Genomic DNA, 57,254 nt, shown 5'->3' with positions numbered 1-57,254 from the left:
TTTGGAACAGTGTTTTTTGGCTTTCAAACAGCGTTCCTGAGACGTCATGAAGGCCTGCAAAATCCCAGCGAGCGGGGATGATTTGTGGCCGAGAAGCGCAAGCGCACTCTGGTGCGCTGAGCATCGCCGGCCGCAAAGCGCCCCGCGCAGCGGATTTTGCTGCCTTACCTCATCCCAGGCATCATGCCCTTCATGGAGCGCATCATCTTCATCATGCCGCCGCCCGACAATTTCTTCATCATCGTCTGCATCTGCTCGAATTGCGTCAGCATGCGGTTCACTTCCTGTACTTGCACGCCGGCGCCGGCGGCGATGCGGCGCTTGCGCGTGGCCTTGATCAGTTCAGGCTTGGCGCGCTCCTGCGGCGTCATCGAATCGATGATGCCGCACATGCGGCGCACCTGCTTGTCGGCTTGATCCATGTTCTTGCCGCCTGCCGCCTGCTGGAACTGGGCCGGCAGCTTGTCCATCAGGTTGGCCATGCCGCCCATTTTCTTCATTTGCCCCAGTTGCGCTTTGAAGTCGTTCATGTCGAACTTGCCGCCGACCTTGATCTTTTGCGCCAGGTCGGCCGCCGCCTTGCTGTCGACACCCTTGCGTGCTTCTTCGACCAGCGCGAGGATGTCGCCCATGCCGAGGATGCGGTTGGCCATGCGGGTCGGATCGAACGCTTCCAGCCCGTCGAGTTTTTCCGACACGCCGGCAAACTTGATCGGTTTGCCCGTGATGTGGCGCACGGACAGGGCGGCACCACCGCGCGCATCGCCATCGAGCTTGGTCAGCACGATACCCGTCAGCGGCAGCGCATCGTTGAAGGCCTTGGCCGTGTTGATGGCGTCCTGGCCCAGCATGGCGTCGACGACAAACAGGGTTTCGACCGGTTTCACGGCGCCGTGGACGGCGGCGATTTCGCGCATCATCTCTTCGTCGATACCGAGGCGGCCCGCCGTATCGATGATCAGCACGTCGTGGTAGTGCTTTTTCGCCCAGTCCAGCGCGGCCAGGGCGATATCGACCGGCTTGTCCGTGCTGGTGGAGGGGAAGAAGTCGGCGCCGACCTGGGACGTCACCGATTGCAGCTGGGCGATTGCGGCGGGACGGTACACGTCGGCCGAGACGGTCAGCACTTTCTTCTTCTTTTCTTCCTTCAGGTACTTCGCCAGCTTGCCGACGGTGGTGGTTTTACCCACACCCTGCAGACCGGCCATCAGGATGATGGCGGGCGGCTGCTGCGCAAAGCTGATCTGCGACGCTTCCGGTCCCAGGTCGGCGCCCATCAGGGCGGCCAGTTCGCGCTGCACCACGCCCACCAGGGCCTGGCCTGGCGTCAGCGAGGAAATGACATCCTCGCCCATGGCTTTTTCTTTGACTTTGGCGATGAATTCGCGCACGGCGGGCAGGGCGACGTCGGCTTCGAGCAGCGCCAGGCGCACTTCGCGCAGCATGTCGGCGGTGTTCGCTTCGGTCAGGCGCGCCTCGCCGCGCATGGTCTTGACGACTTTGGCAAGCCGTTGGGTGAGATTATCTAGCATGATGAACCTGCAATGAAAAGCTTGGGAGTGGGCGGCGCAAGCCGGACGATGGCCGTCATTTTACCTTATCGCGGGTGGCTGGCGGTCCTGCGCTGCAGCGCCTGGCGGTTGGCCGGCTTTTGAATTAGTTGGTATTTCTGCCAATGCCGCGATTGCATCAAAGGCATTGCGCGGTTAGAATGAGAATAATTCTTATTTACATTCTCGGGCGGCGCACGCCTGAGCGGAAAGGGATGCCATGTCGGCCGCCGATTTTGCACAGCAACAAGACCTGCACGCGCTCTACCGCAGCCATCACGGCTGGCTGCAGGGCTGGCTGCGGCATAAGCTGGGCAATGCGGGCGACGCGGCCGATCTGACGCAAGACACCTTCATCAGCGTGCTGACGGCCGCTACCGTGCCGCAGATCCGCGAAGCGCGGCCTTTTCTCGCCACCGTCGCGCGCCGCCTGGTGGCGCACCGCTACCGCCGGCAAGTGCTGGAAGACGCCTACCTGGAGGCGCTCGCTTGCCTGCCGCCCGAGGTGGCGCCCGCGCCTGAAGTGCGGCTGCTGGCGCTGGAAGCCTTGCAGGAGATCGACCTGGCCCTCGACGGCTTGCCAGCGCCCGTGCGCACGGCGTTCTTGCTGGCGCAGCTCGAAGGCCTCAGCTATGCCGAGATCGCCGCGCGCCTGAACGTGTCGGCCAGCTCGGTCAAGCAATACCTGACGCGCGCCAACCGGCAGGTGTTTTTTTCGCTGCCGGCATGAGCACGGCGGCAGAACCGGCGGCACCGCCAGCCATCCGCGAGGACGTGCAGCAGCAGGCGGCCGAGTGGCTGACCGTGCTGATGTCTAGCGAGGTCAGCGAAGCGCAGCAGGCCGCCTGGCAGCGCTGGCGCGCCGCCGACCCGGAGCATGAACGGGCCTGGCGGCATATCGAAGCGGTATCGCGGCGCTTCAACGGCTTGCACCGTGGCGCTGCCGCGCAGGCGCTGGCCGGCGCGCAGCGCAAAGCCGTCAACGGCAAGCGGCGCCGCCTGCTGGCGTGGCTGGGCGTGGCGGCCGGCGCCGGCTTGCTGGCCGCGCAGACGGATGCCTGGGATGGCGTGCGCGCCCTGCGTGCCGACTACCGCACGGCCACGGGCGAGCGGCGCGAGGTGGTGCTGGGCGACGGTACCGTGCTGAGCCTGAATACGGGATCGGCCGTCAACGTGCGTTTCGACGCCAGCCGCCGCCTGGTCGAGCTGCTGGCCGGCGAGATCCTCGTCATCAGCGGCCACGGCGCCGGCAGCGGCGTGCCGCTGGAAGTGGCCACGCGCGAAGGCCGGGTGCGCGCGCTGGGCACGCGCTTTGCCGTGCGCCAGCAAGATGAATACAGCACGGTGGACGTGTTTGAAAGCGCCGTCGAAATCCGTCCCCGCGACGGCAGCGGCGCGCCCCTGCTGCTGGCGGCCGGGCGCGGCGCGGCATTTTGCCGCCACGCGTCGGGCGCGCCGCATGCCGTCGGCGCGTATGCCGATGCCTGGTCGCGCGGGCAGCTGATCGTCGACGACGTGACCCTGGGCGATTTCCTGGCCGAGCTGGCCCGCTACCGCCCCGGCGTGATCGACTGCGCGCCGGCAGTGGCCCGGCTGCGCCTGTCGGGCGTGTTCCCGCTGGCCGACACGCAGCGCATTTTGAACATGCTGCCCAACTCGCTGCCGGTGCAGGTACGCAGCCGCACGCGGTACTGGGTCAGCGTCGAGCCGGCGTCATAGCACGCCGCATAAAAAATATTAAGCCATCCGGCTGCCCGTTTTTCGTTTTTGCGGCACCTACAGAGTAGGGCGCCTGTTTTTTACCGTCTCATGACGCCACTTTTCAGGATATTTCATGCAACAGGTTTCGCATCTTGTCAATTTCGTATCGCATCGTCCCCAGCTGCATCCGCTGGCGCTGGCCGTGACTGCCCTGTGTCTGGCTGCCGGCACCCCGGCGCTGGCCCAGCAGGCGCCAGCCAGTCCCGCGTCCGAACAAACCATGGCCGGCGTGTCCGTCACGGCGGGGCGCGATGCGACGACGGAAGGCAGCGGCTCCTATACGACGGGCGTGAGCAATACGGCAACCAAGCTGAACCTGTCGCTGCGCGAAACGCCGCAGTCGGTCAGCGTGCTGACGCGCCAGCAGATCGACGACCTGGGCATCACGACCCTGGACGACGCCGTGCAGTCGATCACGGGGTTGGTCATGCAAAAGGGCAATTTTACGGGCGATTCGGGCAGTTTCAGCGCACGGGGCTTTCCAGTCGATAACATCCTGCTCGACGGCTTGCCCACCAGCCTCGGTGCGAACAATACTTTTAATGGCGACAATGACGACCTGGCCATCTATGACCGCATCGAGGTGGTGCGCGGCGCCACGGGCCTGACCACGGGCAGCGGTACGCCCAGCGCGGCCATCAACCTGGTGCGCAAGCGTCCGACGGCCACGCCGCAGGCGTCGTTCTCGGCCAGCGTCGGCAGCTGGAGCAACTACCGCCTGGAAGCGGACGCGGCCAACGCGCTCAATGCAGCGAAGACCCTGCGCGGGCGCATGGTCGTCACGGTGCAGGACAAGAAGGATTTTGTCGACGTGCTGCATGGGCGCAATCACCAGCTGTATGGCATCATCGAGGCCGACCTGCGTCCCGATACGACGTTGACCGTGGGCGCCCACTACCGCAAGACCGATAACGACGGCGTGACGACGGGCGTGGTGACGGCCGCCGATGGCCGCTTTTTGAATTTGCCCCGCTCCACTTACCTGGGCAGTGACTTCGACGGCTGGCGCCAGACCGATAAAACCATCTTCGCCGAACTCGAACACCGCTTCGGCAACGGCTGGAAGGCCAAGCTGGCGGCCACGCGCAAGACGCCCGAGATCGACACGACGTTTTCCGGCATCAACCGCCGTGGCGACACCCTGCGCTTCAATTCGCAAAGCTACCGCGCGGAACTGGCCAACACCAGCTATGACGCCTATGCGAGCGGTGGCTACAGCCTGTTCGGCCGCGAGCACGAGCTGACCGTCGGCGCCAGCCACCGCCGTTCCTCGAAAAACAGCTATGGCGGCTGGGCGCCGTACAGCTGGGGCGCGGCCGCGCCCGTGCTCGACCCGTTCCACTGGGATGCGGGCAGCGTGACGCGCCCCGTCATTAACTACGCGCAGTGGCGCACGGCCAGCATCACCGAGCAAAGCGGCGTGTATGCGGGCACGCGCCTGCGCCTGGCCGAGCCGCTGTCGCTGGTGCTGGGCGGGCGCGTGAGCTGGTACAAGGACGATGCCGGCTACTCGGTGGCGCGCGAATTCACGCCGTACGCCGGTGTCGTGTATGACCTCGACAAGCAGCATTCCGTGTACGCCAGCTGGACCGAGATCTTCCAGCCGCAGGCGTCCACCGACGCCAATGCGCGGCCGTTGAAGCCGATCAGCGGCACCAACTACGAAGCGGGCGTGAAAGGCGAATACTTCGGCGGCGCCCTCAATGCCAGCGCGGCCGTGTTCCAGATCCGCCAGCAAAACCGCGCTGTGGACGACCTGGCCGGCCCGAGTCCCTGCCCCGGCAGCACCTGGGGCTATTGCCAGCGCGCGTCGGGCGAAGTGCGCAGCGAAGGCGTGGAGCTGGACGTGGCGGGCGCGCTGACGCCAAACTGGCAGCTGTCGGCCGGCTACACCTATGTAAAAGCGCAATTTACGCGCGACAGCGACCCGGCCAATATCGGCAAGGATTTCAACAGCCGCTATCCGCGCCAGCAGCTCAAGCTGGCCACCAGCTACCGCCTGTCCGGCGCGGCGCAGGGCTGGCGCGTCGGCGCGTCGGTGTACGGGCAGGGCGCGACCGAGTCGAGCGACGGCACCTACCATCTGCGCCAGGGCCGCTACGCGATCGTGGGCCTGAACGCGGCCTGGCAGATCGACAGCCGCGCCGAGCTGCGCCTGAACGTCAACAATGCGCTCGACAAGCACTATTACCAGAGCATCTATTCCGATGTCTTCGGCAACCTGGCAGGGGCGCCGCGCAACCTGATGCTGACATTGAACTACAAACTGTAAACAATCACTTTTGAATGACCTATCTTGATGAAGGATGCATGGCTTATGGATGTGCAGTTGAACCTGGCCCGCGATGGCGTGACCACGCTGGTGCCGCAGGGAGCGCCGCGATGATGAAGTCGGCCAACATGATGTTGTTCTCGCGCGTGCTTGCCGCCGTCTTTGGCGGCTATGCGCTCACGTCCGGCGTGGCCGTGCTGCTGGCGGCCGTGCTGCCGCTGTCGCGCGCCGAAGCCGTGCTGACGGCGACCCTGAGCGCCTTTGTCACCTACACCTGCGCCGTGATCTGGGTCTTTGCCGTGCAAGACCTGCGCCGCGCCTGGCTGGGCATGCTGCTGCCGGCCATCGCCTGCGGCGGCATCGGCCTGCTGCTGTCGCGGGGTGCCGCATGAACGCCGTCAAGGTCGATAAAGTGGTGAAAACGCCGCAGCAGGGCGGCTTGCGCCAGGCCATGGCCTGGCTGCATACGTGGAGTGGCCTGTGGATTTCCTGGCTGCTGTTCGCCATCTTCCTGACCGGCACCCTGGCCGTCTTCGACGACCCGATCGGCCACTGGATGACGCCCGAACACGCGTTGGAAGAAGCGGCGCATGCGAACGATCCGCCGCTGCCGAAGGTCACGGACCGTGACCACCGCCTGGAGCTGGCGCTCGACTTCATGGCGAAGGAGCACCCGAAGGCGGACATGTGGGAAATCTGGCCCGTGCAGCGGCCGGGCCACGGCCTGTCCGCCTACTGGTTCCAGCCCAGCGGCGGCTATGGCTCGGCGGAGCTCGATCCGCTGACGGGCGCCGTTATCGAACATGCGCGCGAGGCGACCGAACGCGAAACCATCGGCGGCCACCATTTCGTCGATTTCCACTACGAGCTGCACGCGGGGCGCATCGGCGTCTGGATAGTCGGCATCACCACCATGATCATGCTGGTGGCGCTGGTGAGCGGCGTCATCACGCACAAGCGCATCTTCAAGGATTTCTTCACCTTCCGCCCGGCCAAGGGCCAGCGTTCATGGCTCGATGCGCACAACGCCGTGGCCGTGCTGACCTTGCCGTTCCAGTTCATGATCGCCTACACGGGCCTGGCATTCTTCAGCGACGACTATGTGCCGGCCCCCGTGGCGGCGCAATACGGCATGGACAATCCCAAGAAAGCCTTTCTGGCCGACTGGAACGATGCGGGCAAACCCGTGAAGACGGGCCAGCCGCTGGCCATTCCCGCGCTCGAACCGTTCGCGCTGCGCGCCGAACAGGCGATCGGCCAGGAAATCCGCGCCGTGGTGCTGGACAATCCGAACGACGCCTCCATGCGCGTGTGCATGTACGGCTGGAATGAAGAGACGGATACGATGGAGCGGATCAGCGCCAACACGGGCAGGGCTTGCTATGCGCTGGCCACGGGCGAGCAGACCGCCTTGCGCCTGCCCGGCGCGTCCGACACGGGCGGTGCGGGCCTGACGCGCTCCGTCATGTCGAACCTGCACATGGTGGGCTTTGGCGGCACGCCCATGCGCTGGCTGTATTTCTTCTGCGGCCTGGCCGGCACGGCCATGATGGGCACGGGCGCGATCATGTTCATGGTCAAGCGCCGCCAGAAGTCGGGCGGCGAGTTCGGCGCTTACACGCAGCGCGTCTACCGCGTCATCGAATGCCTGAACGTGGCGGCGATTGCCGGCTTGTCCATCGCCTGCGCGGGCTTCCTGTGGGCCAACCGTTTGATCCCCGTCGGCATCGAGCAGCGCGCCGGCTGGGAGGTGCGCGCCTTCTTCGGCGTGTGGTTTGTGATGCTGGTGCACGCCTGTCTGCGCGCGGAAAAGCGCGCGTGGATCGAGCAACTGGGCTTGCTGGCCGTCCTGTGCCTGCTGCTGCCGCTGCTGAACGTGCTGAGCACGGGCGACAACCTGGCGGCGCAAATCGCGCGCGGCGACTGGGAAAGCGCCGGCGTGGAACTGGCCAGCATGGCCTTCGGCCTGCTGGCCGCCTGGGGCGCGTGGAAAGTCCACCAGCGCAAGGAAAAACCGCTCAAAAAGACGGCAAGCAAGGACGCACCCTCGGTCAGCCTGCACGTCACTACGGAAGGACAGTCATGATTAACACCATCCTGTGCGCGCTGGGCCTGTCGTATGCGGGCATGGCCAGCCTCTCCTTGGCGATGGACCGCCACCATGGCCAGGTCTGGGGCAGGGACGCGGCGCCGAACGTGCGGCGCGCGCTGCAGCTGGCGGGCGCGGTCCTGCTGGCGCTGGCCATCTGGCCTTGCGTGGCCGGCTGGAGCGCCAGCGTCGGCGTCGTCGCCTGGCTGGGTTTCATTTCGGCCGGTGCGCTGCTGGTGGCCCTGCTGCTGCCGTATGCGCCCCGCTTGCTGTTGCGTAGTTCCCTGCTGGCAGCCGTCGCCGCGCTGGCAGGTCTTGTGACGTTCCTGCGGTGATCTCCACCGCCATTTTCAAGGATAGACCGATGTATTTTTCACGTTTGGCGACACTGTTTGACGTTTTGACTTTCCTGAAGGCGGTTTCCTGATGGCGGCCCGCCTGCCTGCCCGCCGCGCCCGCATCCTCGGCGGCGTGGTCTTGCTGGCGCTGTTCGGCGCCGCTGCCCTGTGGGCCACGCGCGGCCCGAAAACCGTGTTCGACACGGCGCCCGTCAAGCGCGGCAATATCGAGGCCAGCGTCACGGCCATCGGCACCCTGCAGCCGCAAACCTATGTCGACGTGGGCGCGCAAGTGTCGGGCCAGATCACGCGTTTGCACGTGCAGCCCGGCAGCGCCGTGGAAAAAGGCCAGTTGCTGGCCGAGATCGACCCCAGCGTGCAGCAAGCCACGGTCGACGCGGGCCGCGCCGCCCTGGCGGGCTTGCGCGCGCAGCTGGCCGACCAGCAGGCGCAGCACCGCCTGGCGGGCCAGCAGCACGTGCGCCAGAAACAGATGGCCAAGTTCGATTCGACCCCCTTGGCCGACCTGGAAACGGCCGAAGCCACCCTGGCCTCGGCCGGCGCCAAGATCGACCACCTGAAGGCGCAGATAGCCCAGACCCAGGCCAGCCTGAAGGCGGACGAGGCGCGCCTCGGCTATACGCGCATTTACGCGCCGATGGCCGGCAAGGTGGTGGGCCTGGACGCGAAAGAGGGGCAAACCCTGAACGCCACGTACCAGACGCCGAACATCCTGCGCATCGCCGATTTGTCGGCCATGACGGTATGGACGGAAGTGTCGGAAGCGGACGTGCGCCGCGTGCGCCCGGACATGCCCGTGTACTTCACCACCCTGGGCGGCGACCAGCGGCGCTGGAGCGGCAAGGTGCGGCAAGTGCTGCCGGCGCCGCCGGTGCCCGGCGGTTCCGCCGCCGGCACGGCCCTGGCGCCGTCAACCAGCAAGGTGATTTTGTATACCGTGCTGTTCGACGTCGATAACGCCGATGGCGAATTGATGCCGCAGATGACGGCGCAAGTGGTGTTTGTCACGGCAGCGGCGAACAATGTGCTGGCCGTGCCCTTGCCGGCCTTGAAACCATCAACGGAAGCAGGCGCCAAGCCGGGGCAGTTCACGGCCCGCGTGATGGATGCGGATGGCAAGGTCGATACGCGCGCCGTCACCGTGGGCGTGCGCAACCGCCTCAGCGCGGAAGTGCTGCAAGGCTTGCGCGAAGGCGAATTGCTGGTCACGGGCGAACAGCCGGCCGGCAGCGGCGGCAGCAGGTTCCAGCTGTGAGCGCGATGAGCGAGTCCAGGTCTCTGGGGCAGGCCGGTGAACCTGGTCAGCCGGCGCCACTGATTCAATTGCAGGGCATCCGCAAGCGCTACGGCGGCCATGACGGCGCGCCGGCCGTGGAAGTGCTGCGCGGCCTGACCCTGGCTATCGGCGCCGGTGAATTCGTCGCCATCGTCGGCGCGTCCGGTTCCGGCAAGTCGACCTTGATGCATTTGCTTGGGTGCCTGGACCGGCCCAGCGATGGCAGCTACCGCTTCGCCGGTCAGGACGTGGCCAGCCTGAACCCCGATGAACTGGCGTGGCTGCGGCGCGAAGCGTTCGGCTTCGTCTTCCAGGGCTATCACCTGATCGCCACCGAATCGGCGCGCGAAAACGTGGAAGTGCCGGCCCTGTACGCGGGCATGCCGGCCGCGGCCCGCCACGCCCGTTCCGAAGCGCTGCTCAAGCGCCTGGGCCTGGGCGAGCGGCTCGACCACCGGCCGAATCAATTGTCGGGCGGGCAGCAGCAGCGCGTGTCGATCGCGCGCGCCCTGATGAATGGCGGGCGCATCATCCTCGCCGATGAACCGACGGGGGCGTTAGATAGCAGCAGCGGCGCCGAAGTCATGGCCCTCTTGGGCGAACTGGCCGACGCGGGCCACACCATCATCCTGATCACGCATGACCGCAAGGTGGCGGCCCAGGCGCGCCGGGTGATCGAGATCAGCGACGGCGCAATCGTCGCAGACTCGGGCGCCATCGCCATTCCCGCCACGTCGGCGGCCCTGCCGCCGCTGGACATGTCGCGCGCCGCGCACGACACGGGCGCGTCGCTGGGCACGGAATTGCTCGACGCGGCGCGCGCCGCCTGGCGCGTGCTGTGGATCAACCGCTTCCGCACGGGATTGACCCTGCTGGGCATCGTCATCGGCGTCGCTTCCGTGATCGTCATGCTGGCCATCGGCCTGGGCACGCGCCAGCAGGTGATGGCGCAATTAGGCGCCTTCGGCTCGAATCTGCTGTACATGGCGTCGCGCGGCGAAAGCTCGCGCATCCCCGGGCGCAGCATCACCCTGGCCGACCTCGATGCGCTCAAGGACGTGCCGGGCATTTCCCACGTGCTGCCGAATGTCACGGGCAACAAGGTGATACGCCACGGCAACCTCGACGTGCAGACCTATGTGCGCGGCACGGGGCCGGCCCTGCCGCAGATCCAGACCTGGCCCGTGGCCAAGGGCGGCTTCTTTACCGAGGAAGACGAGCGCGAGATGGCCACCGTGGCCGTGCTGGGCGCGCACCTGGCCGAAAAGCTGATGCCCGACGTGTCCAATCCCGTGGGACAGAGCATCCTGATCGGCAATGTGCCGTTCCAGGTGATCGGCGTGATGAGCGCGAAGGGCGCGCTGACGGGCGAAAAAGATGAAGACGACGTGCTGCTGCTGCCGTTTTCCACGGCCGGCATCCGCGTCTTCGGCCAGCGCGAGCCTACCTACACGGTGATGGCGGTGGCGGACGTCAAGCGCGTGACCGAGGTGGAGGCGGCGGTCGACGCCACCATGTTCGAGCGCCACCGCATCCGCGACTACGGCATCAGCAACGCGGCCGCGTCGATCGCCGCCGAAGCGAAGACGCAGGACAACATGACCATGATGCTCAGCCTGATCGCCGCCGTCTCGCTGGTGGTGGGCGGCATCGGCGTCATGAACGTGATGCTGATGACGGTGCGCGAGCGCACGCGTGAAATCGGCATCCGCATGGCGACGGGCGCGCGCCGGCGCGACATCCTGCGCCAGTTCCTCACCGAAGCCGTGCTGGTGTCGGTGGTGGGCGGCGTGGCCGGCATCGTGGTCGGCGTGACGGTGGCCGGCCTGCTGCTGGTATGGGATGTGCCGGTGATCTTTTCGCTCTCCGCCATCGCCGGCGCGTTTGCCTGCGCCGTGGTGACGGGGCTGGTGTTCGGTTTCATGCCGGCGCGCAAGGCGTCGGGGCTCGATCCCGTAGTGGCGCTGGCGGGTCAGTAGCGGCCGTCACGCAGCGGGAGGGGCTGTTCCCGCGTTCGCCTGCCCTGGCGCTGCCGCAACAGCGCCAGGGCAGGCCGCATATAAAAATGATTGCTCCTGGCTCAACACACGGTACTATCTCCTCAGAATAAAAAAAGCCGTGTTTCGCGTGCCCGTGCGGGCACACACCAATCACCACAGGAGAACCCGATGCAGAAGAAATTGACCTTGAATAAAGCGAGCTTGAAGACCAGTATCGCCGCCGCCCTCGTGCTGGCGTTCGGCATGGGCGCCGCCCAGGCGCAGGACGTCGTGCGCCTGGGTAACTTGAAATTCGCCCATTACGGCGCCGTCTCGTACATCAAGGAAATCGCGCCCAAGTGCGGCATCAAGGTCGAGGAGCATGTCTTCGCCAAGGGCCTCGACGTGATGCAGGCGATTATCGCGGGCGAGCTGGACGTGGGCGCGACGGCGTCCGAGGCGGCCATTTCCGGCCGCGCCGGCGGTGCGCCGATCTACGTCGTGGCCGGCTTTGCCAAGGGCGGCGCGCGCCTGGTGGCGGGCGCGGGGCAAAAGATCGCCAGCGTCAAGGACCTCAAGGGCAAGCGCGTGGGCGTGACGCGCGGCGGCATCCAGGAAGTGCTGCTGCTGGCCGAGCTGTCGCAGGCGGGCCTGACGTATGCCGAAACCAAGGGCAAGGATGTGCAACTGGTGTTCCTCGCCTACGCCGACCTGAACCAGGCGCTGATGGGCAAGAATATCGACGCCATGATGCAGTCGGAGCCGCAATCGTCGCAGGCGATCAACAAGGGTTTCGGCACCGAAGTCATCAAACCGTACGACACGCCGATCGGCGAGCCCGTGCGGACCATGGTGATGACGGAAAAGTTCTACAAGGAACGCCGTCCCGTGGCGGAAAAATTCATGCGCTGCTTCGTCGAAGCGACGAAGACCTTTATCGACAACAAGGCGACGGCGGAAAAGTATGTGCGTGAAGTCGTGTTCCGCGGCCAGATCACGAAGGATGACTTCGACGACGCGATCAGCAATTCGCCGTATTCGTACGACATTTCGCCCGAGCATATCCAGGTCACCACGGACGTGATGGTGAAAACGGGCGTGGGCCGCATGACGAAGCCGCCCGTGGCCAAGGACTGGGTCAAGACGGACTTGCTGGAGCAGGCGAAAAAGAGCCTGAACGTGAAGTAAATCAAGCAACCATTAAAAAACCTCCGTGCCAGCGATGGCGCGGAGGTTTTTTTGTGGCGCGATGGCCTTAGCGGGCGTTAAAGCCCATCCAGCCTTTTTCCGTCTGCCGGAAGCTCAAGGTGTAGATGCGCGTCAGTTCATCGCCTTTCTTGAGCTGGCGGCTGATGATGGCGCCGTAATTGTCTTGCACGAGCTGGTCCGACCATTGCATCAGGTTTTCGAAACGCTCGGCCGTCATCGCTGCCTGGCGCGCCAGCAGCGGTGCGGGAATCGCTTTCTTTTCCTGTTGCTGCGTCCAGAATTCGCGGAACACCTTGTTTTCGCCGCCCATGCCGCGCGCCATCAGGCCCAAACCCATGGTCATGCCCACGGAACCGTCCGTCTTGGCCTGCGCTTCGAGCTTGTCGGCCACGTCGGCCAGCAATTCCAGGTAGCCCACCTTGGCGCGCAGCACGGCCGAGCCCTTGATTTCATATTGCTCGTTCTCTTTCCAGCCATTGAGCTTTTCCAGCTTCGCGATGTCGAAGTAATCCTTGTACAGGTCATAGCCCTGGATCGAGGTACGGAAATACTCTTCGTACGTGGATTGTGACGGCGCATCTTTCATGCAGCCGCTTAATATAGTGCAGGCGGCCAGCAGCAGGCAGGTCCAGGAAATTTTTTTGAAAGAAAACATGGCGATGGGGGCAGGTGGCGAAAGGTCGATGATTATTGCTCTGTGGACACAATTATAGGACTGGCTCATCAGGATGGCAACGTGGCCGCGGCGCGGCGACCGTCCATGGAAGGAAAGATTGCCGAAATCTTGAGGGTGCGCCACCCCGTCATGCCTCAGGCGCGATATCATGGCAGGCTTGCGGCATTCGATGGCGGCGTCGTGCCTGCCACCCGGTCTGTCGCTTGAATCGCGCTTGCCGGCTATGGTGTAAACTTAAACTATGCAGATCTATTTCTTTTTCATCGCCGCCTTGTTGTACGCGGCGTGCGCGGTGCTTCCCTCGTCCCGTGCCCGGCTCATTGCCGGCCTGACCGGCGTTGCCTGGCTGGCGCACGCCGCCACCCTGTGGTTCGACCTGATGGCGCCGGGCACCTTGCGCTTCGGTTTTTCCGCCATGCTGTCGGCCGCGCTATGGGTTTCGGTGGGCGCCTACTGGATAGAGAACCGCAATTTCAGCCTGGACGGACTGCGCCGCATGGTCATGCCCAGCGCCGTCATCGCCATCGGCCTGGCCTGGGCCTTTCCTGGCAGCCAGGTCAGCATGGAAGGCAAGTCGGCCGTCTTCGGCTGGCATATCGCCGTGGCCGTGCTCGCCTACAGCACCTTGACGATCGCCGCCTTTCACGCCGTGCTGATGGCGCTGCAGGAATCGCGGCTGCATACGCGCAGCGAAAGCCGCGGCTTCATCGGCAGCGCGCTGGACCAGCTGCCCGCCCTGCTGACGATGGAAAAGCTGTTGTTCCGCATGATCGGCCTCGGTTTTATTTTGCTCAGCCTGACCGTGCTGTCGGGCATCGTGTTTTCCGAGCAACTGTTTGGCAAGGCGCTCAACTGGGATCACAAATCCGTGTTTACCATGCTGTCGTGGCTGCTGTTCGCCTCGCTGCTGGCAGGCCGCCGCTTTCGCGGCTGGCGCGGCAAGACGGCCCTGAGTTTTACCCTGGCCGGTTTCGCCACCTTGCTGCTGGCCTATGTCGGCAGCCGTTTTGTACTGGAAGTGGTTTTACACCGAGGATTCGCATGACACGTGTTTTATTCTGGCTGGCGCTGGTGTTCCTGGTGCTGTTTGCTATCCGCAGCAAGATCCGCGGCATGCAGCAGCGCGCCCGCGCGCAGCAGCAGCAGCAGCAGCAGCCGAATCCGTTTGCGCCGCCGGGCCGGCCGCGGGAATTGCCCGATGCCGAGCTGATGCTGTGCTGCGCTCACTGCGGCGTCTACTATCCTGCCTCGGAAAACGTGCAGGCCAAGGGCCACGATTACTGCAGCCACGCGCACGCCACCGTGTAAGGGCAAGCGCGCAGCTTCGCGCGCGTTGCTCATCCGTATCGTAACGACCTCCGGCATTCGTCCGGCGTAGCATCTGCAGCAGGCGGTTCGCCACCGCCATTGCAGAAAGGCGCGCTCCCATGTCCAGTCCCCGCACCAGCCAGCAGACCGTGACCACCGCCGGCATGCCGCCGGCACCGCAACTGAGCGGTAATTCCTTGCCCATGCAGGCGCTGCGCGCGCAGATCAGCCGCATCGCCCGCTGCGGCGCGCCGGTGGCCATCCGCGGCGAATCGGGCACGGGCAAGGAACTGGCGGCGCGCGCCATCCATGCGCAGGGCGCGCGCGCCGGCTTTCCGTTTATTGCCGTCAACTGCGGCGCCATACCCGAAGCGCTGATGGAAGCGGAATTCTTTGGCTGCCGCCCGGGCGCCTACACGGGCGCGCTGCACGAGCGCCAGGGCTTGTTCCAGGCGGCCCATGGCGGCAGCCTGCTGCTCGACGAAGTCGACGACCTGCCGCTGGCCATGCAGGTGAAACTGTTGCGCGTGCTGCAGGAGCGCCGCGTGCGCAAGCTGGGCGGCAGTGCCGACGAAGCCGTCGACGTGCGCATCCTGTGCGCCAGCCAGCATGGCTTGGCGCGCGGCGTGGCCGCCGGCACCTTTCGCCAGGATCTGTTTTACCGCCTCAACGTGATCGAACTGGCGCTGCCGCCGCTGCGCGAACGGCGCGGCGATCTGCAGGTATTATGTGAGGTGATCCTGGCGCGCCTGTCGCCACGCCGGGCCGTGAGCCTGGCGCCGCCGGTGCTGGCGGCCCTGGCCGCGTATGCGTTTCCCGGCAATGTGCGCGAACTGGAAAACGTGCTGGAGCGGGCACTGGCCTTTGCCGACGGCGGCGTGATCGAACTCGGCGGGCTGGCCTTGCCATCCGCGCCGGGCGGCATGCCCTTGCGGACGGCGCCGGCATTGCCAGACTTGCCGGAGCGGCAACTGTGCCTGCCCGGCATGGCGTTGTCTGGCGTGGAGCCGGTCCTGCCGCTGGACGTGTATTTGCGCCAGGCCGAGCGCGACATGATCATGCAGGCGCTGGTCCAGGCGCGTTATCACCGCGCGCGGGCGGCGCGCCGGCTGGGCCTGAGTGTGCGCCAGTTGCGTTACCGCATGCAGAAATTGACGATACAGGAAGCCTTACTTGATGAGCGGATGGACGATAGATGAAGACGGCTGGTGCGACGGCGCGCTGCGCTACGACTCGCCGCACCACGATGCGCGCCCGGACGGTACGCAAGTCGACCTGCTGGTGATTCATAACATCAGCTTGCCCGGCGGCCACTTTGGCGGACCGCATGTGTCCGACTTGTTTACGGGCCGCGTAGATTATAATGCCGATCCTTCTTTCGCCGACCTGCGTGGCTTGCAGGTGTCGGCGCACTTTTTTGTGCGGCGCGATGGTGCGTTGTTGCAATATGTTTCTACTGATCAACGTGCCTGGCATGCGGGCGCGTCCGTGTTCGAAGGACGCCCGCAGTGCAACGGCTATTCCATCGGTATCGAAATGGAGGGCGCGGACGATGTGCCTTTCCAGCGGCGGCAATACCATGTGCTGGCGGCGTTGACGGCGGCGCTGGCGGCGCGCTACGGGCTGTCCCATGTGCGCGGCCACGAGCATATCGCGCCGGGAAGGAAGACAGACCCGGGGCCGTTTTTTGACTGGCATTTTTATCAAGAGTGCTGGCTGGAAATCCTGCGCGGGCTGCCTGCGTTAGCGCTTACTTCGCGGGGATTGGGCTTTCCATCCATGCCCTGAAAAGTCAACCGAAATCGTATATGAAAATACAAAAAATTACACCGGCGGATGCTGGAAAACTATTGCATCGCCCTTCGATGGGCACTACAATTAGTGTGGAAGTTGGGCGTAAAGACTATATCTAGTGCCATCACAGACGTTTTCAGAATTATTATCAAAGCTACCCGGATTGCTGATAAAGCACTGGAACTGGCGGTTTATCACCCTTGATCGTGTTTCGCGCCAGCCGGGCAGTGCGGTATGGCGCTATGGATACTGACCTGTTTTATGCACTATTAATTTACTATTTAGCAACAAATACCTGAAGAAACCCTGAGCATCGGGCGTTCTATTCAACAACACACGCGGCAGCAAAACTGCAGGCTGACTTTAGCTGACAACGGGAGCTTCAATGCAATCACCACAAGATATTTCCATCCATCCAACGCCAGTATCGCCAGCGCCAGGCGCGGCCAACAGCGTGGCGAGCACGGGCGCGGCATTGGGCGACTATCGCATCATCCGCCGCAACGGCGCGGTGGTGGCATTTGAGCCTTCGAAGATCGCCATCGCCATGACCAAGGCGTTTTTGGCCGTTAACGGCGGCCAGGGCGCAGCCTCGGCGCGCATCCGCGAACTGGTGGAACAGCTGACCGACGGCGTCGTCGCCGCGCTGGTGCGCCGCCATCCGGGCGGCGGCACCTTCCATATCGAAGACGTGCAAGACCAGGTGGAACTGTCGCTGATGCGTTCGGGCGAGCACGACGTGGCGCGTGCCTACGTGCTGTACCGTGCCAAGCACATGGAAGAGCGCCGCCTGCAGAAGGAAGCGCAGGGCGCCTCCGCGCAAGTTTCCGCACCACAATTAAATGTCACCGACAACGGCGTGCGCCGCCTGCTGGACATGCAGGAAGTGCGCGACCTGATCAACGCCGCCTGCGCCGGCCTGGAAAAGCACGTCGATGCCGACGCCATCCTGGCTGAAACGGTCAAGAACCTGTACGACGGCGTGCCTGTCGAAGAACTGCACAAGTCGGCCATCCTGGCGGCGCGCGCGCTGATGGAAAAAGACCCGGCCTACTCGCAAGTGACGGCGCGCATCCTGCTGCACACGGTGCGCAAGGAAGTGTTCGGCAAGGAAGTGCCGCAAGCGGCCGCCGCTGCCGAATACCTGACGTATTTCCCACAATACATTGCCAAGGGCATCGCCGCCGAGCTGCTGAACCCGGTACTCGCCAGCTTCGACCTGGAACGCCTGGCCAAAGCCATCGTCGCCGAGCGCGACTTGCAATTCGGCTACATCGGCCTGCAAACCCTGTACGACCGCTACTTCCTGCACATCCAGGACGTGCGCATCGAGATGCCGCAAGCGTTCTACATGCGCGTGGCCATGGGCCTGGCGCTGAACGAGGCGGACCGCGAAGCGCGCGCCATCGAGTTCTACAGCCTGCTGTCCTCGTTCGACTTCATGAGCTCGACCCCGACCCTGTTCAACTCGGGCACCCTGCGCTCGCAGCTGTCGTCGTGCTACCTGAGCACCGTTTCCGATGACCTGGAAGGCATCTACGACGCCATCAAGGACAATGCGCTGCTGGCCAAGTTCGCCGGCGGCCTGGGCAACGACTGGACGCCGGTGCGCGCCCTGGGCGCCCACATCAAGGGTACCAACGGCAAGTCGCAAGGCGTGGTGCCGTTCCTGAAAGTGGTCAACGACACGGCCGTGGCAGTCAACCAGGGCGGCAAGCGCAAGGGCGCCGTCTGCGCCTACCTGGAAACCTGGCACATGGACATCGAGGAATTCCTCGACCTGCGCAAGAACACGGGCGACGACCGCCGCCGCACGCACGACATGAACACGGCGAACTGGATTCCCGACATGTTCATGAAGCGCGTCATGGAAAAAGGCGAATGGACCCTGTTCTCGCCGTCCGACACGCCAGACCTGCACGACAAGGTCGGCAAGGCCTTTGAACAGGCTTACCTGGGCTACGAAGCCAAGGCCGCCGCCGGCGAAATCCGCGTCTTCAAGAAAATCCAGGCGCTGGACCTGTGGCGCAAGATGCTGTCGATGCTGTTCGAAACGGGCCACCCATGGATCACGTTCAAGGATCCTTGCAACATCCGCAGCCCGCAGTCGCACGTCGGCGTCGTCCACAGCTCGAACCTGTGCACGGAAATCACGCTGAACACGGGCCCTGACGAAATCGCCGTCTGCAACCTCGGTTCCGTCAACATGCCGGCGCACATGAAGGAAGGCAAGCTCGATCACGTCAAGCTGGCCAAGACCATCCGTACGGCCATGCGCATGCTCGACAACGTCATCGACATCAATTACTACGCCGTCGACAAGGCGCGCAATTCGAACATGCGCCACCGTCCGGTCGGCATGGGCATCATGGGTTTCCAGGACTGCCTGCACATGATGCGCGTGCCGTTCGCCTCGGACGCGGCTGTCAGCTTCGCCGACACCTCGATGGAAGCCGTCTGCTACTACGCCTACCTGGCGTCGACGGAACTGGCCGAAGAGCGCGGCCGCTATGAATCGTACGCCGGTTCGCTGTGGGACCGCGGCATCCTGCCGCAGGACTCGGTGAAACTGCTGGCGGAAGAACGCGGCGGCTACCTGGAAGTCGATTCCTCGTCGGCCATGGACTGGACCCCGGTGCGCGAACGCATCGCCAAGTTCGGCATGCGCAACTCGAACTGCGTGGCGATCGCCCCGACGGCGACGATTTCGAACATCATCGGCGTCTCGGCCTGTATCGAGCCGACGTTCCAGAACCTGTACGTGAAATCGAACCTGTCGGGCGAATTCACCGAGATCAACGGCTACCTGGTGCGCGACCTGAAGGCGCGCGACCTGTGGGATGAAGTCATGATCTCGGACCTGAAGTACTTCGACGGCTCGCTGGTGAAGATCGACCGCATCCCGCAAGACCTGCGCGACATCTACGCCACGGCCTTTGAAGTGTCGCCTAGCTGGCTGGTGGAAGCGGCTTCGCGTCGCCAGAAGTGGATCGACCAGGCCCAGTCGCTGAACATCTACATGGCCGGCGCATCGGGCAAGAAGCTCGACGAGACCTACAAGCTGGCATGGCTGCGCGGCCTGAAAACCACCTACTACCTGCGTACCATCGCCGCTACCCACATGGAGAAATCGACCTCCAAGACGGGCGCCCTGAACGCCGTGGCAGTCGACGGCGGCATGTCGGCCAGCGCGCAGAGCGCCCAGGCAGCGGTCGTGGCGGCAGCAGCAGTGGCCGTGGCGCCGGTGGCGGCAGCGGCAGCAGAGGAAGCCGATGGCGAAGCCTGCTACCTGCGTCCGGGTGACGATGGCTTTGAGGAATGCGAAGCCTGCCAGTAAGATTTTAGTTGTCAGCCCGGCACGGTCGGGCTGATTCAATGTTGTCAATGTCCGTATTGTCCGATTCAACGGGCCTGTTGCGGACCGCCGGTAAGCCGGCATGGAAAGGAAGAAGAATATGTCGTTGTCTTGGGATGATGAAACCACGTCGGCAGCTGTGCCGCGTCCGGCGCAGCAAGCGCCACTGGGAAATACCGAATTGAACCTGCCGGCCGGCGCCGAGCCGTCCGAAGCGAACGCCGAGCAAGTGGCGCTCCGCGTGAACGCCGACGACAAGCGCATCATCAACGGCAAGACGGACGTCAACCAGCTGGTGCCGTTCAAGTACAAGTGGGCGTGGGACAAATACCTGGCCGGCTGCGCCAACCACTGGATGCCGCAGGAAGTGAACATGCAGCGCGATATCGAGCTGTGGAAGAACCCGAACGGCCTGACGGACGACGAGCGTCGCCTGGTCAAGCGCAACCTGGGTTTCTTCGTGACGGCCGACTCGCTGGCCGCCAACAACATCGTGCTGGGCACCTACCGCCACATCACGGCGCCGGAATGCCGCCAGTACCTGCTGCGCCAGGCGTTCGAGGAAGCGATCCATACGCACGCCTACCAGTACATCGTCGAATCGCTGGGCCTGGACGAAGGCGAGATATTCAACGCCTACAACGAAGTCAAGTCGATCCGCGACAAGGATGAATTCCTGATCCCGTTCATCAACACCCTGACCGATCCGGCCTTCGTCACCGGCACGGTGGAAAACGACCAGAAGCTGCTGAAATCCCTGATCGTGTTTGCCTGCCTGATGGAAGGCCTGTTCTTCTACGTCGGCTTCACGCAGATCCTGGCGCTGGGCCGCCAGAACAAGATGATGGGCGCGGCCGAGCAGTACCAGTACATCCTGCGCGACGAATCGATGCACTGCAACTTCGGCATCGACTTGATCAACACGATCAAGATGGAAAACCCGCAGCTGTGGACGGCCGCCTTCCGCGAAGAGATCAAGGATCTGTTCATGAAAGCCGTGGAACTGGAATACGCGTACGCGGAAGACACCATGCCGCGCGGCGTGCTGGGTCTGAACGCGCCGATGTTCAAGGGCTATCTGCGCTTCATCGCCAACCGCCGCGCGCAGCAGATCGGCATCGAACCGCTGTTCGCCCAGGAAGAAAACCCGTTCCCGTGGATGAGCGAAATGATCGACATGAAGAAGGAGCGCAACTTCTTCGAGACGCGCGTGACCGAGTACCAGACCGGCGGTGCGCTGAACTGGGAATAAGCCAGTACTGAAGTAAAAATACAAGGCGGGGTGCCATATCCCGTTTTGCCGAAGCGCCGTCATCTGACGGCGCTTTTCTTTTATGACGGAACATTTACTTGATCAACACGATCAAGATGGAAAACCCGCCGCCGTGGATGACGACCTGCCGCGAAGAGATCAAGGATCTGTTCATGAAAGCCGTGGAACTGGAATACGCGTACGCGGAAGACACCATGCCGCGCGGCGTGCTGGGTCTGAACGAAGGGCTATCTGCGCTGCATCGCCAACCGCCGCGCGCAGCAGATTGGCATCGAGCCGCTGTTCGTCCAGGAAGAAAACCCGTTCCCGTGGATGAGCGAAATGATCGACATGAAGAAGGAACGCAACTTCTTCGAGACGCGCGTGACCGAGTATCAAACGGGTGGTGCGCTGAACTGGGAGTAATCCTTTTTCAGGCTACGCCAACAAGCGCCGTCATCGTGACGGCGCTTTTTTTTTTGCGTGCGTGGCGGCGGAAAAATGCGTGCATCATCGGTGCATGCGACGAGGCCTGCGCCAGGATTTCCGGATGCCGCGCATGGCCGCATCGCACACCCGAAAAAGCATTTCCGGAGACGCTGGCGGCGGCATTTGCCGCGCGATTGTGCGATAGCACGCGTATCGTGCAAAAAAGCGGGCGAAAACGTGTCGTGCCGGTTGCGCATTGACAAGGTTTTCGTGTACTTTATGAGATTGCAAATGCGAGCGTTAGAATGCGGGGTTTTTTAACCAGCGCGGTAGCGAAAAAACCTCGCAAAACAGGGATACAGATTTACACGGATATGCACAAAACCACACCGTTTTCGTCTGCCGCCGTGCCCGAATTTTTTCAGGCATGGCGGTTTTTTWTTTGACGCATCGGTGTTGTGGCGAGCGCGATGCGAGGAGCGAAAAAACGCACGGCATCGAAAACGAATGACCGAATTCAGACTTTGCCACCAGCTGCGAGATAAAGCAGGGTGGCACCGACGATGGCTGAAGTGCTGCAAACGTGAGGAGTTGCAGCAGTTCAGCTGGTGCCGAATTCATTAGCGCAAACGACCGTTTGTGCCGATGAATAATTCGCCTGGCCTATCCCTGTGGTGGGTCGGACGGGTTTAAATCTTGTAGCTTAAATTTCTCATCTCAGATGAAGGAGAGACAAATGGCAACAGCCGCTAAGAAATCAGAAGTAAAGAAACCAGCCGCCAAGGCTGCTCCTGCCGCGAAGAAGCCGGCAGCCGCAGCGAAGACGGTTGCCGCTAAACCAGCTGCCAAAGCCGCAGCGAAACCAGCAGCGAAACCGGCCGCCAAAGCCGCAGCCAAACCTGCAGCAAAAGTGGCTGCCAAGCCAGTAGCGAAAGCCGCAGCGAAACCAGCGGCCAAGCCGGCAGCGAAAGCCGCAGCAAAACCGGCCGCCAAGGCGGCAGCCAAGCCTGTAGCGAAAAAAGCCGCAGCCAAACCAGCCGCCAAACCAGCCGCCAAGCCAGCAGCAAAAGCCGCGGCAAAACCGGCCGCCAAAGCAGCAGCCAAGCCAGCAGTGAAAAAAGCCGCAGCGAAACCTGTAGCCAAGGCAGCCGCCAAGGCAGCAGTCAAGCCAGCAGCGAAAAAAGCCGCAGCAAAACCAGCTGCCAAGCCGGCCGCCAAAGCCGCAGCGAAGCCAGCAGCAAAAGCTGTCGCCAAGCCAGCAGTGAAAAAAGCCGCAGCGAAACCTGCAGCCAAGGCAGCAGCGAAGCCTGCCGCCAAAGCGGCCGCCAAGCCAGCAGCGAAGAAAGTCGTCGCCAAGGCAGCAGCCAAGCCGGCCGCCAAGGCAGCAACCAAGCCAGCAGCAAAAGCTGCAGCGAAGCCAGCGGCCAAAGCGGCAGCCAAGCCAGCGGCCAAGGTAGCGGCGAAGCCGGCAGCCAAGCCAGCGGCCAAGGTAGCGGCGAAGCCAGCAACGAAGGCGGCAGCCAAGCCAGCGGCCAAGGCAGCAGCGAAGCCGGCAGCGAAAGCGGCAGCCAAGCCAGCGGCCAAGGTCGCAGCGAAGCCAGCCGCCAAAGCAGCAGCGAAACCTGCCGCCAAGGTCGCAGCAAAACCTGCAGCCAAGCCAGCGGCCAAGGTAGCAGCGAAGCCGGCAGCAAAAGTTGCAGCCAAGCCAGCGGCCAAGCCGGCAGCGAAAGCAGCAGCGAAACCTGCCGCCAAGCCAGCCGCCAAGCCAGCCGCAGCACCAGTCGTGGCAGCCGCGCCAGCAGCAGCGCCGGCAGCGGCTCCAGCGGCACCAGCCGCCGTGGCCGCCAAGCCAGCCGCCAAGAAGGCCGCGCCTAAAAAGGCCGCACCGAAGAAGGCAGCTCCTGTCGCCAAGCCATCGGCACCTATCGCACCTGTAGCAAAAACCGTGTTGGCACCGGCTGCAGCCTGGCCATTCCCAACCAGCACCCGCCCATCGTAATTCCAACGATACGGGTGCCTGGATGAGGCAACACGCCGCTGTGTGACTCAATCACACAGCGGTTTTTTTTTGGAGAATTAGTCGTGCTGATCGTTATCCTTACATTGATCGTTGATACCATCGCCACCTTGCTGGGCGGCGTGCTGCTGCTGCGCTTCTGGATGCAGGCGGTGCGCGTGCGGCCGCCCTCGTCGGTGGCGCAATTCACGTTTCAATTGTCCGACTGGCTGGTGCGCCCCCTGCGCCGCGTGGTGCCGGGCGTGGGCGGGTATGACTGGGCCAGCCTGATCGGCGCCTTCCTCATCGTGCTGCTGGCCAGCTCGGTGCTGTTTATTTCCGGCGCTCCCGTCGAGGTGGTGCTGCTCAAGTCGCTGCAACGCTTCCTGCAATGGATACTCTACGGTTTCATGGCCTTGCTGATCATCGAAGCCATCTTCAGCTGGGTCAATCCGCATGCGCCGCTGGCGCCGTTTGTGCGGGCCCTGAACGAGCCGCTGCTGCGTCCGATCCGCAAGGTGGTGCCGCTGGTGGGCAGTCTGGATTTGTCGCTGCTGGTGGCACTGATCCTGCTGCAGATCGCGCAAGTGCTGGTGGGGATGATTATTGTACTGAGGTAAAACGAGAGGCGGCGTAGGCCGGGTTAGCGTAGCGTAACCCGGCATCACCACGGGCCACGCCAGCGATGTTGTCGGATTACGCGTGGCTACGCCCCGCTAATCCGACCTACGCGCTGATCCTGCCGCAGCAGCGTAGGCAGGGTTAGTGGTATGCCGCGCGCGTCCGGCCTGAGTCCGGCCTACATATTAATAGCGGTAACCGAACGCCGCTTCGAACTGCTCGGCGATGCTCTCCGGCGTAAACACGTGGTTTTGCGCACCCTGGGTGGCGATCTTGATGGCGCCCAGCAGGCTGGCCAGGCGGCCGCTGGTTTCCCAGCCCAGGTCGTTGGTGATGCCGAACAGCAAGCCGGCACGGTAGGCGTCGCCGCAACCGGTCGGGTCCAGTACTTCCTTGGCGGTCACGACAGGAATGTCGATGCGCTTGCCGTCCGTATAGATCTCCGACCCTTTTTCGCCACGCGTGACGATCAGCGCTTGCAGGCGGCTGGCGATGTCCGGCAGGGTCAAACCCGTGCGTTCCATCAACATTTCCATCTCATAATCGTTGGCCGACACATACGTGGCCTTGTTGATGAAGTCGATCAACTGTTCACCATTAAAACGTGGCAACTGCTGGCCCGGATCAAACATGAAGGGGATGCCCAGCTCGGCCAGGTCGGCGGCGTGCTTGAGCATGCCCTGGTCGCCGTCCGGCGAGATGATGGCGACCTTGGCCGGGCCCGCATTGGCGATCGGGTTTTCATGCGCGAACGACATGGCGCCCGGGTGGAAGGCGTTGATCTGATTATTGTCCGCATCGGCCGTGACGAAGCACTGCGCGTTGTAGCTGTCCGCCTTGATCAGGATGTTGGCGGTGGAAATGCCCAGCTTTTGCAGGCGCTCCAGGTAGGCGGCACTGTCTTGCCCCATGACGCCGACGATGCGCGGGTCGCCGCCCAGCATTTTCAGGCTGTAGGCGATGTTGCCCGAGCAGCCGCCGAATTCCGTGCGCATGGTGGGCACGAGGAAGGAGACGTTCACCTTGTGCAACTGGTCGGCCAGCAGCGATTCGCCGAAGCGGCCGGGGAATTGCATGATGGTGTCGGTGGCAAGCGAGCCGCAGATCAGCGATGTTTTGGTCATGATAGTGCCTGTTAAGGGTAAAAGATGGCGATATGGTAGCCAGACGCCGTGAGCTGGTCTAATGCAAAATACAGTTTGATGGTTTGTTCCGAGCGCGGCGCAAACCCCGTGCTCACGTCGATAGTGGCTGGCAGGTAGTCGCGCGGCGCGATCACGCGGCGCAAGAGCGGCTTGTCGTTGGCGTCGTTGAGTATCAGTTCGATGCTGGGCCAGGCTTGCACGCTGCGGCTTTGGTTGCGCAGCAGCGAGACATAGGAGAACGTCTGTTCCTTCAGGGTCTGCAGCTCGCCCTGCTCGATGGCCAGCGCCTCGATCTGCGCCGGCAAGTCGACCTGGCAGCCGCTGAGCTTGCACAGCGTGACCAGGGTCGGCTTCCACTGCGGGAATTGCGCCGCCAGCGGATTGCGGAAGGTGGTCATTACCTGCAGGAATAACAAAAGCAGAAGTGCCACCGAGCCGGCGGCCATGGCCACGCGCAGGGCCTTGCTGCTCTGTTCGCGGCGCCGGCCCTGGGTGACGAAAGCCGGTTCGTCGTCGGCTGGCGGCAGGACGGGTTCTTCCTGCTCTTCGGCTGGAGCCGGCGCAACGGCGGCGGGCAGCGGCGTGAAGGCATGGTCGGCCAGCGTGGGTTCGCGGCGCGCGGGGCTGGCTGCGGCAGGCGCAGGCGGCACGGGCTTGTCCAGGCTGACTTTCTCGGTCGCGGGCGGCGCCGCTGCGGCGCCAGTTTCCAGATTCGGTTCGCGGCGGCTGTCGCGCAAATACGTGGCAAAGGCGGGCGCGTCATCGACCTGGCGGCGCTTGAAGGGCGCCATCGGCTGGGGCAACGGTGGTTCAGGCAGCTCGGCCGGTGTGTCTGCCGGTGTGTCTTCGGGGAGTTCGGGCGGTGCGTCGGCTGCTACCTCTTCAGGCAGGCTGACGTCGAGGTCCAGCTCGATGTGCTCGCCATCGTCCGCGTCGTCCTTGAGCTTTGCCGTTTCCGGCAGGATGCCAAACGGGTCGAACGAGGTGTCGAAGTCGAGGGAGTAGATGGGTTCGTCGTCCGTGGCGGACGGCAGGCTGTTGTCGGCCAGATAACTGCTTGACGGTGGGGCGGCAGTACCGGGAGCGGATGTTAAGAACGGCGATGCCGCGGCTGGATCGACCAACGCGGCATTGCCGTCAAACACTTCCCTGCACGTGCCACAGCGCACGATGCCCCCACGTAACTTCAATTGGTCTGCAGCGACCCGAAATATCGTGTTGCAATGGGGGCATTTGGTGGCGAGGGCCATTGCTGTGCTTATGCACCTTCCGCGCGGGGCGCAGGCGCTTGCGTTGCACCCAGGTGGCCATGCAGGGCCACCCAGCCGTCTTGCTCGGCCCATACACCCAGCTGGATGAACGGTGCGTAGGCAGCGGCCACTTCTTCCGCCTGGCGCGCCAGCACGCCGGACAGGATCAGCGCGCCGCCGTCGGCGACGCGGCTAGAGAGCATCGGCGCCATCAGTTTCAATGGGCTCGACAGGATGTTGGCGACGACGATGTCAAACTTGGCCGTGGCGTGTGCCGAGGTGGCAAACGTATCCGGCAAGAAATATTCGATCTCGCACTGGTTGCGTTCGGCATTGTCGCGCGCCGATTCGATCGCTTGCGGGTCGATATCGACGCCAGCGACAGTTTCCGCACCGAGTTTCTTGGCCACCATGGCCAGGATGCCGGAACCGCAACCGTAGTCGAGCACGGTCTTCCCGGGGGCGGGATGGGCTTCCAGCCACTCCATGCACAAACGCGTGGTCGGGTGGCTGCCCGTGCCGAACGCCAGGCCCGGGTCCAGTTCCAGGATCAGGCCGCTTGGGTCCGGTGCCTCGTGCCAGCTGGGCACAACCCAGATATTCTTGCCGATGTGAATCGGCGCGAATTGCGACTGGGTCAAACGCACCCAGTCCTGCTCTTCCACGGGGCGTACGCTAAAGGCGGGCACATCCGCCATGCCGACCGCCTGGGCGGCGGCGGCCACGATGGCGGCCTGGTCGGCGTCGACGTCCGTCAGCGCCACCACGCGGCTGCGTTCCCACGCCGCTTCCTTCGGTTCCATGCCCGGTTCGCCAAACAGGGGCTGCTCGGCATCCGTGCCTTCGTCGGCATCCTCCACCGAGACGGACAGGGCGCCAGCTTCCATCAACGCGTCGGACATGGCCTCGGCGTTGTTACGGGCGATTTCGATGACGATTTCCGTCCAGCTCATGCGCCCGCCTTGATTTCGGATTTCTTGGCGATGCTGGGGCTGCCGCCATTCAGGTTCTTGCCCAAGTCCGGCATGTCGGCCAGCTTCTGTTCCAGATAGTGAATGTTGGTGCCGCCTTCGATGAAGCGCGCGTCGATCATCAGTTCGCGGTGCAGGGCGATATTCGTGTTGATGCCTTCGACCACCATTTCGGACAGGGCGATCTGCATGCGGCGGATCGCTTGTTCGCGCGTGGCGCCGTAAGCGATCACTTTGCCGATCATCGAGTCGTAGTGCGGCGGCACGTAGTAGCCGGCGTAGGCGTGCGAATCGACGCGGATGCCGGGGCCGCCCGGTGCATGCCAAGAGACGATCTTGCCTGGCGACGGTGTGAACTTGAACGGATCTTCGGCGTTGATGCGGCACTCGACCGCGTGGCCCGACAGCATGACGTCGCGCTGGCGGTAGCGCAGCTTTTCACCGGCGGCGATGCGGATCTGTTCCTGCACGATGTCGATGCCGGTGATCATCTCGGTGACCGGATGCTCCACTTGCACGCGGGTATTCATTTCAATGAAATAGAACTCGCCGTTTTCGTACAGGAATTCGAAGGTGCCGGCGCCGCGGTAGCCGATCTTGCGGCACGCTTCGGCGCAACGGTCGCCAATTTTCTCGATGAGTTTGCGCGGGATGCCCGGCGCTGGTGCTTCTTCGATCACTTTCTGGTGGCGGCGCTGCATGGAGCAGTCGCGCTCGCCCAGCCAGACGGCGTTCTTGTGTTCGTCGGCGAGGATCTGGATTTCCACGTGGCGCGGATTTTCCAGGTACTTCTCCATATACACTTCAGGGTTGCCGAAAGCGGTGCCCGCTTCCGTCTTGGTCATCGCCACGGCGTTGATCAGGGCCGCTTCCGTGTGCACCACGCGCATGCCGCGTCCGCCACCGCCGCCGGCGGCCTTGATGATCACCGGGTAGCCGATTTTGCGGGCAATTTGCACGATCGCTTTCGGATCGTCCGGCAAGGCGCCTTCGGAGCCGGGTACGCACGGTACGCCCGCCTTGATCATGGTTTGCTTGGCCGATACTTTATCGCCCATCAGGCGGATCGATTCGGAGCGCGGGCCGATGAAGACGAAGCCCGATTTCTCGACGCGTTCGGCGAAGTCGGCGTTTTCCGACAGGAAGCCATAGCCTGGGTGAATCGCTTGCGCGTCCGTCACTTCAGCGGCGCTGATAATGGCGGGCATGTTCAGGTAGCTCAGGGCGGACTGTGCCGGCCCGATACAAACGGATTCGTCGGCCAGCTTGACGTATTTCGCGTCCTTGTCGGCTTCGGAGTGGACTACAACCGTTTTAATGCCCATTTCGCGGCAGGCGCGCTGAATACGGAGGGCAATTTCACCACGGTTGGCAATCAGGATTTTTTCAAACATGGTAGGTTCGCGTATGTCTGTGAGAGCCGGCGAGCCGGCGAAACAACAAGTGTGAGGGGCTAAAACTGCAAACGGCCGTTGCCGGCCGTGTGGACTGGGTTTTAGCCGATCACAAACAGGGGTTGACCGAATTCGACCGGTTGGCCGTTTTCGACCAGAATCTGGGTCACGACGCCGGCTTTGTCCGAGTCGATTTCATTCAGGAGCTTCATCGCTTCGATGATGCACAGGGTATCACCTTCCTTGACGGTCGAGCCCACTTCAACATAGGCGGCGCTGCCAGGAGCGGAGGAACGGTAGAAGGTGCCGACCATCGGCGACTTGACCACATAACCCGTTGGCTCGGCGGCGACCACGACGGCAGCTGCCGCGGGTGCCGGCGCGGCGGCTGGCGCGGCTGGCTGGTATTGCGCTTGCATGCCTTGCGGCTGCATCATGACCATCTGGTTTTGCGGCATGGCCGACGATTTGACGATGCGAACCTTGCTTTCGCCTTCGGTAACTTCCAGCTCTGCGATATCCGATTCGGCGACCAGGTCGATCAAGGTCTTGAGTTTTCGTAGATCCATGTAAAACCCCTAGGAATGTAGTTTGTTTTATGAGTGATGCGGTGATGTCCAACAAGCTATCGCCGCGCTAAATGCGTGCAGATCGCGTAGATTAACGTTTTTTAAGCGCAAAGTCGATGGCAAACCGATATCCATCGATACCTAGCCCGCAGATCGTCCCCTGCGCGATCGCGCTGAGAAATGAGTGATGTCGAAACGTTTCGCGTTGATAAATATTCGAGATATGGACTTCCACGAACGGGATGGCGACCCCGGCCAGCGCATCGCGCAAGGCAACACTGGTATGGGTCAGGCCGCCCGGATTGATGACGATGGCATCGATCCCTTCCGCTCGCGCGGCATGGATGCGGTCGATCAGCGCGCCTTCGTGGTTGCTTTGAAAGCAGACCAGGTCGGCACCGGCCGCCATGGCTTGCGCCATTGCTGCCTGTTCGATATCGGCCAAGGTGCTGGCGCCGTAGACCTCAGGCTCGCGCGTTCCCAGCAAATTCAGGTTGGGACCGTTGAGCAGAAGGAGGTTTTTTGCCATGTATGGAAGACCGTTTTAGCGAAAGTTCCGCATTTTGCCGCCAAAGATACGCATTGGCAAGAGAAAAAAGCACGCTCCGAATTTACAATTTATCCAGATCGGCGCGTAACTGATCAAATTTCAAGCGGCCCAGATAGGTCTTTTTGACTTCGCCATCGGCGCCGATCAGCACCGTAAAGGGCAAACCGCCCGAGGCATTGCCAAAATGGCGCGACAGGTCGGTGCCGCTCATGCCGGAGACATACACGGGATAGGCAATCTTGAACTTGCTGGCAAAAGTGGCAATATTGCTGGCCGAATCGATACCGATGCCGATCACCTGCAGGTTTTTCGCCGCATAGTGGCCTTGTACTTCGGATAACTCCGGCATTTCTTCCACGCAGGGCGGGCACCACGGCGCCCAGAAATTGACCAGCAAATTCTTGCCTTTCCACTGCGACAAGGCTTGCGTGGCGCCCGCAGCGTCCGGCAGGGACAGCGCATACAGCTCATCGACGGGACCCGTCGCGCCTGGCGCGATGGTGGTCGTCAGCGGTCCCGCTTGCTTTGCCTTTTCCTTGCTCAGGCCGACGTAGGCGCCCATGCCGCCAAACATCAGCGCCACGATGGCGCAGGCGATCCAATTCTTTTTTGTCATAACTTTATCTATATCAATGTTAGTCGGCAGCCGGTACGCCATCGGCAAGGCTGGCGGCCAGCAGGCTGCGCAGCCCGGCGATATCGGTGCGCAGCACCTTGCCGTCGGCCTTGGCTTTCAGCGCGCCGCGCATATCGTCGAGCTCATACATGGCGGCGTGCACGCCTTCATTTTTCCACAAGAAACTGGCTGTCTCGACCGCATCATAACGCGCTCCCTTGAAATGCGGGCTTTCCGACATGTCGAGCACGACATTTTTATTCAGCAGGAAGATGTGGATTTCCTTGGCGCTCTCGGCAAACAGCTGCAAATAGATCTCGTCATGGGGGCCGGCTGTGCCATTGAGCACGGGGCCGCTGAGCAGGGGATGAAATTGTTGCAACGCCTCCATGACCTGCAGCGCAATCGTGCGCAGCTGGAACAACCGTGCCGGCTGGCTGTCGGCCAGAAACAGGGCATTGTATTGCCGCACCTGTTCTTCGATCATCTCGTTGTCAGGAAGTATATTCGGCCGGTTCGGCGCGTCGCCCAGGACCTGCCGCGCCGCCTTGCGCTTGGCGCTGCCATAATCGGCGCCATCCTGCGCCACGAGGCGCGCGGCGGCGGCGGCGATTTCAAGGCGCAACTGGGCGCTATCGTCAAATGCATCGTTCGTCATGAGCGAGATGATACTCTGAAGCGGAAAAAGTCATGGCGTCAGGTAAAATCCTGCACTTGCTGTTTTTTATCTCACCGTCTTACTTACTTAAGCGTGCGCCTTTCGCACTGATCACATGCATATTCATATTCTCGGTATTTGCGGTACCTTCATGGGCGGCCTGGCTGTCCTGGCCAAGGAAGCCGGCCATAAAGTCACCGGTTGCGATGCCAACGTCTATCCGCCGATGAGCACCCAGCTGGAATCGCAGGGAATCGAACTGATCCAAGGGTTCGATCCGGAACAGACCAAGCTGAACCCGGATTTGTATGTGATTGGCAATGTCGTCTCGCGCGGCAACCCGCTGGTGGAAGAAATCCTCAACCGCAGCCTGCCGTATGTCTCCGGCCCGCAGTGGATCGGCGAACACATCCTGCGCAACCGGTGGGTGCTGGCCGTGGCCGGCACGCATGGCAAGACGACAACATCCGCCATGCTGGCCTGGATACTCGACGACGCGGGCTACGCGCCGGGCTTCCTGATCGGCGGCGTGCCGATGAACTTTGGCATTTCCGCCCGCCTTAGCGGCAAGATCGATGGCAAGAGCGCTGAGTCGGACTTCTTCGTCATCGAAGCCGACGAATACGATACGGCCTTCTTCGACAAGCGCAGCAAGTTCGTGCATTACCACGCGAAGACGGCCGTCATGAATAACCTGGAATACGATCACGCCGACATCTTCCCCGATCTGCACGCGATCGAGACGCAATTCCACCACCTGGTGCGCACCGTGCCCGGCATCGGCCGCCTCGTGTTCAACGGCGACGAAGCGTCGCTGCAGCGCGTGCTGGCGCGCGGTTGCTGGAGCGAACAGGAAAGCTTTGGTCAAGATGCCAACTGGCAACTGCAAGAGCAGGCCGATGGCAGCTTCGACGTGTTCTTCAATGGCCAGCAGGAAGGCCATGTGGCGTGGGCGCTGACGGGCAAGCACAACCGCAGCAATGCGCTGGCAGCCATCGCCGCCGCGCGCCACGTGGGCGTGCCGATTGCCCAGGCGTGCGCTTCGCTGGCCAGCTTCGAGAGCGTCAAGCGCCGCATGGAAGTGCGCGGCGTGGTCAATGGCATTACCGTGTACGACGATTTCGCGCACCATCCGACGGCCATTGCCACCACCGTGGGCGGGCTGCGGCAGAAAATTGGCCAGACGGGCCGCATCCTGGCCGTGCTGGAACCGCGTTCGAACACCATGAAGCTGGGCGCCATGAAAGATGCGTTGCCGGGCAGCCTCAAGGATGCGGACCTGGTCTTCGGTTTCGGCAGTCATGCCGCGCTGGGCTGGAGCCTGGGCGACGCGCTGGCACCGCTGGGCAAGATTGCCAGCGCCTATGAAGACATCGATAGCCTCGTGGCGGCCGTGACCGCCAGCGCCCGTCCCGGCGACCAGATCGTCGTCATGAGCAATGGCGGCTTTGGCGGCGTGCACCAGAAATTGCTGGAGGCGCTGGGCCGATGATTCTGTACCTGCATGGATTCCGCTCGTCGCCTCAGTCGATGAAGTCGCGCCTGCTGGCCGCGCAGATGCAGGCGCTGCGCCGCGCAGATGAATGGCTGTGCCCGCAATTGCCGGCCTCGCCCAAGCTGGCCATCGAACTGGCCCTGTCGCTGGTCAAGGATGTGGCGCCGGCCGACCTGACGATTATCGGCTCCTCGCTGGGCGGCTATTACGCCACCTGGCTGGCCGAGCGGCTCGGTTGCCGCGCCGTCTTGCTCAATCCCGCCATCGTGCCCCTGATCGACCTGGAACAGCATGTGGGCGTGACGACGGAGTTTCATTCGGACAAGCCATTCGAGTTCAAGCGCGAATACATCGCCGAGCTTGGAACCTTTGCTGTAGAGAAAATTACTGAACCGCAACGTTACTTCCTGATTGCCGCCACGGGCGATGAAGTGCTCGACTACCGCGACATGGTGGCGCATTATCAGGGGGCGCGGCAGTGCGTCATCGACGGCAGCGACCATGGCATCAGCGAATTTGCCGACTACCTGGCGCCCGTGCTGGCCTTTTGCGGCATCCCGACGGACGCCGCCCAGTGAGGCCGGGTTCGCTGCGGCAGGCGCAATGGCATGCGCACGTCAACGCCGTTAATGCGCCGCCGGTCTTGCGCCACTGGCTCACGGGCGGCGGTTCGCTGACGGCCAAGCTGAAAGCGCATAGCAGCGCGTTCCGCGTGCAATGTTTGCATCAGGAAACGGCACGTTGCTTGAGCGACGAGGCCGCGATCATCGGTTTGCACCGTGCGGGGAGGGTATGGGAACGCGAAGTGCTGTTGCGTTGTGATAACAAACCGGCCGTGTTCGGCCACACCGTCGTGCCCATGCAGGCGACGGCCACGGACTGGCCCCTGTTTTCCGCGCTGGGTGAGCGTTCGCTGGGCACGACCCTGTTTGGCGACCGCATGGTACGCCGCGGTGCACTGGAATTTGCCCGCTTGCGCGCCGGCCATCCGCTGGTGCAGCGGGCGCAGGCGGCGCTGGCAGGGGAAGGGCGGCGCGCCGACGAGCAGGCGCTGTTTTTTGCCCGCCGCTGCCTGTATCAGCGTCACCAGGGTTTGCTGCTGGTAACCGAAGTATTTTTGCCGGCGGTGCTCGAGTTGACGTCCGTCACTCGCACCGCTGCAACCGACACACTAATAAACAAAGCATAACAATGAATCTATTTTTTGAAGAATCCGGCGATTTCAAGGTCGGCACGGTCCTGTCGCAAGCGGGTGAAGCGTACCAGGTCGAAATGGCCAGCGGCAAGCGCACCAAGGTCAAGGTCAAGGACGTGCTGCTGCAGTATGAAAAGCCGGCCCCGGCCGAACTGCTCGAGCACGCCAAGAGCACCGCTGCCGAGATCGACCTCGATTTCCTGTGGGAAGTCGCGGGCGAAGACGAGTTCGGCTTTGCCGAGCTGGGCGCCGAGTATTTCGGTCATGCGCCATTGCCGCCGGAAGCGGCCGGCCTGATCCTGGCACTGCATTCGGCGCCCGTGTATTTCTACAAGAAGGGCCGTGGCCGCTACAAGGCGGCGCCGGAAGCATCGTTGAAGGCGGCCTTGGCCGGCATCGAAAAGAAAAAGCAGCAGGCGCTGGTGCAGGCAGGCTATGTGGAAGAGCTGAAACAGAACCGTCTGCCTGCGTCCATGCAGCCCATGGTGCTGCAACTGCTGTTCAAGCCGGACAAGAACACCATCGAATACAAGGCGCTGGAAGCGGCCTGCACGGAGTTGCACACGACGCCGCCGCGCCTGATGCTGGCCGCCGGTGGTATCGCTTCGCCAAAAGACTTGCACCTGTCGAAATTCCTCTTCGAGAACTTCCCGAAAGGCGCCGGTTTCCCCACCGTGCCCGTGCCGGCCGTGACGGCCAAGCTGCCGCTGGCCGACGTGGCCGCCTTCTCGATCGACGACGTGACCACGACCGAGATCGACGATGCTTTCTCCGTGCAACCCTTGCCCGATGGCACCGTGAAAGTGGGTATTCACATCGCCGCGCCAGGCCTGGGTATCCGCCCGGAAGACGTGATCGACAAGATGGCGCGCCAGCGCATGTCGACCGTCTACATGCCGGGCGACAAGATCACCATGCTGCCCGATGAAATCGTCAATGCGTTTACGCTCGCGGAAGGCACGACGTGCCCGGCCCTGTCGCTGTACGCGACCCTGGACCCGAAAGCGGACTGGGCCGTCGTCAGCACGCACACCATCGCCGAACTGGTGCCGATCGCCAGCAACTTGCGCCACAACCAGCTCGACGACCTGGTCAACGAGGAAACCCTGGCCAGCGGCGAAGGCGAGTACCCGCACAAGGCCGACTTCGCCGTGCTGTGGCAATGGGCGCAGCAGCTGGAACAGGGCCGCATGAAGAAGCGCGAAGCGTTTGGCCTGAAGCCGGAACAGAACAACCGCGTCGATTTCAACTTTTATGTGGAAAACGACATCGTCACCGTGGCGCGCCGCAAGCGCGGTGCGCCGCTGGACAAGATCGTCGCCGAATTGATGATTTTTGCTAATAGTACCTGGGGCAAGATGCTGCACGACCATGGCGTGCCCGGCATCTACCGCAGCCAGGGCGGCGGCAGCGGCAATAGCTGGGCGGCAAAGATGCAAGTGCGCATGGTCACCCATGCGGCGCCGCACCAGGGCCTGGGCGTGGATCAATACGCGTGGAGCACTTCGCCCCTGCGCCGCTACACGGATCTGGTGAACCAGTGGCAAATCATCGCCTGCGCCGAGCATGGCGTGACGGCGCCGCTGGTGGCCCCGTTCAAGCCGCGCGATGCGAATCTGTTCGCCATCGTCTCGGCCTTCGACGCCGCCTATGCCGCGTATGGCGATTTCCAGTCGAATATGGAACGCTACTGGTGCTTGCGCTGGCTGCACCAGGAAAACGCGCGCCAGGTCGATGCCGTCGTGCTGAAGGATGAAATCCTGCGTCTGGTTGACATTCCGCTGGTCATCAAGCTGCCGGGCATGCCGTCGGTGGCGCGCGGCGCCCAGGTGAAACTGGATTTGCTGCGCTGGGATGAAGTCGACCTGAGCATTGAAGCGCGGTTGCTGGAAATCGCCGCCGTGCCCGATGCGGCGGCCGACGCCGAACTCGATTACGAGGAAGACGCGGGGGACGAAGGCGACGAAGGCGCGGAAGAGGGCGACGTGGCGGCCGAGCCTGCGCCGGAAGCGGCGAACCAGGTCAGCGACGCCGACGCGGAAGTGGCGGAACTGGCCAGCGAAGACGTGGTCAGCGAGCCCGAGGTCAAGTAAGGCGTTCCTCACGTCATCAAGGCGGTGCTGAAAACTGTTGCCGGTAACGCCCTTTGACGTAGAATTCAGCCATCTTGTATGGTGTGCTTGTTGCTAACTGGGTTGCGCGTGAAGTCTTTCCGAGAGAATCGTTTCCTGATGATCGCCGTGGCGGTATCGCTGCTGGCGCACGGCGCCTTGCTGGCGATGCATTTTGTCGCCCCGGCCCCGCAGCGGGCCGTCGCCACCGATCCCGGCCTGGAAGTAATACTGGTCAATGCCAAGCATGCGAACAAGCCGCTGAAGGCCGATGCCCTGGCACAAGCCAACCTCGACGGTGGTGGCCAGGCCGACAAGGGGCGCGCCAAGTCGCCCTTGCCCGACATGCGCAAGGTGGAAGAGGGCGACAGCGTCAAGGCCAGCGCCCGGCGCATCGCCGAGCTGGAACAGAAGCAGCAGGAACTGCTGACGCAGGCGGCCAAGGCGACGCCCTACAGCGCCGCGCCCGTCACGGAAAAGGACAAGCCCAATCCCCTGGCCAGCGGCTCGGACTTGATGGAAAGCAGCAAGGCCATCGCGCGCATGGCGGCCGAGATCAGCCAGATCGTGGAAGACCAGAACAAGCGTCCGCGCAAGACTTTTATTACGCCCAGCACGCAGGAGGTCGGCTATGCCATGTATTACAAGACCCTGCAAAAGCGCATCGAGGAAATCGGCACCCTGAATTTCCCGCAAAACAATGGCCGCAAGATGTATGGCGAACTGGTCGTCTATATCCCCATCTTCCAGGATGGCACGATTTACCAGAAAGAGGGCGGCGCCCGCGTGGAGAAAAGCTCGGGCAATCCCGCGCTGGACGCGGCGGCCCTGGCCATCGTGCGCCGTTCGGCACCGTTCGGCCGCTTCCCACCGAACATGCTATCGAGCGACAAGGATGACCTGTGGGTCGTCATCACCCGTTTCAAATTTACCCGCGAAGAAAAAATGGAAGCTAACCTGACTGGCGGCAGCAATTGAACAAGCAAGAGATGAATCCCGATCAATATTGCGTCTTCGGCAATCCCATCGCCCACAGCAAGTCCCCCCTGATCCACGCCGCGTTTGCCCAGCAGACGGGCGAGCCCATCGTGTATGAACGCCGCCTGGCGCCGCTCGACGGTTTTGCCCTGGCGGCCCGCAGCTTTGCGGCCGAGGGCGGCAAGGGCGCGAACGTGACGGTGCCGTTCAAGCTCGACGCGTGCGCGCTGGCCACCGAGCTGACGCCGCGGGCCAGGGCCGCCGGTGCCGTCAACACCCTGCGCTTCGAGGGCAACACCATTCTTGGCGACAATACCGATGGCGCGGGCCTGGTGGCCGACATCGTGCGCAACGCTGGTGTGGCCATCGCCGGCAAGCGCGTCCTGTTGCTGGGCGCGGGCGGCGCGGCGCGCGGCGTCGTGCTGCCCCTGCTGGAACAGGGACCGCAGGAAATGTTCATTGCCAACCGCACCGTGGCCACGGCCGAGGCCTTGGTGGCGCAGTTTGCCGACGCGCTGGCGCACCCCGGCCAGCTGCGCGCCGGCGGCTTCACGCAGCCTGACGGCGTCTTCGATATCGTCATCAATGCCACCTCGGCCAGCCTGGCGGGCGACTTGCCGCCCGTGCCACCCGGTATCTTCGGCAGCCGCACCCTGGCGCTCGATATGATGTATGGCGCCCAGCCCACCGTCTTCATGGACTTTGCCGCCCAGCATGGCGCGCAGGTGCGCGACGGCCTGGGCATGCTGGTGGAGCAGGCGGCCGAAGCGTTTTACGTGTGGCGCGGCGTGCGGCCGCGGACGCAGGACTTGCTGGCGCAATTGCGGGGCAGCCTGTGAGCGCCGGCAAGAAGGGACAACGCAAGGGCGGCAGCGGCAGCCGCTACGGCTGGATCAAGTGGCTGTTCATCGTGCCCGTGCTGGCTTTTATCGTCGTGCAACTGTATTTCTTCCTGCAAATCTGGTGGTGGGTCGACCATAACCCGTCCAGCACGGCTTTCATGCGTGAACAGTTGTCTGTCTTGCAGGACAAGAATCCGAATGCCACGATCCAGCAGACGTGGGTGCCGTACAACCGCATCTCGAACAATCTGAAACGGGCCATCATCGCCTCGGAAGACGCGAATTTCTCCGAGCACGAAGGCGTGGACTGGGAAGCCTTGCAAAAGGCATATGAAAAGAATAGTAAAAAACAAAAGGTCGTGGCCGGCGGTTCCACCATCACGCAGCAACTGGCGAAAAATCTCTTCCTGTCCGGCTCGCGCAGCTATGTGCGCAAGGGCCAGGAACTGATCATCACGTATATGCTGGAAAACCTGATGGAAAAGCAGCGCATTTTCGAGATTTATCTGAACGTGGTGGAGTTTGGCACGGGCACCTTCGGCGCCGAAGCGGCCGCGCGTCACTATTACCGGGTCAGCGCGGCAGGCCTGAGCGCGGGACAGGCGGCGAAACTGGCCGTGATGCTGCCGAATCCCCGCTATTATGACCGTCACCGCGATACGGGCTACCTGAACCGGCGCACCAGCATCATCCTGCGCCGCATGGGAGCGGCGGAATTGCCTTGATGGCGGGGCGATTCCTTTGTATAAAATTAAAGCTGTTTAATTGGCACTATTGCGGCGCAGCATCTTAATCGCCTCCCTTGGTGCAACGCCGCACTTTTTCCGTGAAAAAGCCGTGCCGGGGGTGGTCGTGAAAAGGCCTTTGCGGGTACACTTGCGCTGTTTTCATTTTTGGCGCCAGCGCCAGCACATCACGATAACCCCACATCCGGCTGAGAGCGCGCATGATCAATGTCTTTGTATTACAGAATGGCCGGCTCAACCAGGTGCCGATCGACAGCCGCGCAGACCTCGAAAATGCCGAACCGGTGTGGGTCGACCTGACCGACCCCACCGATGATGAACGGGCCTGGGTCAAGGCCATCTACAACGTCACCCTGCCGGGCGAAGACGAAGTCAAGGATATTGAGGCGTCGGCCCGCTATTACGAAGCGGAAAACGGCGACTTGCACCTGCGCACGGATTTCCTGCGCGAAGAAGACGACGGTCCCTCGCGCGTCATCACCGTGGCCTTCATCCTGGCCCGCAAGATTTTGTTTTCCATGCATACGGACGACTTGCCCGTGTTCCGCCTGGTGCGCATGCGCGCCCGTTCGCGGCCAGGCTCGATCGCCGACTACATGGACGTGCTGCTCGACCTGTACGCCACCGATGCCGAATACTCGGCCGACGTGCTCGAAGGCATCTACCAGAACCTGGAAGAAGTCAGCACGCGCGTGCTGCAAAAGGAATTTACCGATGCGCACGCGGCCGAAGCGCTGAATGCGATTGCCCACGAGGAAGATTTGAATGGCCGTATCCGCCGCAACATGATGGATACACGCCGCGCCGTGAGCTTTCTGATGCGCGGCCGCTTGCTTAATTCCGAGCAGTTCGAGGAAGCGCGCCAGATTTTGCGCGACATCGAATCGCTCGATGGTCACACGTCTTTCCTGTTCGACAAGATCAACTTCCTGATGGATGCCACCGTCGGTTTCATCAACATCAACCAGAACAAGATCATCAAGATCTTCTCGGTGGCCAGCGTGGCTTTCCTGCCGCCCACCCTGATCGCCAGCGTGTACGGCATGAACTTCAAGCTGATGCCGGAGCTGGAATGGTCGTTTGGCTATCCATGGGCCTGGGGCCTGATGGTCACCAGCGCCATCGCGCCCTTCCTGTACTTCCGCCACCGCGGCTGGCTGAAATAAGCCGTATTGCCGGGGCGCTCCCGCGTCCCGGTTTCAAGGCGAGCGCAGCAAATTCAAAAATCAGCGATAATCACTGGTATTGCGTGGTATTGAATTGGTATTGCGTGATTGCTGATTGATGCCTGCCGTTTGTTGTGCAGAAAAAAAGTATCGTCATCGAGACGTTTTCTGCGTGGCAGCGTCCGCCTGTTCCACCTATGATCGTTGCGATGCCTGCCTTGCCGGCTGGCCGCCGCATTTCCCGTCACCGTTGTCTTCTGGAGAGTCCATGCCTGATACCGCCATCACCCCACCGCGCTTTACCCATTTGATCAGCGACTGCGATGGCGTGCTGATCGACAGCGAAGCCGTGGCCCTGCAAGCGCTGCTGGAGTTGCTGGGGCCGCGCCTGCCGAACCTGGCCGAGGGCGTCACTTTGCAGGGTTTGATCGAGCCGCGCCTGGGCCAGCGCCTGGTGCCGCTGATGCAGGATATCTACAAGGAACTGGGCTTGCCGCAATTGCCGGCTGACGAGATCATGGCCATCGGCAACGCCGTCGATGCGGCTTGCGACGCGCAATTGCGCGCCGTGCCCGGCGTGGCACAGGCGCTGGCCGCCATTCCGCTGCCCAAGGCCGTGGCCTCGAACAGCGTCAGCGCGCGCGTGCTGTCGGCGCTTGAGCGCACTGGCATGGCGCCGCTGTTCGACAAGCGCGTGTTTACGCCCGACCTGGTGGGCCACGCCAAGCCCCATCCGGGCGTCTACCTGGCGGCAGCAAGCGCCTTTGGCGTGCCGCCGGGCCAGTGCCTGGTGCTGGAAGACAGCGTCACGGGCGTGACGGCCGCCGTGGCGGCGGGCATGACGGTATTGGGATTCATCGGCGGCGGGCATATCGCCGCCGGCCAGGAAGCGCGCCTGAAGGCGGCCGGCGCGCATGTCGTGTTCAGCGACATGGCCAGCCTGCCGGCGCTGGTGGCCGCGGTGATGGACGCCGCGACCGTATAAAACGCTTACGCGAGCTTGGCAAACACCTTGCGCGCAGCGGCGATGGTGGCGTCGATGACGGCATCGTCGTGCTGCGCCGAGACGAAGCCCGCCTCGAAGGCGGCGGGCGCGAAGTACACGCCTTCGTCGAGCATGGCGTGGAAGAAGGCGTTGAACTTGCTGCGGTCGCCCGCCATCATTTCCGCGTAGCTGGCCGGCGGCGTTTCGCTGAAGTAGATGCCGAACATGCCGCCGATGTAGTCGGCGCAGAACACCACGCCCGCTTCTTTTGCCGCAGCGGTCAGGCCTTCGGCCAGGCGTTTGGCCGTGGCGCCCAATTGCTCGTAGAAGCCCGGTTGCTGGATCAGTTTCAGGGTGGCCATGCCGGCCGCCACGGCGACCGGGTTGCCCGACAAGGTACCTGCCTGGTAGACGGCGCCCAGCGGTGCCATGTTGTGCATCAGCGCCGCGCTGCCGCCGAAGGCCGCCACCGGCATGCCGCCGCCGATCACCTTGCCCAGCGCGGTGAGGTCCGGCTTGATGCCGTACAGCGCCTGCGCGCCGCCCAGGGCCACGCGCAAGCCGCACATGACTTCATCGAAAATGAGCAGGGCGCCGTGCTGCGTGCACAGTTCGCGCATCGCCTGCAGGAATGCCGGCGTGGCTTTCACCAGGTTCATGTTGCCGGCCACCGGTTCGACGATGACGCAGGCGATTTCCGCGCCGAAGCTGTCGAAGGCGTCCTTCAGCTGTTCCACGTTGTTATAGTCGAGCACCAGCGTGTGCTTCACAAAATCTTCCGGCACGCCGGCCGAGGTCGGGTTGCCGAAGGTGAGCAGCCCGCTGCCCGCCTTGACCAGCAGCGAATCGGCGTGGCCGTGGTAGCAGCCTTCGAACTTGACGATCTTGTCGCGTCCTGTGGCGCCGCGCGCCAGGCGCAGGGCGCTCATGGTCGCTTCCGTGCCCGACGATACCAGGCGCACCTGCTCGATCGACGGCACCAGACGCGTGATTTCCTCGGCCATCAGTACTTCGCCTTCGGTCGGCGCGCCGAACGACAGGCCCAGCGCGGCCGCATCCTGCACCGCCTTGACCACTTCCGGATGGGCGTGGCCGACGATGGCCGGACCCCACGAGCCGATGTAGTCGATATAGCGCTTGCCGTCCGCGTCCCAGAAGTACGGGCCTTCGGCGCGCGTGATGAAGCGCGGCGTGCCGCCCACGGAGCGGAAGGCGCGCACGGGCGAGTTGACGCCGCCTGGCGTGGTTTTTTGTGCGCGGGCAAACAGGATGTCGTTCTGTGAAGTCGTCGTCATGATAATCGTGCCTTGAAAGTGGATCGTTGTCTGTGTCGTCTGTGTTTGTCTGGACGGGATTATTGGGCGCCGCGCTGGCGCTGCTGCCGGAACAGCCGGTTTGGCACCAGCTTGCCCATGCCGTGGCGCTGCGCGTGGGCCAGCGCGCCGGCCGTGAATTCCTGCGCCGCCACGACCACCTGCGGCACGTCGTCTTCGTTTACGGCCAGGGCCAGCAGGGCGGTGGCCGCCGCCGACAGGGTGCTGCCGGCGCCGTTGAAGATGCCCGGCAGGTGCTGCCATTCGTCGTGGCGCACCACGCCATCCTCGCCGAACAGGGTATTGGCGCGCAGCTTGCCTTCGGCCTTGCCGGATTTGCTGGCATCGGCCGGCATGCCGGTGACGAGCACGTATTCGCAGCCCAGCGCCACCAGGTAATCGACGTCGTTCTGCAGCGTGTCGTCCGGGTCGGCGTCGCGCCAGGTCTCGGCCAGGCGCTCCAGTTCCACCGGCGAGAGCACCAGCAGGGTCGTTTGCGGGATCAGCAACTGGCGCACGGCCGTGAGGATGTCTTCGTCGTCCATGCCCTGTTCCGGCAGCGCCGAAATGAAGGGATCGAGGATCAGCGGCACGTTCGGATAGTCGGAGACGATTTCGGCGATGGCCGTGACGTTTTCCACGCTGCCCAGCGCGCCGATCTTGATGGCGGCCACGGACATGTCTTCCAGCAGCACGCGCGCCTGGTCGGAAACCCAGTCCGGGTCGACCGCCTGCACGTCTTCCACGCGCGCCGTATCGCTGATCAAGAGGCCCGTGGTGACGGACAGGCCATGGCAGCCGAAGGCTGAAAACGTGGCCAGGTCGGCCTGGATGCCGATCGCACCGACCGGATCGGACACGCCGAAGCTTAATATGAGGGGAGAAGTTTGGTTTTGCACGGCGGGTAGATTAAGATACCTAATTCAGCATTTTACTTGATTGAAGGGTGGCAGAACGTGAGTAGCAACGAAACAACGCAGCAATTCCAAACGTGGATGTGTCTTATTTGCGGCTGGGTTTATGATGAAGCGGCCGGCTTGCCTGACGAAGACATCGCTCCCGGCACGCGTTGGGCCGATGTTCCGATGAACTGGACCTGTCCTGAATGCGGTGCGCGCAAGGATGATTTCGAGATGGTAGCGCTGTAATCAATCAGGTCCACGGGATGCCGCTGCCGCACGCAGGTGTCGCGGCTGCCTGTGCTATGGTATGAAAAATTGTCGAATAATCACATGACGCGATCTTCCTTGCCTGAGGCGCCGTCCGATGCCGTGTGTGCCGGCGTCACGGTACTCGTCATCGACGACAGCGCGACGATACGCAGCGCGGCCGCGCAGATACTCGGCGAGGCCGGTTATCGCGTGGTGGTGGCGGAAAACGGCTTTGCGGCCCTGGCCAAGATCGCCGACTGCCAGCCGGCGCTGATCGTGTGCGACATTGTGATGCCGCGCTTGGACGGCTACCGCACCTGCGCGCTGATCAGGGCCAGCGCCGCGTATCACGCCACGCCGGTGCTGATGCTGTCGTCGAAGGAAGGCTTGTTCGACCGCGCGCGCGGCGCCATGGCGGGCGCCAGCGCCTGCCTGGTCAAGCCGCTGGCGCGCGAGGCGCTGCTGGAGGCCGTGCGGCTGCACCTGGCCGGGCATTTTGAGTAAGTGTTTTTATTGATTGACAACGCAGCAAGGAAGCAGATGGCCATACACACAATTCTGATCGTCGATGACTCGCCGACAGAACGCTACTACCTGAGCGAAATGCTGGTGCGTGCCGGTTATGCCGTCCTCACGGCGCAGGACGGCGCGGACGCGCTGGCGCAACTCAAAGAGGCCAGGCCCGACCTGATCCTGATGGACGTGGTGATGCCCGGTGCGAATGGCTTTCAGATCACGCGCGCCATCGCGCGCGATCCCGAACTGCAGGATGTGCCGGTGATTATCTGTTCCAGCAAGAGCCAGGAAACGGACCGCATCTGGGGTTTGCGCCAGGGCGCGCGTGATTATCTGGTCAAGCCGGTGGTCGAAGCCGAGCTGCTGGCCAAGATCGCCGCGCTTTCCTGAGCATGCACACGATACCAGGTCACGGCGTGTCCACAACGGCCTTTCCGGCTGCCGCTGCCGCCGTGCCATCCTTCGAGACGGGCGCGCGGCAGGGGCGCTTGCGCCAGTATCAGCTGCAATTGATCGAGCGGATACAGGCTGCGCGCAGCGGCGCGCTGGCGGCGCGCAAGGAACTGGGCGTGATGCTCGGTGGCCGGCCCTGTCTGCTCGACCTGACGCAGCTTGGTGAAATCGTCATTGCCGCCGGCGTGCAGATCCAGGGCGTGCCGCTGGCGCAGGACTGGTACCTGGGCCTGGCGGCCATGCGCGGACGCCTGACGGGAGTCGTCGACCTGGCCCGCTACATGGGCGAACCGGCTTGCGCGCCCGGCAATCACTGCCGCATCATCACCTTTTCTCCGCGCCTGGGCCTCAATTGCGCACTGCTGGTCGAGCGCGTACTGGGCTTGCGCCAGCTGCGTACGATGCAGCCCGTCTCCGTGCCGGATGCGCCGCCTTCCTGGGCGGCGCAGGCGCTGCGCGACAGCGAAGGGCAGCAGTGGCTGCGCCTGGACCTGGCGCAGCTGGCGCAAGCGGAACGCTTCCTCGATGCCGGCTTTGGAGGCCTCGCCGACTACAAGGATATTTGCTGATGGGCTCCCATTCCCCCATTCTGGCGGCCGCCATGCCCGAAGCGGAACACGCGCCCGGCGAGCCGGGATCGGTGGGCGACCTGCCGCTGCGCCTGCGCGACGCGCTGGGACGGCGCAAGTCGCTGGCCAATGCGCCGGTGCGCGACTTGAAACTGCCGCTGATCGGCCATTTACCGCTGCAAAAGCAGCTGAGCATCCTGTCGACGGTGATGGCCCTGAGCCTGGCCGCCAGCCTGCTGTTCGTGGGACTGAACACGCGCAGCGGCAATATCGCCTCGGCGCAGACGCAGCTGGCCAGCGATGCGCTGATGCATTCGCAGCGCATCGGCAAGGCCGCGCCGAACGCCGTGCAAGGCAATCCGGAAGCGTTCCGTCAGCTCGAGGAAAGCCGCAATGAACTGAACCAGGATTTCCGCCTGATGCTGCGCGGCGGAACGTATCACGGCCGCGATATCGGCGAATCGCGTTCCGCCCTGCTGGCGGCTGTGGCCGACGCGCGCAAGAAGTGGGCCAGCAGCGACCGCGCGGCCAGCACCATCCTGCGCCTGAAACCTGAGCTGGGCGAATTCGACAAGACCTTGCAGCAATTGAACGCACTGTCGCCGGCGCTGCTGGCGCAGACCGAGGAAGTCGCGGCCCTGAAGGTGCAGCGCGGCGGCAATGCGCGCGACCTGGCCGTCATCGGCCGCCTGATGATGCTGAGCCAGCGCATGAGCCGCAGCGCCAGCGAGTTCCTGTCGTCGGGCAGCATCAGCTCGGAAACGGCGTTTTCGCTGGGGCGCGACACGACGTATTTCCGCACCGCCGTCGAAGGCCTGTTGAATGGTAGCGTGTCGCTGCAACTGGCGCCCACGCGCGACGCCGAACTGCGCGACCGGCTGGTGGCGCTGAAAGCCAGTTTCGACACGTACCAGAAGCTGGTGTCGTCGATACTCGACCGGCTCGATAAATTCAGTTCGGCGAAAAGCGCCGAACAGCTGATCTTCAACGAGAACGAAGACCTGCGCCAGCGTTTGACCCTGCTGCAGCAGATGTACCACGTGAACCAGGAAACCCTGGGCATCGCCTTCTGGATGATGGTCGGCGGCGTGTTGCTGACCCTGATCGCGGCGGCCGGCATCGGCCGCGTGCTGCTGCAAGACTCCGTCAACCGCACGCGCGACGCCGAGCGGCGGCGCCAGGAGGCGGAAATCCTGCGGCTCCAGTCGCAGGGAAAAGAGGAAGCGGCGAAGGCCAGGAATGACCAGAACCAGGCGGCCATCCTGCGCCTGATGAACGAATTGCAGAAAGTCGCCGACGGTGACCTGACGGTGCAGGCCACCGTGTCGGAAGACATCACGGGCGCCATCGCCGATTCCGTCAACTACACGGTCGAGGAATTGCGCGGCCTGGTGGGACGGGTGACGGCGACGGCCGAACAGGTCAACCGCGCCTCGACGCAGGCGCAAAGCATCTCCAGCAAGCTGCTGATCGCGTCGCAGCAGCAGTCGCGCGAAATCCAGGGCGTCAGCGCCACCGTGGTCAAGATGGCCAATGCGATTACCGACGTGTCGAAGTCGGCCAGCGTCTCGGCCGACGTGGCGCGCCAGTCGGTGGCGGCGGCGCAGCAGGGTTCGACGGCGGTGGAAAACGCCATCAAGGGCATGCATGAAATCCGCGAGCAGATCCAGGATACGTCCAAGCGCATCAAGCGCCTGGGCGAATCGTCGCAGGAAATCGGCGAAATCACCGAGCTCATTTCCGATATCACCGAGCAGACCAATGTGCTGGCGCTGAACGCCGCCATCCAGGCCGCATCGGCCGGCGAGGCGGGGCGCGGCTTCTCCGTCGTCGCCGAGGAGGTGCAGCGCCTGGCCGAACGTTCGGCCGCCGCCGCCAAGCAGATCGGCGCGCTGGTGCGCACCATCCAGGCCGACACCCAGGATGCGACGCGCGCGATGGAAACGTCCACGCAGGGCGTGGTCGAGGGCGCGCGCTTGTCCGACGCGGCCGGCGCGGCCTTGAACGACATCAGCCAGGTGTCGAAACACCTGGCCGAACTGATCCAGGGCATCTCGTTCGCTACCGGCACGCAGGCCGGTTCGGCCAGCGGAGTGGCCTTGAATATCCAGCATATCCTGAGCGTGACGGAGCAGACCCAGGACGGCACGCAGCAAACGGCGCAGTCGATCCATAAACTGTCGATGCTGGCGCAGGAACTGAAAAACTCGGTGTCGCGCTTCCGCGTCGCCGCCTGAACGTCGCGCCAAGCCAGGGCGATTTCCTTACCGAGGCATGCATGAGCACACCAGATAGTCCACAGCAGTCCAAGCCGTTCGACAGCGAACCTTTGTCCTGGGTGATGGTGGAAATCCGCGAAGCGCTGGGCCGCTCGAAAACGGCCCTGTTCGAAGCGGGCGGCCGCGAGCGCGAGGAACGCGCCACGGCCCTGCAGCATGCGCGCTCGCACCTGCACCAGGCGCATGGCGCGCTGGTGATGGTCGACGTGGCCGGCGCCAGCCTGCTGACGGACGGCGCGGAACAGGCGCTGGCGCGCTTTCGCGACGGCAGCCTCGAATACACGCTGGACCATGCGCAGATCGTCGCCGCACTGTATCAGGCCCTGACCGAATACCTGGAAGACCTGGTGGCGGGCACGCCGCCGCAGCCGGCGCGTTTGTTCCCCTACTACCGCGACCTGCAAACCCTGCTGGGCGCCGAGCGCATCCACCCGGCCGACCTGTTTTTTCCGCCTTCCGCCATGCTGGAAGGGCAGGCCATCGCGCTGGCCGACACGCCGCCGGTGGCGGACTATCCTGCCTGGCGCGGGCGCTTTGAAAAGTCCCTGCTGCCCTTCCTGAAGGCGCAGGACGATGCGGCGCGGCGCCAGCACGCGGGCGAGCTGCACGCCACCTTGAGCCTGGTGGCCGACGCGCAGCAGGAAGCGCCGGCGCGCACCTTCTGGTTCGTCATGCAGGCGTTCGCGGGGCTGGCGGCCAGCGGCGAAGGCATGGGCACGCTCAACGTCAAGCAGCTGTTTGGCCTGATCAACCTGCAGTTGCGCCGTCTGGCGCAGGGCACGGCCAGCCTGCCCGAAGCGATGCTGCGCGACGCCCTGTTCTTCATCGCCGCGGCGCCCGAGCCGACGCCGGATGCACGCCAGCTGCGCGCCGCTTTCGCCCTGGACGGCATGCTGCCCGCCGACGTGGAAACGCGGCGCTACGGCCAGGTCGACCAGCATGCCTTGCAAGGCGCCCGCACGGCCCTGGCGCAGGCGCGCGCCAGCTGGAGCCGCCTGGCGCAAGCCGACCTCGATCCTGCCCTGGGTCCGGATTTTGAAGCGTCGCTGCAACAGGTGGCGGCACATGTGGAAACCTTGAAGCAGCCGGCCCTGGCCAGCCTGCTGCGCGAATGCGCGGCCGTGGCGCGGCAAGCCGTCACCAGCGGGCGCAGCGCGGCCCTGGAGAATGAGATCGGCATGGCGCTGCTGTTTGCCGACACGGGCCTGGAGCAGCTGCGCCGCCTGCCCGACGATTTTGCCGGCAATGCGGAAACCATCGCCGCGCGCCTGCAGGCGCTGCTGGCTGGCGAAGCGCCGCCGCCCGTCACGGCGGGCGAGCTGTCGCGCCAGATCGAGCAGGGCCAGACGGTTGCCGCGCTGGCCGAGGACATGAAGACGGGCCTGCGCCAGGTGGAAAAGGTGCTCAACGCCTACTACGCGGATGCAGCGGGTGCGGGGATGGCGGGGGCGCTCGATGGCGTCGCGCCCGTGCTGGAGCAGTTGCAGCGGCAGCTGGCGGGACTGGGACAGGACGGCGCGCGCGCCGCCGTGCTGCAGGTTGATGCGGCCGTGCGGCAGCTGGCCGGTGGCGAAGCCAATGCGGACGCCAAGGCGGAGACGCACGCCGAGGCGCTCGACGAGATCGCGCAAAATGTCAGCGCGCTGGGTTTTTTTGTCGATATGCTGGGCCGCAACGCGCAGGCCGCCAGCGGGCGTTTCCATTTCGATGCGGCCGCCGGCACTTTCCGCGCGCTGCCATTTGAAAAAGTCGCCGCCGCCGGCGCCGTACCGGTACCCTTGCTCGACCAGGCCCTGGCGCCCGCAGCACCCGCCGGCATGGAGGCCGCGCCGGCCGTGACCGATGTCGACGCGCAGATGCTCGATATTTTCATCGCCGAAGCGCGCGAAGTGCTGACTTTCATCGACACCACCCTGGCCCTGCCGCGCGAGCAGGCCGCCAGCGGCGACCACCTGGCCATGCTGCGCCGCTCGTTTCATACCCTGAAAGGCAGCAGCCGCATGATCGGCCTGGCGCAGTTTGCCGAAGCGGCCGGCGCCATCGAGCGCGTCATGAATACCTGGCTGGCCGAGGCGCGCCCCGTCAGCGACGACTTGTTTACCTTGCTCAATTACGGCTGGTACCAGCTCAGCGAATGGGTGGCCGAACTGGAAGGCGGCGCGGGGCGCGAGCGCGAGGCCGGCATGCTGCTGATGGCGGCCGAGCGCGTGCGCGAAGGCGGTCCGTTCGAATTGCGCAAGCCTCGCCCTGCTGCGGCCGCGCCGTTGGCCGGCAATGGCAATGTGATCGGACTTCCCTTGGCCACGGCGCCCGCGCTCCATGAAGCGCCGGACGATCACCTCAAGCACGTGGGCGAACTGCGCATCAGCCTTCCCTTGTACAACATCTATCTGGCCGAGACGGATGAATTGCTGCGCGTGCTCACGCGCGACTTTGGCGAATGGCGCCATGAGCCGCGCGCCGTCAGCGCGGAGGCGCTGCAAGCCGTGCATACCCTGGCGGGGACGTCCGGCACGGTGGGCTTCCAGTCCCTGCGCGACCTGGCGCACGCGCTGGAAACGGTGATCGAAACGGTGGTGCCGCCACTGGCCGGCCTGCGCGCCGAGCAGCACGACGTGCTGGAGCAGGCCACGCAGCGCATCGGACAAATGCTGCAGGCGTTCGCGCTGGGCGACCTGGCGCCAACGCAGCCGGACATGATCGAAGCGCTCAACACTCTGTGGCGCGCCTTGACGGCGCCGCCTGGCGAGAGCAAGGAAGACCGCCTCGACGCCCTGTTTGCGGACGCCTACGCCAGCATCGTCGGTACGCCGGCGCAGCCTGCCGAGCCGCGGGCCGAAGTGCCGGCGCCGGCGCCGGCGCAGGACATCGGCGCCAGCGACGACCTGTTCGACGCCGGTTTCGAACATGCGCCGCCATTGGAGCATGCGGCGCCGGAAGCGCCGGCGCCCGCCATCATGCCGGCCGATGCGGCCGCGCTGCTGGCGGCGAGCGCCGGCATCAGCGATGAACTCGACCTCGAGTTATTGTCCGTCTTCCTGGAAGAGGGCGCCGACCTGCTGCCGCAGATCGGCGAGGCGTTGCGCAGCTGGCAGCAGCAGCCGCATGACAGCGGCCAGGCGCAGATGCTGCTGCGCACCCTGCACACCGTCAAGGGCAGCGCGCGCATGGCCGGCGCCATGCGCCTGGGACAGCATGCGCATGAAATCGAGACGCATATCGAAAACATGCTGCACGCGGGCACCGCCACGCCGCAAGCGTTCGAGGAATTGCTGGCCCACTACGACCATGCGCTGCACCTGTTCGAGCAGCTGCAGCAACCGTTGCTGCCCTTGCCTGGCATGGAAGACACCCCGGTGGTCGAACCGAAGGCGGCGCTGGTGCGCGTGCGCGCCGATATCCTCGACCGCCTGGTGAACCAGGCTGGCGAAGTGTCGATCACGCGCTCGAAGATGGAAAATGAAGTGGGCGTGCTCGGTGCTTCGCTGTCCGAGTTTTCCGACAACCTGGCGCGCCTGCGGCGCCAGCTGCGCGAAGTGGAAATGCAGGCCGAATCGCAGATCGCCTCGCGCATGGCCGTCGGCAGCGAGCGCGAATTCGACCCGCTCGAATTCGACCGCTTTACGCGCCTGCAGGAACTCACGCGCATGATGGCCGAAAGCGTCAACGATGTGGCCTCCTTCCATGAAAACCTCAGTCACAGCGTTGATGCGGTGACGGACGACCTGGTGCTGCAGGCGCGGCTGACGCGCGAGCTGCAGCGCGACCTGATGCAGATCCGCATGGTACCGTTTGCCAGCATCGCTGAACGCCTGTTCCGCGTGGCGCGGCAAAGCGCCAAGGAAGTCGACAAGCGCGTCAACCTCGACATCCGCGGCGGCGGCGTGGAAATCGACCGCAGCGTGCTCGAACGCATGGCCGCGCCCTTCGAACACCTGCTGCGCAACGCCATCGTGCACGGCGTCGAGCCGCGCGATGCGCGCCTGGCCGCGGGCAAGAGCGAGACGGGCGAGCTGCTGGTGCAGGTCAGCCAGCAGGGCAATGAAGTGGCGATCGCTTTTTCCGACGATGGCGCGGGGCTGGACCTGGAACGCATCCGCGCCAAGGCGCACGGCGCAGGCCTGGTGGCGACGGACGCGCCTTTGAGCGACGCGCAGGCGGCCGAGCTGATTTTCACGCCCGGCTTTTCCACCGCCGACAGCCTGACGGAACTGGCAGGACGCGGTGTTGGCATGGACATCGTGCGCTCCGAAGCGCTGGCCTTGGGCGGACGCGTGGAAACGCAGACGCAGGCGGGCCAGGGTATGCGCTTCACCATCCACCTGCCGCTGACCCTGGCCGTCACGCAAGTGGTGCTGCTGGCGGCGAACGGCAAGACGTATGCCTTGCCATCGGTGCTGGTCGAGCAGGTGCTGCACCTGAAAGGCGAACAGCTGGAGCAGGTGCGGGCAGCGGGGCGCATCGAGTCGCACGGGCAATCGCTGGCGCTGCATCACCTGTCGGCCATGCTGGGCGAGACGCCGGCGGCGCAGGCTACGCAGCGCCATGCGCCGGTGCTGTTGCTCCGGAATGGCAATGACAGGCTGGCCTTGCAGGTCGATGACGTGGTGGGCAACCGCGAGGTCGTGGTCAAGCACGTGGGTCCGCAACTGGCGCGCATGCCGGGCATCGCCGGCGCCACAGTGCTGGGCACGGGCGACATCGTGCTGATCCTCAACCCGGTGGCGCTGGCGCAGCACCTCGAGCACCATCCGGAACTGCTGTCGCAATATGCGCTGGCCAGCCGCGAGCAGCACGCCGCTTCCAGCGTGCTGGCCGTGCCAGCCGTGCGCGTGATGGTGGTCGACGATTCGCTGACGGTGCGCCGCGTGATGCAGCGCCTGTTCGAGCGCGAAGGCTACCAGGTGCTGCTGGCCAAGGATGGCCTCGACGCGCTGGAGCAGCTGCATGCGCTGGAACCGGCCGCCATGCCGGCGCTGCTGCTGGTCGACGTGGAAATGCCGCGCATGGACGGTTTTGATTTGACGCGCAATGTGCGCAGCGACGACAAGACGCGCGCCATCCCCGTCATCATGATCACCTCGCGCAGCGCCGACAAGCACCGCGCGCATGCCTTTGAACTGGGCGTGAATGCGTATTTCGGCAAGCCGTTCCAGGAAGACGAATTGCTGGCCGAGGTGGTACGCTTGCTGACATAAGCCGGCCAACAAGGTTGCCGGATTGCGCATATGAACCGCCAAGGCAGGTCGGGTAGGTCGGGTTAGCGCGCAGCGCGTAACCCGACATCACCAGCGAACAGTACGACAATATCGTCGGATTACGCTGGCACCTTCACCACCGCATAGCGCTCCAGCGTCTCCTTGCGCGCCTCGTCGTGCTGCACGATGGGTGCCGGATAGTCGCGTCCCAGCACGATGTTTTTCTGTTCCAGCAGCATGCGCGGCACCAGCCAGGGCGCGTGGATTTCCTTGTCGCCCAGCGCCTTCAGCTGCGGCAGGTAGCGGCGGATGAAGCGTCCGCTGGCGTCGAATTTTTCCGACTGCGTGATGGGATTGAAGATGCGGAAGTAAGGCTGGGCGTCGCAGCCGGACGAGGACGCCCATTGCCAGCCGCCGTTGTTCGAGGCCAGGTCGAAGTCGTTCAGGTGCAGCGCGAAATACGCCTCGCCGCGGCGCCAGTCGATACCGAGATCCTTGATTAGAAAGCAGGCCGTGACCATGCGCAGGCGGTTGTGCATATAGCCCGTCTGGTTCAGCTGCGCCATGGCCGCGTCGACCAGCGGATAGCCGGTGCGGCCCTCGCACCAGGCGGCAAAGGCGGCATCGGCGGCCGGCCCCGTTTCCCAGGCGATGGCGTCGTAGGCCGGTTTGAAGGCGCCGCCTTCGACGTGCGGGTTCTGGTACAAAATCATGGCGTAGAAGTCGCGCCAGATCAGTTCGGCCAGCCACACGGGCGCCCCGTCCCCGCCGCCGCCGCGGTCCATCAGGTCGACCACGGTGCGCACCAGATAGCGCAGCGACACGGTGCCGAAGCGCAGATGCATGGACAGGTAGGACGGTCCCTTCAGGGCGGGAAAATCGCGCGCCACGTCATAGCGGGCCACGCGCGGCAAAAAATCCTCGAACAGCGCGCTGGCACCCGACATGCCGGTAGGGATGGCCAGCTCGGCCAGGTTGCTGGCCTCGAACCCCAGCTCGCCCAGGGTGGGCAGGGGCGACGGCGTGCCGGCGCGGGGCGGCGCCAGGCTGGCCGCATGCGGCTCGATATCGAATGACGCCAGGCAGGCGGGTTCGGCGCGCATTTTCTTCAGCCAGGCATTTTTATACGGCGTGTAGACGGTGTAGGGTTTGGCCGAGAGCGTCAAAACCTCGTCTTTTTCAAAGATCACCTGGTCCTTAAAGCTGAACCACAGGCGCGCCTCGTGCGTGAGCGCGGCGGCCACCGTGGCGTCGCGGGCGATCGCCTGCGGTTCGTAGTCGTGGTTGGCAAAGACGGCGTCGGCGTTCAATTCGGCCGCCAGGCGCGGAATCGCCTCGGCCGCGGCCGCGTGCAGCACGATCAGGTCGCCGCCCAGCTGGCGCAGCTCGGCGGCCAGCTCGGCCACGCTTGCATGGATGAAGTCGATCCGCCGGTCGCGGCGCGGCAGCGTGGCCAGGATGGCGGTGTCGTATACGAAGACGCAATGCACGGCCTGGCTTTGACGCAGGGCGTGATGCAGTGCAGCATGGTCAAACGCGCGCAGATCGCGGCGGAACCACACCAGGGAAGTCTTAATTGTCATTATTTTGCGTGTTCAGGGTCAAAGATAGGCGATTTTTTGCCGTCAACAGGGCTTTATGGCCGCGCGCGTCGTGCCTTTGGCGTCGCTGCGGCGGCAATTCAGTGTAAACTAGCGGGTATGTTCGCGGTACTTTATGTGCGACAGCGATTTTGCAATCAATTTTACAATTGGCATTGAAATGCGCCTGCAGGCATAGCGAATTGATCATTAATTTATAACATAACAAGAATAACGCCTGGCACCACGGTGCGCGCCGCCCAAGATGTGCGGCCGCTTGCGCCGGGCGTACGATAGCGGGGTAAGCGAGACTTGCCAGCAAGCCCACAGAGAGAGCATCGCGTATGAAAAAGAGTAAAATCGACCAGACTCTACCAGGACATCGTCTGATGCAGGGTGTGGGAGAGCCGGCCGCGACCGGTTCCTCCACCCTGAATCTGGCCAACCATTTCCTGATTGCGATGCCGGCCATGCAAGATCCAATCTTCGGCGGCACGGTCGTGTACGTGTGTGAACATAATGAAAACGGCGTGCTGGGCGTCGTCATCAACAAACCCACCGACATGACCATGGAAGTGCTGTTCGACCGCATCGACCTGAAACTCGAGGCTGGCAGCGACACGCCCATCATCAACGAGCCGATCATGTTTGGCGGCCCCGTGCAGGATGACCGCGGCTTCGTGCTGCACACGCCGGGCGCGCGCTATTCCTCGTCGCTGACGGTGACCGATGAAGTGGCGTTTACCACCTCGATCGACGTGCTCGAAGCCGTCGCCAAGGGCGATGGTCCCGAGCGCATGCTCGTCTCGATCGGCTACTCGGGCTGGAGCCCGGGCCAGCTGGAAGACGAGATCGGCCGCAATGGCTGGCTGACGGTGGGCGCCTCGGCCGACATCCTGTTCGATTTCCCCATCGAACAGCGCTACGTGGCGGCCATCAAGTTGCTCGGTATCGATCCCCTCATGCTGGCTTCGGAAGCCGGACACGCATGAGCGGCGACGCCATCGACACCATCCTCGCCTTCGATTTCGGCTTGAAACGCATCGGCGTGGCCATCGGCAATACCATGATTTGCCAGGCCAAGCCGCTCAGCGTGATCACGGCCACGGCGAACGAGCCGAAGTTTGCCGCCATCGATAGCCTGATCCGGGAGTGGGGGGCCAGCCGTATCGTGGTGGGCTTGCCCAGCCACCCCGATGGCACGGAACACGAGATGAGCGCGCGCTGCCGCCGTTTCGCCAACCAGGTGCATGGCCGCTTCAACCTGCCCGTGGAACTGGTCGACGAGCGCTATTCCTCGGCCGTCATCGCCGCCAAACGCGGCGAAGTCATCGACGACCGCGCCGCCGCCATCATCCTGCAACAGTATTTCGACGCGAATTATTAATCTGACCCTAGACTCCCTCCCTGAATGATTAAGAACTCTATGCCGCATCCTGCGAATCCTTCCCAACTCGACGCCGAGGCCCTGTATGCAGATTTGCTGCAACAGGTGCAGAGCGGCCTGGCGGGCATCCCCAACGTGGCCATCGTCGGCATCCATTCGGGCGGCGCCTGGCTGGCTGAACGCCTGGCGCGCGACCTGAACCTGCTCGACCGCCTGGGCGTGCTCGACGTCTCGTTCTACCGCGACGACTTTGCCCAGAAGGGCCTGCATGCGGACGTCAAGCCGACGCAAATCAGCTTTGACGTGGCCGGCGCCACCATCCTGCTGGTCGACGACGTGCTGTACACGGGCCGCACCACGCGCGCGGCCATCAACGAATTGTTCGACTATGGCCGCCCGGCCAAGATCATGCTGGCGGCCCTGGTCGACCGCGGCGAACGCCAGCTGCCGGTGGCCGCCGATTTCGTGGCCGCCTTCACTGCCGTGCCGCCGGGCCAGGCCCTGGTCCTGAAGCAAGCCGACGATGGAAAATTCACGCTCACCATAGATACCCACCATGCTTAATCCGCAACTGAATAAACACGGCGAACTGCAACATCTGCTGACGATCGAAGGCTTGCCGAAGTCTATCGTCAACCACATCCTCGATACCGCTTCCTCGTTCGTCGGCATTTCCGACCGCGACGTGAAAAAGGTGCCGCTGATGCGCGGCAAGAGCGTTTTCAACCTGTTCTTTGAAAACTCCACGCGCACCCGCACCACCTTCGAGATCGCCTCGAAGCGCCTGTCGGCCGACGTCATCAACCTGAACATCCAGGCCTCGTCGGCCAGCAAGGGCGAATCGCTGCTCGACACCATCGACAACCTGTCGGCCATGCATGCCGACATGTTCGTCGTGCGCCACGCGCAGTCGGGCGCGCCCTACCTGATCGCCAAGCACCTGATCGACACGAAGCAGCCGCACGTCCACGTCGTCAACGCGGGCGACGGACGCCACGCGCACCCGACCCAGGGCCTGCTCGACATGTACACGATCCGCCACTACAAGAAGGATTTCACCAACCTGACGGTGGCCATCGTGGGCGACATTTTGCACAGCCGCGTGGCCCGTTCCGACATCCATGCGCTGACCACCCTGGGCGTGCCGGAAGTGCGCGCCATCGGCCCGCACACCCTGCTGCCGGGCGGCCTGGAACAGATGGGCGTGCGCACCTTCACCAACATGGACGAGGGCTTGAAAGGCGTCGACGTGATCATCATGCTGCGCCTGCAAAATGAACGCATGAGCGGCGCGCTGCTGCCGTCGGCGCAGGAATATTTCAAGAGCTACGGCTTGACGCCCGAACGCCTGGCGCTGGCGAAACCGGATGCCATCGTCATGCATCCGGGCCCGATGAACCGCGGCGTGGAAATCGATTCGGCCGTGGCCGACGGTCCGCAGGCGGTGATCCTGCCGCAGGTGACCTTCGGTATCGCCGTGCGCATGGCGGTGATGAGTATTTTGGCTGGTAATCAGGGCTGATAGCCCAAGGACGAGTAAGCGAGCATGACGACACTACATATCAAGAACGGCCACCTGATCGACCCTGCCAACGGCATCGATGGCTTGCAAGACCTGTTTATCGCCGATGGCAAGGTGCTGGCCGTGGGCAGCGCCCCGGCCGGCTTCAAGGCCGACACCACCTTTGACGCGGCCGGCCTGGTGGTTGCCCCCGGCCTGGTCGACCTGTCCGCGCGCCTGCGCGAGCCGGGCTACGAATACAAGGCGACCCTGGAATCGGAACTGCAGGCGGCGCTGCAAGGCGGCGTCACGAGCCTGATCTGCCCGCCCGACACCGATCCCGTGCTCGATGAGCCGGGCCTGGTGGAGATGCTGAAATACCGCGCCAAGACGCAGAACAAGGCCCACGTGCACCCGCTGGGCGCGCTGACCATGGGCTTGAAGGGCCAGTCGCTGACGGAAATGGCGGAACTGACGGAAGCGGGCTGCATCGGCTTCGCGCAGGCGGAAGAGCCGATCGAGGACACCACCGTGCTGCTGCGCGCCATGCAGTACGCGAACACCTTCGGCTACACGGTCTGGCTGCGTCCGCAAGACCCGCACATCGGCCGTGGCGGCATCGCCCACAGCGGCCCGCTGGCGTCGCGCCTGGGCCTGTCCGGCGTGCCCGTGATGTCCGAAACCATCGCCCTGCACACGATCTTTGAATT

General features: G+C 63.7%; 51 protein-coding genes and 1 pseudogene (1 of these 52 running past the window's edge). 37 read left to right on the top strand and 15 right to left on the bottom strand.

Annotation, left to right across the window (positions count from 1 at the left end; genetic code table 11):
• Window positions 1–164: 164 nt before the first annotated feature.
• Window positions 165–1,532 carry a signal recognition particle protein gene (gene ffh, locus CBW66_RS03680; protein ID WP_086137088.1) on the bottom strand — a complete coding sequence of 456 codons (1,368 nt, stop codon included), beginning with the start codon at window positions 1,530–1,532 and terminating at the stop codon, window positions 165–167.
• 238 nt (window positions 1,533–1,770) lie between these two features.
• On the opposite strand from ffh, the gene CBW66_RS03675 reads away from it, so the two are divergent.
• The 9 genes from CBW66_RS03675 to CBW66_RS03635 all read left to right on the top strand — a co-directional run bounded on the left by CBW66_RS03675 (window position 1,771) and on the right by CBW66_RS03635 (window position 12,474).
• Complete coding sequence (locus tag CBW66_RS03675; protein WP_086137087.1) at window positions 1,771–2,280, top strand: sigma-70 family RNA polymerase sigma factor; 510 nt, start codon at window positions 1,771–1,773, stop codon at window positions 2,278–2,280.
• The gene (locus CBW66_RS03670; protein WP_170932833.1) at window positions 2,277–3,269 is read left to right on the top strand and encodes a FecR domain-containing protein; all 993 of its coding nucleotides are present in this window, start codon (window positions 2,277–2,279) and stop codon (window positions 3,267–3,269) included. The genes CBW66_RS03675 and CBW66_RS03670 overlap by 4 nt, the downstream gene beginning before the upstream one ends.
• Window positions 3,270–3,384: 115 nt before the next feature.
• Window positions 3,385–5,583, top strand: a complete 2,199-nt coding sequence (locus CBW66_RS03665) for a TonB-dependent siderophore receptor (RefSeq protein ID WP_086137086.1) — start codon at window positions 3,385–3,387, stop codon at window positions 5,581–5,583.
• A 110-nt stretch (window positions 5,584–5,693) separates the two neighbouring features.
• Complete coding sequence (locus CBW66_RS03660) at window positions 5,694–5,975, top strand: hypothetical protein (protein ID WP_086137085.1); 282 nt, start codon at window positions 5,694–5,696, stop codon at window positions 5,973–5,975.
• Complete coding sequence (locus CBW66_RS03655) at window positions 5,972–7,669, top strand: PepSY domain-containing protein (RefSeq protein ID WP_170932832.1); 1,698 nt, start codon at window positions 5,972–5,974, stop codon at window positions 7,667–7,669. The genes CBW66_RS03660 and CBW66_RS03655 overlap by 4 nt, the downstream gene beginning before the upstream one ends.
• Window positions 7,666–8,007, top strand: coding sequence for a DUF3325 domain-containing protein (locus CBW66_RS03650; RefSeq protein WP_086137084.1), 342 nt, complete (start codon window positions 7,666–7,668; stop codon window positions 8,005–8,007). The genes CBW66_RS03655 and CBW66_RS03650 overlap by 4 nt, the downstream gene beginning before the upstream one ends.
• Before the next feature lie 91 nt (window positions 8,008–8,098).
• On the top strand, window positions 8,099–9,286 hold the full coding sequence (locus tag CBW66_RS03645) for an efflux RND transporter periplasmic adaptor subunit (protein ID WP_086137083.1): 1,188 nt from the start codon (window positions 8,099–8,101) through the stop codon (window positions 9,284–9,286).
• A 5-nt stretch (window positions 9,287–9,291) separates the two neighbouring features.
• Window positions 9,292–11,286, top strand: coding sequence for a MacB family efflux pump subunit (locus CBW66_RS03640; protein ID WP_086137082.1), 1,995 nt, complete (start codon window positions 9,292–9,294; stop codon window positions 11,284–11,286).
• 264 nt (window positions 11,287–11,550) lie between these two features.
• The gene (locus tag CBW66_RS03635; RefSeq protein ID WP_170932839.1) at window positions 11,551–12,474 is read left to right on the top strand and encodes an ABC transporter substrate-binding protein; all 924 of its coding nucleotides are present in this window, start codon (window positions 11,551–11,553) and stop codon (window positions 12,472–12,474) included.
• Between the two features lie 67 nt (window positions 12,475–12,541).
• Here the strand turns inward: CBW66_RS03635 and CBW66_RS03630 are convergent, their stop codons facing one another.
• Window positions 12,542–13,150 (bottom strand): hypothetical protein, encoded by a 609-nt coding sequence (locus CBW66_RS03630; RefSeq protein WP_086137080.1) that lies wholly within the window; start codon window positions 13,148–13,150, stop codon window positions 12,542–12,544.
• 262 nt (window positions 13,151–13,412) lie between these two features.
• Here CBW66_RS03630 and CBW66_RS03625 point away from each other — a divergent pair, with 262 nt between their 5' ends.
• The 7 genes and pseudogenes from CBW66_RS03625 to CBW66_RS03595 all read left to right on the top strand — a co-directional run.
• A complete protein-coding gene (locus tag CBW66_RS03625) occupies window positions 13,413–14,216 on the top strand; it encodes an inner membrane protein YpjD (protein WP_086137079.1) in 804 nt (267 codons plus the stop codon).
• Window positions 14,213–14,479, top strand: coding sequence for a PP0621 family protein (locus tag CBW66_RS03620; RefSeq protein WP_086137078.1), 267 nt, complete (start codon window positions 14,213–14,215; stop codon window positions 14,477–14,479). Before CBW66_RS03625 ends, CBW66_RS03620 begins: the two co-directional genes overlap by 4 nt.
• Before the next feature lie 119 nt (window positions 14,480–14,598).
• Window positions 14,599–15,678, top strand: coding sequence for a sigma 54-interacting transcriptional regulator (locus tag CBW66_RS03615; protein ID WP_086137077.1), 1,080 nt, complete (start codon window positions 14,599–14,601; stop codon window positions 15,676–15,678).
• Window positions 15,656–16,267 (top strand): 1,6-anhydro-N-acetylmuramyl-L-alanine amidase AmpD, encoded by a 612-nt coding sequence (gene ampD, locus CBW66_RS03610; RefSeq protein ID WP_086137076.1) that lies wholly within the window; start codon window positions 15,656–15,658, stop codon window positions 16,265–16,267. The genes CBW66_RS03615 and ampD overlap by 23 nt, the downstream gene beginning before the upstream one ends.
• A 391-nt stretch (window positions 16,268–16,658) precedes the next feature.
• The gene (locus CBW66_RS03605; protein WP_086137075.1) at window positions 16,659–19,610 is read left to right on the top strand and encodes a ribonucleoside-diphosphate reductase subunit alpha; all 2,952 of its coding nucleotides are present in this window, start codon (window positions 16,659–16,661) and stop codon (window positions 19,608–19,610) included.
• Between the two features lie 118 nt (window positions 19,611–19,728).
• Window positions 19,729–20,880: a ribonucleotide-diphosphate reductase subunit beta gene (locus CBW66_RS03600; protein WP_086137074.1), complete on the top strand. Its 1,152-nt coding sequence runs from the start codon at window positions 19,729–19,731 to the stop codon at window positions 20,878–20,880.
• A gap of 92 nt (window positions 20,881–20,972) precedes the next feature.
• A pseudogene (locus CBW66_RS03595) lies at window positions 20,973–21,306 on the top strand (ribonucleotide-diphosphate reductase subunit beta); the annotation flags it as partial.
• Between the two features lie 720 nt (window positions 21,307–22,026).
• Here the strand turns inward: CBW66_RS03595 and CBW66_RS29215 are convergent.
• On the bottom strand, window positions 22,027–22,452 hold the full coding sequence (locus CBW66_RS29215; RefSeq protein WP_205701105.1) for a hypothetical protein: 426 nt from the start codon (window positions 22,450–22,452) through the stop codon (window positions 22,027–22,029).
• A gap of 20 nt (window positions 22,453–22,472) precedes the next feature.
• Window positions 22,473–23,138, bottom strand: a complete 666-nt coding sequence (locus tag CBW66_RS29210; protein ID WP_205701104.1) for a hypothetical protein — start codon at window positions 23,136–23,138, stop codon at window positions 22,473–22,475.
• A gap of 253 nt (window positions 23,139–23,391) precedes the next feature.
• On the opposite strand from CBW66_RS29210, the gene CBW66_RS03585 reads away from it, so the two are divergent.
• The gene (locus tag CBW66_RS03585) at window positions 23,392–23,925 is read left to right on the top strand and encodes a YggT family protein (RefSeq protein ID WP_227742044.1); all 534 of its coding nucleotides are present in this window, start codon (window positions 23,392–23,394) and stop codon (window positions 23,923–23,925) included.
• A 186-nt stretch (window positions 23,926–24,111) separates the two neighbouring features.
• Here the strand turns inward: CBW66_RS03585 and CBW66_RS03580 are convergent, their stop codons facing one another.
• The 8 genes from CBW66_RS03580 to CBW66_RS03545 form a co-directional block, all read right to left on the bottom strand.
• A complete protein-coding gene (locus tag CBW66_RS03580) occupies window positions 24,112–25,050 on the bottom strand; it encodes a carbohydrate kinase family protein (protein ID WP_086137072.1) in 939 nt (312 codons plus the stop codon).
• Between the two features lie 11 nt (window positions 25,051–25,061).
• Window positions 25,062–26,321: a DUF3426 domain-containing protein gene (locus CBW66_RS03575; RefSeq protein WP_086137071.1), complete on the bottom strand. Its 1,260-nt coding sequence runs from the start codon at window positions 26,319–26,321 to the stop codon at window positions 25,062–25,064.
• Window positions 26,322–26,329: 8 nt separating this feature from the next.
• Entirely contained in the window at window positions 26,330–27,274 is a 945-nt protein-coding gene (prmA, locus tag CBW66_RS03570) for a 50S ribosomal protein L11 methyltransferase (RefSeq protein ID WP_086137070.1), read from the bottom strand.
• Window positions 27,271–28,686, bottom strand: coding sequence for an acetyl-CoA carboxylase biotin carboxylase subunit (gene accC, locus CBW66_RS03565; RefSeq protein WP_086137069.1), 1,416 nt, complete (start codon window positions 28,684–28,686; stop codon window positions 27,271–27,273). The genes prmA and accC overlap by 4 nt, the downstream gene beginning before the upstream one ends.
• Window positions 28,687–28,787: 101 nt before the next feature.
• Window positions 28,788–29,255 carry an acetyl-CoA carboxylase biotin carboxyl carrier protein gene (accB, locus tag CBW66_RS03560; RefSeq protein ID WP_086137068.1) on the bottom strand — a complete coding sequence of 156 codons (468 nt, stop codon included), beginning with the start codon at window positions 29,253–29,255 and terminating at the stop codon, window positions 28,788–28,790.
• Window positions 29,256–29,346: 91 nt separating this feature from the next.
• The gene (aroQ, locus tag CBW66_RS03555; RefSeq protein ID WP_034746628.1) at window positions 29,347–29,784 is read right to left on the bottom strand and encodes a type II 3-dehydroquinate dehydratase; all 438 of its coding nucleotides are present in this window, start codon (window positions 29,782–29,784) and stop codon (window positions 29,347–29,349) included.
• 82 nt (window positions 29,785–29,866) lie between these two features.
• Window positions 29,867–30,421: a TlpA disulfide reductase family protein gene (locus CBW66_RS03550; protein WP_086137067.1), complete on the bottom strand. Its 555-nt coding sequence runs from the start codon at window positions 30,419–30,421 to the stop codon at window positions 29,867–29,869.
• 19 nt (window positions 30,422–30,440) lie between these two features.
• Window positions 30,441–31,079, bottom strand: a complete 639-nt coding sequence (locus tag CBW66_RS03545) for a hypothetical protein (RefSeq protein WP_086137066.1) — start codon at window positions 31,077–31,079, stop codon at window positions 30,441–30,443.
• Window positions 31,080–31,194: 115 nt separating this feature from the next.
• Here CBW66_RS03545 and mpl point away from each other — a divergent pair, with 115 nt between their 5' ends.
• From mpl to CBW66_RS03500, 9 genes are all read left to right on the top strand, one after another.
• Window positions 31,195–32,571 carry a UDP-N-acetylmuramate:L-alanyl-gamma-D-glutamyl-meso-diaminopimelate ligase gene (mpl, locus tag CBW66_RS03540; RefSeq protein ID WP_086137065.1) on the top strand — a complete coding sequence of 459 codons (1,377 nt, stop codon included), beginning with the start codon at window positions 31,195–31,197 and terminating at the stop codon, window positions 32,569–32,571.
• The gene (locus CBW66_RS03535; RefSeq protein WP_086137064.1) at window positions 32,568–33,152 is read left to right on the top strand and encodes a YqiA/YcfP family alpha/beta fold hydrolase; all 585 of its coding nucleotides are present in this window, start codon (window positions 32,568–32,570) and stop codon (window positions 33,150–33,152) included. The genes mpl and CBW66_RS03535 overlap by 4 nt, the downstream gene beginning before the upstream one ends.
• Window positions 33,149–33,763, top strand: a complete 615-nt coding sequence (locus tag CBW66_RS03530; RefSeq protein ID WP_086137063.1) for a chorismate lyase — start codon at window positions 33,149–33,151, stop codon at window positions 33,761–33,763. The genes CBW66_RS03535 and CBW66_RS03530 overlap by 4 nt, the downstream gene beginning before the upstream one ends.
• Before the next feature lie 2 nt (window positions 33,764–33,765).
• Window positions 33,766–35,862 (top strand): ribonuclease catalytic domain-containing protein, encoded by a 2,097-nt coding sequence (locus CBW66_RS03525; RefSeq protein ID WP_086137062.1) that lies wholly within the window; start codon window positions 33,766–33,768, stop codon window positions 35,860–35,862.
• 138 nt (window positions 35,863–36,000) lie between these two features.
• A complete protein-coding gene (locus CBW66_RS03520) occupies window positions 36,001–36,858 on the top strand; it encodes an energy transducer TonB (protein ID WP_086137061.1) in 858 nt (285 codons plus the stop codon).
• 11 nt (window positions 36,859–36,869) lie between these two features.
• On the top strand, window positions 36,870–37,697 hold the full coding sequence (aroE, locus tag CBW66_RS03515; RefSeq protein WP_086137222.1) for a shikimate dehydrogenase: 828 nt from the start codon (window positions 36,870–36,872) through the stop codon (window positions 37,695–37,697).
• Window positions 37,694–38,425, top strand: coding sequence for a monofunctional biosynthetic peptidoglycan transglycosylase (gene mtgA, locus CBW66_RS03510; protein ID WP_086137060.1), 732 nt, complete (start codon window positions 37,694–37,696; stop codon window positions 38,423–38,425). Before aroE ends, mtgA begins: the two co-directional genes overlap by 4 nt.
• 221 nt (window positions 38,426–38,646) lie before the next feature.
• The gene (gene corA, locus CBW66_RS03505; RefSeq protein WP_077408488.1) at window positions 38,647–39,612 is read left to right on the top strand and encodes a magnesium/cobalt transporter CorA; all 966 of its coding nucleotides are present in this window, start codon (window positions 38,647–38,649) and stop codon (window positions 39,610–39,612) included.
• Window positions 39,613–39,880: 268 nt separating this feature from the next.
• Window positions 39,881–40,597 carry an HAD family phosphatase gene (locus CBW66_RS03500; protein ID WP_086137059.1) on the top strand — a complete coding sequence of 239 codons (717 nt, stop codon included), beginning with the start codon at window positions 39,881–39,883 and terminating at the stop codon, window positions 40,595–40,597.
• Between the two features lie 5 nt (window positions 40,598–40,602).
• On the opposite strand, the gene hemL is transcribed toward CBW66_RS03500, so the two are convergent.
• A complete protein-coding gene (gene hemL / locus CBW66_RS03495; protein ID WP_086137058.1) occupies window positions 40,603–41,892 on the bottom strand; it encodes a glutamate-1-semialdehyde 2,1-aminomutase in 1,290 nt (429 codons plus the stop codon).
• A gap of 59 nt (window positions 41,893–41,951) precedes the next feature.
• Window positions 41,952–42,809, bottom strand: coding sequence for a hydroxymethylpyrimidine/phosphomethylpyrimidine kinase (locus tag CBW66_RS03490; protein WP_086137057.1), 858 nt, complete (start codon window positions 42,807–42,809; stop codon window positions 41,952–41,954).
• A 96-nt stretch (window positions 42,810–42,905) separates the two neighbouring features.
• On the opposite strand from CBW66_RS03490, the gene CBW66_RS03485 reads away from it, so the two are divergent.
• The 6 genes from CBW66_RS03485 (at window position 42,906) to CBW66_RS03460 (ending at window position 52,076) form a co-directional block, all read left to right on the top strand.
• The gene (locus CBW66_RS03485; protein ID WP_010401308.1) at window positions 42,906–43,058 is read left to right on the top strand and encodes a rubredoxin; all 153 of its coding nucleotides are present in this window, start codon (window positions 42,906–42,908) and stop codon (window positions 43,056–43,058) included.
• A gap of 84 nt (window positions 43,059–43,142) precedes the next feature.
• On the top strand, window positions 43,143–43,565 hold the full coding sequence (locus tag CBW66_RS03480; protein WP_086137056.1) for a response regulator: 423 nt from the start codon (window positions 43,143–43,145) through the stop codon (window positions 43,563–43,565).
• A 36-nt stretch (window positions 43,566–43,601) separates the two neighbouring features.
• Window positions 43,602–43,967: a response regulator transcription factor gene (locus CBW66_RS03475; RefSeq protein ID WP_070222135.1), complete on the top strand. Its 366-nt coding sequence runs from the start codon at window positions 43,602–43,604 to the stop codon at window positions 43,965–43,967.
• Between the two features lie 26 nt (window positions 43,968–43,993).
• Window positions 43,994–44,599, top strand: coding sequence for a chemotaxis protein CheW (locus tag CBW66_RS03470; protein ID WP_329957611.1), 606 nt, complete (start codon window positions 43,994–43,996; stop codon window positions 44,597–44,599).
• Entirely contained in the window at window positions 44,599–46,836 is a 2,238-nt protein-coding gene (locus CBW66_RS03465) for a methyl-accepting chemotaxis protein (protein ID WP_086137054.1), read from the top strand. The genes CBW66_RS03470 and CBW66_RS03465 overlap by 1 nt, the downstream gene beginning before the upstream one ends.
• A 41-nt stretch (window positions 46,837–46,877) precedes the next feature.
• Complete coding sequence (locus tag CBW66_RS03460) at window positions 46,878–52,076, top strand: Hpt domain-containing protein (RefSeq protein WP_086137053.1); 5,199 nt, start codon at window positions 46,878–46,880, stop codon at window positions 52,074–52,076.
• A 119-nt stretch (window positions 52,077–52,195) separates the two neighbouring features.
• Here CBW66_RS03460 and CBW66_RS03455 read toward each other — a convergent pair whose 3' ends face one another.
• Complete coding sequence (locus CBW66_RS03455; RefSeq protein WP_086137052.1) at window positions 52,196–53,659, bottom strand: deoxyribodipyrimidine photo-lyase; 1,464 nt, start codon at window positions 53,657–53,659, stop codon at window positions 52,196–52,198.
• Between the two features lie 386 nt (window positions 53,660–54,045).
• Here CBW66_RS03455 and CBW66_RS03450 point away from each other — a divergent pair, with 386 nt between their 5' ends.
• The 5 genes in view from CBW66_RS03450 to CBW66_RS03430 are tightly spaced (at most 39 nt apart) and all read left to right on the top strand, a layout consistent with a single transcriptional unit that may run on beyond the window.
• Entirely contained in the window at window positions 54,046–54,648 is a 603-nt protein-coding gene (locus CBW66_RS03450) for a YqgE/AlgH family protein (RefSeq protein WP_070222127.1), read from the top strand.
• Window positions 54,645–55,043, top strand: a complete 399-nt coding sequence (ruvX, locus tag CBW66_RS03445) for a Holliday junction resolvase RuvX (RefSeq protein ID WP_230492103.1) — start codon at window positions 54,645–54,647, stop codon at window positions 55,041–55,043. Before CBW66_RS03450 ends, ruvX begins: the two co-directional genes overlap by 4 nt.
• Window positions 55,044–55,082: 39 nt before the next feature.
• Window positions 55,083–55,607 carry a bifunctional pyr operon transcriptional regulator/uracil phosphoribosyltransferase PyrR gene (gene pyrR / locus CBW66_RS03440; protein WP_086137051.1) on the top strand — a complete coding sequence of 175 codons (525 nt, stop codon included), beginning with the start codon at window positions 55,083–55,085 and terminating at the stop codon, window positions 55,605–55,607.
• Window positions 55,600–56,565 carry an aspartate carbamoyltransferase catalytic subunit gene (locus CBW66_RS03435; protein ID WP_034746695.1) on the top strand — a complete coding sequence of 322 codons (966 nt, stop codon included), beginning with the start codon at window positions 55,600–55,602 and terminating at the stop codon, window positions 56,563–56,565. The genes pyrR and CBW66_RS03435 overlap by 8 nt, the downstream gene beginning before the upstream one ends.
• Before the next feature lie 24 nt (window positions 56,566–56,589).
• Window positions 56,590–57,254 carry the 5' portion of a dihydroorotase gene (locus tag CBW66_RS03430; protein ID WP_086137050.1) on the top strand. The gene runs 637 nt beyond the window's last position, so 665 of the gene's 1,302 nt are visible here — the first part of the coding sequence; it begins with the start codon at window positions 56,590–56,592; its stop codon lies off the right edge, out of view.

Source organism: Janthinobacterium sp. GW456P (genome assembly GCF_002127655.1).
In the GTDB taxonomy this organism is placed as follows: domain Bacteria; phylum Pseudomonadota; class Gammaproteobacteria; order Burkholderiales; family Burkholderiaceae_D; genus Janthinobacterium.
Note: the sequence above shows the minus strand (reverse complement) of the source record. Positions and strands in the feature narration are given on the sequence as shown.

Bases quoted from the DNA above. Each gene is read 5' to 3' on its own strand.
- ffh (WP_086137088.1), bottom strand. From the start codon at position 1,532: ATGCTAGATAATCTCACCCAACGGCTTGCCAAAGTCGTCAAGACCATG.
- CBW66_RS03675 (WP_086137087.1), top strand. From the start codon at position 1,771: ATGTCGGCCGCCGATTTTGCACAGCAACAAGACCTGCACGCGCTCTAC.
- CBW66_RS03670 (WP_170932833.1), top strand. From the start codon at position 2,277: ATGAGCACGGCGGCAGAACCGGCGGCACCGCCAGCCATCCGCGAGGAC.
- CBW66_RS03665 (WP_086137086.1), top strand. From the start codon at position 3,385: ATGCAACAGGTTTCGCATCTTGTCAATTTCGTATCGCATCGTCCCCAG.
- CBW66_RS03660 (WP_086137085.1), top strand. From the start codon at position 5,694: ATGATGAAGTCGGCCAACATGATGTTGTTCTCGCGCGTGCTTGCCGCC.
- CBW66_RS03655 (WP_170932832.1), top strand. From the start codon at position 5,972: ATGAACGCCGTCAAGGTCGATAAAGTGGTGAAAACGCCGCAGCAGGGC.
- CBW66_RS03650 (WP_086137084.1), top strand. From the start codon at position 7,666: ATGATTAACACCATCCTGTGCGCGCTGGGCCTGTCGTATGCGGGCATG.
- CBW66_RS03645 (WP_086137083.1), top strand. From the start codon at position 8,099: ATGGCGGCCCGCCTGCCTGCCCGCCGCGCCCGCATCCTCGGCGGCGTG.
- CBW66_RS03640 (WP_086137082.1), top strand. From the start codon at position 9,292: ATGAGCGAGTCCAGGTCTCTGGGGCAGGCCGGTGAACCTGGTCAGCCG.
- CBW66_RS03635 (WP_170932839.1), top strand. From the start codon at position 11,551: ATGGGCGCCGCCCAGGCGCAGGACGTCGTGCGCCTGGGTAACTTGAAA.
- CBW66_RS03630 (WP_086137080.1), bottom strand. From the start codon at position 13,150: ATGTTTTCTTTCAAAAAAATTTCCTGGACCTGCCTGCTGCTGGCCGCC.
- CBW66_RS03625 (WP_086137079.1), top strand. From the start codon at position 13,413: ATGCAGATCTATTTCTTTTTCATCGCCGCCTTGTTGTACGCGGCGTGC.
- CBW66_RS03620 (WP_086137078.1), top strand. From the start codon at position 14,213: ATGACACGTGTTTTATTCTGGCTGGCGCTGGTGTTCCTGGTGCTGTTT.
- CBW66_RS03615 (WP_086137077.1), top strand. From the start codon at position 14,599: ATGTCCAGTCCCCGCACCAGCCAGCAGACCGTGACCACCGCCGGCATG.
- ampD (WP_086137076.1), top strand. From the start codon at position 15,656: ATGAGCGGATGGACGATAGATGAAGACGGCTGGTGCGACGGCGCGCTG.
- CBW66_RS03605 (WP_086137075.1), top strand. From the start codon at position 16,659: ATGCAATCACCACAAGATATTTCCATCCATCCAACGCCAGTATCGCCA.
- CBW66_RS03600 (WP_086137074.1), top strand. From the start codon at position 19,729: ATGTCGTTGTCTTGGGATGATGAAACCACGTCGGCAGCTGTGCCGCGT.
- CBW66_RS03580 (WP_086137072.1), bottom strand. From the start codon at position 25,050: ATGACCAAAACATCGCTGATCTGCGGCTCGCTTGCCACCGACACCATC.
- CBW66_RS03575 (WP_086137071.1), bottom strand. From the start codon at position 26,321: ATGGCCCTCGCCACCAAATGCCCCCATTGCAACACGATATTTCGGGTC.
- prmA (WP_086137070.1), bottom strand. From the start codon at position 27,274: ATGAGCTGGACGGAAATCGTCATCGAAATCGCCCGTAACAACGCCGAG.
- accC (WP_086137069.1), bottom strand. From the start codon at position 28,686: ATGTTTGAAAAAATCCTGATTGCCAACCGTGGTGAAATTGCCCTCCGT.
- accB (WP_086137068.1), bottom strand. From the start codon at position 29,255: ATGGATCTACGAAAACTCAAGACCTTGATCGACCTGGTCGCCGAATCG.
- aroQ (WP_034746628.1), bottom strand. From the start codon at position 29,784: ATGGCAAAAAACCTCCTTCTGCTCAACGGTCCCAACCTGAATTTGCTG.
- CBW66_RS03550 (WP_086137067.1), bottom strand. From the start codon at position 30,421: ATGACAAAAAAGAATTGGATCGCCTGCGCCATCGTGGCGCTGATGTTT.
- CBW66_RS03545 (WP_086137066.1), bottom strand. From the start codon at position 31,079: ATGACGAACGATGCATTTGACGATAGCGCCCAGTTGCGCCTTGAAATC.
- mpl (WP_086137065.1), top strand. From the start codon at position 31,195: ATGCATATTCATATTCTCGGTATTTGCGGTACCTTCATGGGCGGCCTG.
- CBW66_RS03535 (WP_086137064.1), top strand. From the start codon at position 32,568: ATGATTCTGTACCTGCATGGATTCCGCTCGTCGCCTCAGTCGATGAAG.
- CBW66_RS03525 (WP_086137062.1), top strand. From the start codon at position 33,766: ATGAATCTATTTTTTGAAGAATCCGGCGATTTCAAGGTCGGCACGGTC.
- CBW66_RS03520 (WP_086137061.1), top strand. From the start codon at position 36,001: ATGATCGCCGTGGCGGTATCGCTGCTGGCGCACGGCGCCTTGCTGGCG.
- aroE (WP_086137222.1), top strand. From the start codon at position 36,870: ATGAATCCCGATCAATATTGCGTCTTCGGCAATCCCATCGCCCACAGC.
- corA (WP_077408488.1), top strand. From the start codon at position 38,647: ATGATCAATGTCTTTGTATTACAGAATGGCCGGCTCAACCAGGTGCCG.
- CBW66_RS03500 (WP_086137059.1), top strand. From the start codon at position 39,881: ATGCCTGATACCGCCATCACCCCACCGCGCTTTACCCATTTGATCAGC.
- hemL (WP_086137058.1), bottom strand. From the start codon at position 41,892: ATGACGACGACTTCACAGAACGACATCCTGTTTGCCCGCGCACAAAAA.
- CBW66_RS03485 (WP_010401308.1), top strand. From the start codon at position 42,906: ATGTGTCTTATTTGCGGCTGGGTTTATGATGAAGCGGCCGGCTTGCCT.
- CBW66_RS03480 (WP_086137056.1), top strand. From the start codon at position 43,143: ATGACGCGATCTTCCTTGCCTGAGGCGCCGTCCGATGCCGTGTGTGCC.
- CBW66_RS03475 (WP_070222135.1), top strand. From the start codon at position 43,602: ATGGCCATACACACAATTCTGATCGTCGATGACTCGCCGACAGAACGC.
- CBW66_RS03465 (WP_086137054.1), top strand. From the start codon at position 44,599: ATGGGCTCCCATTCCCCCATTCTGGCGGCCGCCATGCCCGAAGCGGAA.
- CBW66_RS03460 (WP_086137053.1), top strand. From the start codon at position 46,878: ATGAGCACACCAGATAGTCCACAGCAGTCCAAGCCGTTCGACAGCGAA.
- CBW66_RS03455 (WP_086137052.1), bottom strand. From the start codon at position 53,659: ATGACAATTAAGACTTCCCTGGTGTGGTTCCGCCGCGATCTGCGCGCG.
- CBW66_RS03450 (WP_070222127.1), top strand. From the start codon at position 54,046: ATGCAGGGTGTGGGAGAGCCGGCCGCGACCGGTTCCTCCACCCTGAAT.
- ruvX (WP_230492103.1), top strand. From the start codon at position 54,645: ATGAGCGGCGACGCCATCGACACCATCCTCGCCTTCGATTTCGGCTTG.
- pyrR (WP_086137051.1), top strand. From the start codon at position 55,083: ATGCCGCATCCTGCGAATCCTTCCCAACTCGACGCCGAGGCCCTGTAT.
- CBW66_RS03435 (WP_034746695.1), top strand. From the start codon at position 55,600: ATGCTTAATCCGCAACTGAATAAACACGGCGAACTGCAACATCTGCTG.